The sequence below is a fragment of the Hymenobacter cellulosivorans genome (assembly GCF_022919135.1).
GTDB lineage: Bacteria > Bacteroidota > Bacteroidia > Cytophagales > Hymenobacteraceae > Hymenobacter > Hymenobacter cellulosivorans.
In genome coordinates this window covers 3,124,012-3,180,969 of the sequence record NZ_CP095049.1, presented here as the reverse complement: position 1 = coordinate 3,180,969, position 56,958 = coordinate 3,124,012, and the positions used below count along the sequence as shown (strand labels likewise).

48 protein-coding genes (2 of these 48 cut by a window edge) are annotated in these 56,958 nt (G+C 61.6%); 17 read left to right on the top strand and 31 right to left on the bottom strand.

What is annotated here, in order from left to right; genetic code table 11:
* Together MUN80_RS13515 and MUN80_RS13510 are read right to left on the bottom strand one after the other, a co-directional pair.
* Positions 1–174, bottom strand: partial view of a sensor histidine kinase gene (locus MUN80_RS13515; protein WP_244713631.1) — the 5' end (the start) only. 996 nt of this gene lie to the left of the window's left edge; only the first 174 of its 1,170 coding nucleotides appear in the window; its start codon is at positions 172–174; its stop codon lies beyond the left edge, outside the window.
* Positions 161–982 carry an alpha/beta fold hydrolase gene (locus MUN80_RS13510; protein ID WP_244713628.1) on the bottom strand — a complete coding sequence of 274 codons (822 nt, stop codon included), beginning with the start codon at positions 980–982 and terminating at the stop codon, positions 161–163. Before MUN80_RS13510 ends, MUN80_RS13515 begins: the two co-directional genes overlap by 14 nt.
* A 245-nt stretch (positions 983–1,227) precedes the next feature.
* Here MUN80_RS13510 and purU point away from each other — a divergent pair, with 245 nt between their 5' ends.
* From purU to MUN80_RS13495, 3 genes are all read left to right on the top strand, one after another.
* Complete coding sequence (gene purU, locus MUN80_RS13505) at positions 1,228–2,082, top strand: formyltetrahydrofolate deformylase (RefSeq protein WP_244713626.1); 855 nt, start codon at positions 1,228–1,230, stop codon at positions 2,080–2,082.
* Between the two features lie 149 nt (positions 2,083–2,231).
* Positions 2,232–3,482 (top strand): T9SS type A sorting domain-containing protein, encoded by a 1,251-nt coding sequence (locus MUN80_RS13500; RefSeq protein WP_244713623.1) that lies wholly within the window; start codon positions 2,232–2,234, stop codon positions 3,480–3,482.
* A gap of 326 nt (positions 3,483–3,808) precedes the next feature.
* Positions 3,809–5,356 (top strand): SulP family inorganic anion transporter, encoded by a 1,548-nt coding sequence (locus MUN80_RS13495; protein WP_244713621.1) that lies wholly within the window; start codon positions 3,809–3,811, stop codon positions 5,354–5,356.
* Here the strand turns inward: MUN80_RS13495 and MUN80_RS13490 are convergent.
* The 3 genes from MUN80_RS13490 to uvrA form a co-directional block, all read right to left on the bottom strand.
* A complete protein-coding gene (locus MUN80_RS13490) occupies positions 5,353–5,925 on the bottom strand; it encodes a class I SAM-dependent methyltransferase (protein WP_244713618.1) in 573 nt (190 codons plus the stop codon). The two genes, MUN80_RS13495 and MUN80_RS13490, sit on opposite strands and share 4 nt — an antisense overlap.
* A gap of 98 nt (positions 5,926–6,023) precedes the next feature.
* Positions 6,024–6,632: a CDP-alcohol phosphatidyltransferase family protein gene (locus MUN80_RS13485; protein ID WP_244713615.1), complete on the bottom strand. Its 609-nt coding sequence runs from the start codon at positions 6,630–6,632 to the stop codon at positions 6,024–6,026.
* Between the two features lie 186 nt (positions 6,633–6,818).
* On the bottom strand, positions 6,819–9,362 hold the full coding sequence (uvrA, locus tag MUN80_RS13480; protein WP_244713613.1) for an excinuclease ABC subunit UvrA: 2,544 nt from the start codon (positions 9,360–9,362) through the stop codon (positions 6,819–6,821).
* Between the two features lie 464 nt (positions 9,363–9,826).
* Here uvrA and MUN80_RS13475 point away from each other — a divergent pair, with 464 nt between their 5' ends.
* On the top strand, positions 9,827–10,756 hold the full coding sequence (locus MUN80_RS13475; RefSeq protein ID WP_244713610.1) for a helix-turn-helix domain-containing protein: 930 nt from the start codon (positions 9,827–9,829) through the stop codon (positions 10,754–10,756).
* A gap of 98 nt (positions 10,757–10,854) precedes the next feature.
* A complete protein-coding gene (locus tag MUN80_RS13470) occupies positions 10,855–11,649 on the top strand; it encodes an SDR family oxidoreductase (RefSeq protein ID WP_244713608.1) in 795 nt (264 codons plus the stop codon).
* A gap of 265 nt (positions 11,650–11,914) precedes the next feature.
* Here MUN80_RS13470 and msrB read toward each other — a convergent pair whose 3' ends face one another.
* The 7 genes from msrB to MUN80_RS13440 all read right to left on the bottom strand — a co-directional run bounded on the left by msrB (position 11,915) and on the right by MUN80_RS13440 (position 19,432).
* Positions 11,915–12,376 (bottom strand): peptide-methionine (R)-S-oxide reductase MsrB, encoded by a 462-nt coding sequence (gene msrB, locus MUN80_RS13465; protein ID WP_244713606.1) that lies wholly within the window; start codon positions 12,374–12,376, stop codon positions 11,915–11,917.
* A gap of 24 nt (positions 12,377–12,400) precedes the next feature.
* Positions 12,401–12,733 carry a hypothetical protein gene (locus MUN80_RS13460; protein ID WP_244713604.1) on the bottom strand — a complete coding sequence of 111 codons (333 nt, stop codon included), beginning with the start codon at positions 12,731–12,733 and terminating at the stop codon, positions 12,401–12,403.
* Positions 12,734–12,845: 112 nt separating this feature from the next.
* Positions 12,846–14,036, bottom strand: coding sequence for an MFS transporter (locus tag MUN80_RS13455; protein ID WP_244713602.1), 1,191 nt, complete (start codon positions 14,034–14,036; stop codon positions 12,846–12,848).
* A 408-nt stretch (positions 14,037–14,444) separates the two neighbouring features.
* Entirely contained in the window at positions 14,445–17,006 is a 2,562-nt protein-coding gene (locus tag MUN80_RS13450) for a DUF5916 domain-containing protein (RefSeq protein ID WP_244713601.1), read from the bottom strand.
* A gap of 484 nt (positions 17,007–17,490) precedes the next feature.
* Positions 17,491–17,625: a hypothetical protein gene (locus MUN80_RS26000; protein ID WP_262922001.1), complete on the bottom strand. Its 135-nt coding sequence runs from the start codon at positions 17,623–17,625 to the stop codon at positions 17,491–17,493.
* A 113-nt stretch (positions 17,626–17,738) separates the two neighbouring features.
* Positions 17,739–18,032, bottom strand: a complete 294-nt coding sequence (locus MUN80_RS13445) for a hypothetical protein (protein WP_244673416.1) — start codon at positions 18,030–18,032, stop codon at positions 17,739–17,741.
* 80 nt (positions 18,033–18,112) lie between these two features.
* Positions 18,113–19,432, bottom strand: coding sequence for a leucine-rich repeat-containing protein kinase family protein (locus MUN80_RS13440; protein ID WP_244713599.1), 1,320 nt, complete (start codon positions 19,430–19,432; stop codon positions 18,113–18,115).
* Positions 19,433–19,595: 163 nt separating this feature from the next.
* Between MUN80_RS13440 and MUN80_RS13435 the strand changes: the two genes are divergently transcribed.
* The 3 genes from MUN80_RS13435 to MUN80_RS13425 all read left to right on the top strand — a co-directional run bounded on the left by MUN80_RS13435 (position 19,596) and on the right by MUN80_RS13425 (position 24,605).
* Complete coding sequence (locus tag MUN80_RS13435; protein ID WP_244713597.1) at positions 19,596–21,815, top strand: M3 family metallopeptidase; 2,220 nt, start codon at positions 19,596–19,598, stop codon at positions 21,813–21,815.
* 436 nt (positions 21,816–22,251) lie between these two features.
* Complete coding sequence (locus tag MUN80_RS13430; RefSeq protein WP_244713595.1) at positions 22,252–23,808, top strand: hypothetical protein; 1,557 nt, start codon at positions 22,252–22,254, stop codon at positions 23,806–23,808.
* A gap of 113 nt (positions 23,809–23,921) precedes the next feature.
* Positions 23,922–24,605, top strand: coding sequence for a PKD domain-containing protein (locus MUN80_RS13425; protein ID WP_244713592.1), 684 nt, complete (start codon positions 23,922–23,924; stop codon positions 24,603–24,605).
* 94 nt (positions 24,606–24,699) lie between these two features.
* Here the strand turns inward: MUN80_RS13425 and MUN80_RS13420 are convergent, their stop codons facing one another.
* From MUN80_RS13420 to MUN80_RS13405, 4 genes are all read right to left on the bottom strand, one after another.
* Positions 24,700–25,368, bottom strand: a complete 669-nt coding sequence (locus MUN80_RS13420) for a response regulator transcription factor (protein ID WP_244713590.1) — start codon at positions 25,366–25,368, stop codon at positions 24,700–24,702.
* Positions 25,369–25,437: 69 nt separating this feature from the next.
* Positions 25,438–26,250, bottom strand: a complete 813-nt coding sequence (locus tag MUN80_RS13415; RefSeq protein WP_244713588.1) for a sensor histidine kinase — start codon at positions 26,248–26,250, stop codon at positions 25,438–25,440.
* Complete coding sequence (locus tag MUN80_RS13410) at positions 26,229–26,849, bottom strand: hypothetical protein (RefSeq protein ID WP_244713586.1); 621 nt, start codon at positions 26,847–26,849, stop codon at positions 26,229–26,231. The genes MUN80_RS13415 and MUN80_RS13410 overlap by 22 nt, the downstream gene beginning before the upstream one ends.
* 86 nt (positions 26,850–26,935) lie before the next feature.
* On the bottom strand, positions 26,936–27,655 hold the full coding sequence (locus tag MUN80_RS13405) for a hypothetical protein (protein ID WP_244713584.1): 720 nt from the start codon (positions 27,653–27,655) through the stop codon (positions 26,936–26,938).
* A 498-nt stretch (positions 27,656–28,153) separates the two neighbouring features.
* Between MUN80_RS13405 and MUN80_RS13400 the strand changes: the two genes are divergently transcribed.
* Positions 28,154–30,007 (top strand): hypothetical protein, encoded by a 1,854-nt coding sequence (locus MUN80_RS13400; protein WP_244713582.1) that lies wholly within the window; start codon positions 28,154–28,156, stop codon positions 30,005–30,007.
* A 206-nt stretch (positions 30,008–30,213) separates the two neighbouring features.
* Positions 30,214–33,600, top strand: a complete 3,387-nt coding sequence (locus MUN80_RS13395; protein ID WP_244713580.1) for a DEAD/DEAH box helicase — start codon at positions 30,214–30,216, stop codon at positions 33,598–33,600.
* Between the two features lie 163 nt (positions 33,601–33,763).
* Here MUN80_RS13395 and MUN80_RS13390 read toward each other — a convergent pair whose 3' ends face one another.
* The 3 genes from MUN80_RS13390 to MUN80_RS13380 form a co-directional block, all read right to left on the bottom strand.
* Positions 33,764–34,150: a DUF3037 domain-containing protein gene (locus MUN80_RS13390; protein WP_244713578.1), complete on the bottom strand. Its 387-nt coding sequence runs from the start codon at positions 34,148–34,150 to the stop codon at positions 33,764–33,766.
* Positions 34,128–34,928, bottom strand: a complete 801-nt coding sequence (locus tag MUN80_RS13385; RefSeq protein ID WP_244713576.1) for a HipA family kinase — start codon at positions 34,926–34,928, stop codon at positions 34,128–34,130. The genes MUN80_RS13390 and MUN80_RS13385 overlap by 23 nt, the downstream gene beginning before the upstream one ends.
* 540 nt (positions 34,929–35,468) lie before the next feature.
* Positions 35,469–36,494 (bottom strand): aldo/keto reductase, encoded by a 1,026-nt coding sequence (locus MUN80_RS13380; RefSeq protein ID WP_244713574.1) that lies wholly within the window; start codon positions 36,492–36,494, stop codon positions 35,469–35,471.
* Between the two features lie 222 nt (positions 36,495–36,716).
* Between MUN80_RS13380 and MUN80_RS13375 the strand changes: the two genes are divergently transcribed.
* On the top strand, positions 36,717–37,211 hold the full coding sequence (locus MUN80_RS13375) for a YciE/YciF ferroxidase family protein (RefSeq protein ID WP_244713571.1): 495 nt from the start codon (positions 36,717–36,719) through the stop codon (positions 37,209–37,211).
* A 91-nt stretch (positions 37,212–37,302) separates the two neighbouring features.
* On the opposite strand, the gene MUN80_RS13370 is transcribed toward MUN80_RS13375, so the two are convergent.
* The 4 genes from MUN80_RS13370 to MUN80_RS13355 all read right to left on the bottom strand — a co-directional run bounded on the left by MUN80_RS13370 (position 37,303) and on the right by MUN80_RS13355 (position 41,892).
* A complete protein-coding gene (locus MUN80_RS13370; RefSeq protein WP_244713568.1) occupies positions 37,303–38,766 on the bottom strand; it encodes a TIGR04222 domain-containing membrane protein in 1,464 nt (487 codons plus the stop codon).
* 119 nt (positions 38,767–38,885) lie between these two features.
* A complete protein-coding gene (locus tag MUN80_RS13365; protein ID WP_244713566.1) occupies positions 38,886–40,328 on the bottom strand; it encodes a phytoene desaturase family protein in 1,443 nt (480 codons plus the stop codon).
* A gap of 94 nt (positions 40,329–40,422) precedes the next feature.
* A complete protein-coding gene (locus MUN80_RS13360; protein WP_244713563.1) occupies positions 40,423–41,022 on the bottom strand; it encodes a DUF6134 family protein in 600 nt (199 codons plus the stop codon).
* Positions 41,023–41,079: 57 nt separating this feature from the next.
* Complete coding sequence (locus MUN80_RS13355) at positions 41,080–41,892, bottom strand: DUF547 domain-containing protein (RefSeq protein WP_244713561.1); 813 nt, start codon at positions 41,890–41,892, stop codon at positions 41,080–41,082.
* A 205-nt stretch (positions 41,893–42,097) separates the two neighbouring features.
* Between MUN80_RS13355 and MUN80_RS13350 the strand changes: the two genes are divergently transcribed.
* From MUN80_RS13350 to MUN80_RS13325, 6 genes are all read left to right on the top strand, one after another.
* Positions 42,098–42,790: a TIGR04283 family arsenosugar biosynthesis glycosyltransferase gene (locus MUN80_RS13350; protein ID WP_244713559.1), complete on the top strand. Its 693-nt coding sequence runs from the start codon at positions 42,098–42,100 to the stop codon at positions 42,788–42,790.
* On the top strand, positions 42,790–43,788 hold the full coding sequence (locus tag MUN80_RS13345) for an NAD-dependent epimerase/dehydratase family protein (protein WP_244713557.1): 999 nt from the start codon (positions 42,790–42,792) through the stop codon (positions 43,786–43,788). The genes MUN80_RS13350 and MUN80_RS13345 overlap by 1 nt, the downstream gene beginning before the upstream one ends.
* Positions 43,781–44,668, top strand: a complete 888-nt coding sequence (locus tag MUN80_RS13340) for an SDR family oxidoreductase (protein WP_244713555.1) — start codon at positions 43,781–43,783, stop codon at positions 44,666–44,668. The genes MUN80_RS13345 and MUN80_RS13340 overlap by 8 nt, the downstream gene beginning before the upstream one ends.
* 216 nt (positions 44,669–44,884) lie before the next feature.
* Positions 44,885–45,931, top strand: coding sequence for a methyltransferase domain-containing protein (locus MUN80_RS13335; RefSeq protein WP_244713553.1), 1,047 nt, complete (start codon positions 44,885–44,887; stop codon positions 45,929–45,931).
* 39 nt (positions 45,932–45,970) lie between these two features.
* Positions 45,971–47,017: an arsenosugar biosynthesis radical SAM (seleno)protein ArsS gene (arsS, locus tag MUN80_RS13330; protein ID WP_244724891.1), complete on the top strand. Its 1,047-nt coding sequence runs from the start codon at positions 45,971–45,973 to the stop codon at positions 47,015–47,017.
* A gap of 34 nt (positions 47,018–47,051) precedes the next feature.
* Positions 47,052–47,654: a TIGR04282 family arsenosugar biosynthesis glycosyltransferase gene (locus MUN80_RS13325; RefSeq protein ID WP_244713551.1), complete on the top strand. Its 603-nt coding sequence runs from the start codon at positions 47,052–47,054 to the stop codon at positions 47,652–47,654.
* A gap of 76 nt (positions 47,655–47,730) precedes the next feature.
* On the opposite strand, the gene MUN80_RS13320 is transcribed toward MUN80_RS13325, so the two are convergent.
* The 8 genes from MUN80_RS13320 to MUN80_RS13285 all read right to left on the bottom strand — a co-directional run.
* Positions 47,731–47,937 (bottom strand): heavy-metal-associated domain-containing protein, encoded by a 207-nt coding sequence (locus MUN80_RS13320; protein ID WP_244713549.1) that lies wholly within the window; start codon positions 47,935–47,937, stop codon positions 47,731–47,733.
* 128 nt (positions 47,938–48,065) lie between these two features.
* The gene (locus tag MUN80_RS13315) at positions 48,066–51,341 is read right to left on the bottom strand and encodes an efflux RND transporter permease subunit (RefSeq protein WP_244713547.1); all 3,276 of its coding nucleotides are present in this window, start codon (positions 51,339–51,341) and stop codon (positions 48,066–48,068) included.
* Positions 51,342–51,451: 110 nt separating this feature from the next.
* Positions 51,452–52,600, bottom strand: coding sequence for an efflux RND transporter periplasmic adaptor subunit (locus MUN80_RS13310; RefSeq protein WP_244713545.1), 1,149 nt, complete (start codon positions 52,598–52,600; stop codon positions 51,452–51,454).
* A complete protein-coding gene (locus MUN80_RS13305; protein WP_244713543.1) occupies positions 52,584–53,198 on the bottom strand; it encodes a hypothetical protein in 615 nt (204 codons plus the stop codon). Before MUN80_RS13305 ends, MUN80_RS13310 begins: the two co-directional genes overlap by 17 nt.
* The gene (locus MUN80_RS13300) at positions 53,198–54,421 is read right to left on the bottom strand and encodes a TolC family protein (protein ID WP_244713541.1); all 1,224 of its coding nucleotides are present in this window, start codon (positions 54,419–54,421) and stop codon (positions 53,198–53,200) included. Before MUN80_RS13300 ends, MUN80_RS13305 begins: the two co-directional genes overlap by 1 nt.
* Before the next feature lie 152 nt (positions 54,422–54,573).
* The gene (locus tag MUN80_RS13295; RefSeq protein WP_244713539.1) at positions 54,574–55,377 is read right to left on the bottom strand and encodes a DUF305 domain-containing protein; all 804 of its coding nucleotides are present in this window, start codon (positions 55,375–55,377) and stop codon (positions 54,574–54,576) included.
* Between the two features lie 37 nt (positions 55,378–55,414).
* A complete protein-coding gene (locus MUN80_RS13290; protein ID WP_244713537.1) occupies positions 55,415–56,344 on the bottom strand; it encodes a DUF8832 domain-containing protein in 930 nt (309 codons plus the stop codon).
* A gap of 239 nt (positions 56,345–56,583) precedes the next feature.
* Positions 56,584–56,958: the 3' portion of a hypothetical protein gene (locus MUN80_RS13285; RefSeq protein ID WP_244713535.1), read on the bottom strand. It continues 99 nt past the right edge of the window; the window shows 375 of its 474 coding nt (coding positions 100–474); the start codon falls outside the window, past its right edge — the gene reads right to left on this strand; the stop codon is at positions 56,584–56,586.

The window sequence follows — 56,958 nt, the reverse complement described above, 5'->3', positions numbered from 1 at the left end:
CTCTTCCCGAGCGTAGCCCAGCCAGCTTAGCAGCGTCTGATTGATTTTAACCAGCGTGCCATCGGGCAGGCAAGAGCAGTAGCCGCAGGGGGCCTGCTCGTAGAGGTCTTCCACGTTTTCCTCCGTGAGCCGCAGGTCGAGGGCGGGTAACTCCTCTTCTTCAGCGGGGCTCATCTGGCTGCGAGGCCCCAAGGCCTAGAAAGTGAAACATGGCCGCTATGGTAGCCTGGGGCGCGCTCAAATGCGGGCAGTGGCCCGACGTGTCGAGAATAACCAGCTCGGCGGCGGGCAGGTGCTGCTGCAGGTAATAGCCCACGGCCAGCGGCGCCAGGGCATCGTGGGCGCACTGCAAAATCAGGGCTGGGGTGCGCACCAGGGGCAAATCGGCGCGGTTGTCGGACAGAAACGTGACGCGGGCAAAGTGGCGGGCAATGGTGGGGTCGGTGCGGCAGAAGCTGTTGTTGAGCTCAGCACTGAGCTCGGGCCGCTCGGGGTGGCCCATGATGACGGGCGTAATGGCCCCCGACCACCCCAGGTAGTTGCTGTCCATGGCGTGCAGCAGCTCGTCGATGTCGGTTGGCTCGAAGCCGCCGGTGTAGCCCGCGTCGTTGAGGTAGCGGGGTGAGGGCGCCACCAGCACCAGCTGGGCAAAGCGGGCGGGCTCCCGAATAGCGGCCAGCACCCCAATCATGGCACTCACCGAATGCCCGACGAATACCACGCCGCGCAGGTCGAGGGCAGCCAGTACTTCGAGGATGTCGGCGGCGTGGGCGGCCAGTGTGTTGTAGCGCGCGGGCTCGTAGGCGGCCAGCTCCGACTGCCCCGCCCCTACCAGATCGAGCAGCACCACGCGGTAGTGGGTCTCGAAGGCCGGAGCCACCAGGCGCCACATGTGCTGGTCGCAGCCGAAGCCGTGAACCAGCACCATGGTCTGCGTACCCGACCCGGAAACAGTGACATTATTGCGCCTTAGAACATCCATAACTGGCAACTCAGGTAATAAGTAAAAGCCGGACAACCTGCGACGGTCAGGGCTATACTGAACTTTAAAGCTAGCAGTTTCAGGCCGGGCTGCCAATTTCCTGGGTGAGCAGCCCACGCTCATCTTTCTTGGCGGGCTGCTACCGGCCCGGTTGGGCCGCGGCAATTTAAGGCACCCCGGCCAAGGCAAAACCGGCGCGGGCGGTTACATTTACGCGGTTTGTGTTTTGCCTAAGCTCCCGTGCCGTGTCTACTTCTGCTGCTCCCGCGTCCCATATCCTGCTGATTCGCTGCTCCGATGAGCCCGGTTTGGTGTACAAAATCACCGGGGTGCTGTTTGCCCGCGGCCTGAATATTATCCGCAACGGGGAGTTTGTGGAGCGGGCCGACAACACGTTTTTCATGCGCACCGAGTTTGCCGGAGCCTTCGACGCCGAAGCCTTGGTTCAGGAGCTGCGCCAGGCCCTGCCCGCCGCGGCCGACATCCGCCTGTCGGACAACCGGGCCAAGAACATCGTGCTGATGGCGACCAAGGAGCACCACTGCCTGAGCGAACTGCTGGTGCGCCACGCCTTCGGGGAACTCAACGCCCGGGTGCTGGCCGTCATCAGCAACTACCCCAAGCTCGGCGACATCACCCGGCAGTTTGGCCTGCCGTTTCACCACATCAGCCACGAGGGCAAAACCCGTGAGGCCCACGAGCAGGAAGTGCTGGACGTGCTGGCTGGCTACCAGCCCGAATTTGTAGTGCTGGCCAAGTACATGCGGATTCTGTCGTCGGAATTTGTGGCCCATTACGCCAACCGGCTCATCAACATTCACCACTCGTTTCTGCCCGCTTTTGTGGGCGCCAGCCCCTACGCCCAGGCGTATGCGCGGGGCGTGAAAATCATTGGAGCCACGGCCCACTTCGTAAACGAGCAGCTCGACCAGGGCCCCATCATTGCCCAGAGCGTCATCCCGATTGACCATACCCAGAGCGCCAGCGAAATGGCCCAGGCCGGGCGCGACGTGGAGAAAATCGTACTAGCCCGCTCCCTGCAACTGGTCTTTGCCGAGCAGGTATTCGTGCACCACAACAAGACAATTATCTTCGACTGAGCCGCGCTTAGCCAGCCACTATACCCAGGCTTTTTTCAGTCCGGAAATAAAATTACTACCCTGCGCAACGCCAGGACCGGGAGAATAGTCATGCGGCAGTGGGCGGACGGAAAGCCGGCCCTTATCTGCTTGTCCTTATCCATTTTATCATGAAGTATTATCTACCCGCAGCGCTGCTTCTGGGGGCCCTGCTGACTGGCTTAACGGCCACTGCCCAAACGGGACCTATTACGCTCACGCAAGCCAACTTCCCGGCCAACGCCACGGCCGTAGACCGGTATCTGCCCATGCACGGCGCGCTGCACCCGGGCTTCGTGCTGCCCCAGCCGGGCCCCGGGCAGGTGTGGGATTACAGCACGCTTACGGCCGACTCCTCAGCACTGGAGCAGACGTATCTGCCGCCACCCGCTACCGGTCCTTTTGCCGCTGCCACGCGCAGCTATGTTTTACCCGCCCCAAGCACTCAGAACTATGCCTTGCCCCACCTCGGGCTCTGGACCAGCTTTACCGGACAAGGGTTTGATGTCTTTACTCCCAGCGTCCTGCCAGGTATAGGTAATCCTCCAGTTACGATTGGTTCTTACCCTCAGCAACAGTGGGCTATTGAACGTGCTGACAGAACCCCGGGTGATTTTCTGCAGTTGCCGGCCCAGAATGGTTGGTACGAAAGTCGTATTTACCCGCCCCTGCCACTTACCGCTACCTCCTCGGAACGAGGCATTTATCACACTATACACCGAATGGAAGTAACCGTGCGGGATTTAGGTCTGAACGCGGCTAAAGTGCGGGTGGCGCATCACGTAACCACTCAGACCGACGTGGTTGGCTACGGCACGCTGAAGCTTCCCAAGCCGGCGGGAGGCAGCGTCTCCGTGCCGGTTCTGATGGTGCGCACTCATATTCTGACGCTCGATACTGCCTACATCAACCGTCAGCTGGCGCCGGCCGTGGTATTGCAGGCCCTGCGCATGGAGCAGGCCGTGCAGCGCCGCGACATTTACCAGACGGCTTTCTACCGCGAAAATTCTTCCCAGCCGGCCCTGCTGCTCTACCATACCAACGCCAGTTTCAGCACGCTGCGCAACTATTTCAGCATCTGGTTTTCGGGCGAAGACAACCTGCGCGTAATTACTGGGGTGCGCCCGGTCCAGGCCAGGGCCGGCACCCTGCAAGTATACCCGAATCCCGTAACGGATGGCCGCCTGACGCTGGAGCTGCCCGGGGAGCAGCAAGCCGTGCAGCTCATAGTGCGCGACGCCCTGGGCCGGCAGGTGGCTACCGGAGCAACCCTTACCGGCCAGCCGAGCACCGTGCTGCGAGAGTTGCGCGCGGGTCTGTACGTAGTGGAGGCTACCACCCCGGTCGGGCAGCGCAGCACCGTGCGGGTACGGGTTGAATAAGGCCCGTCGTTACCGAATCCTGCGTTTTGAGCTGTTCCCGGCTGGTGTTGCCTCCCATGAGCAATACCAGCCGGGGCCTTTGTTTGCAGCTCTTATCAGGTTTGGCGAAGTAGGCGCCCAGGCGCGGCCTACTGCCCAGAATTCCTCTTCCGGCCGGCGCTTTGTGCCAGGCTGCGTACTTTTGCACGGACGTATGCCTTGTTGCTCCGCTCCTATTTTCAAGCTCACCCCACCCTGAGGACTGGCCTGCTTGCCCCGCGCCGCCGCTTTCCGTTGAAAGCAGGCGGCTTTTCTTTTGCCCAATTCGAGCCCGTACTCAGTTTCGTATGCTTTCTTCTTTTCAACTCCGGCCCTACCTGGCCCAGTATACCATCAACCCCCAAAACGAAATCCTGGCCGGCCTGACCACGGCCCTGGCCCTGGTGCCCGAGGTAGTGGCCTTTGCCCTGTTGGCCCATATCAGCCCGTTGGTTGGCATTGGGTCGGCGTTCGTTATTTGCCTTATCACCAGTATCTTCGGTGGCCGGCCCGGCATGATTTCGGGCGCGGCGGGCTCGGTGGCCGTGGTTATCGTAAGCCTGGTGGTGCAGCACGGCCCCGAATACCTGTTTGCCGCCGTGCTGCTGATGGGCCTGCTGCAGGTAGCCGTGGGCGTACTGCGCTTCGGCAAGTTTATCCGCCTCGTGCCCCAGCCCGTGGTGTATGGCTTCGTCAATGGCCTGGCCCTCATCATTTTCATGGCTCAGCTGGAGCAGTTCAAAACCCGGGATGCGGCCGGCACTGAGCAGTGGCTCACCGGCCCCGCGCTGGGGCTGATGCTGGGGCTGGTGGCCCTGACGATGGCCATTGTGTATGTGCTGCCCAAGCTGACCAAGGCCGTACCGGCGTCACTCACGGCCATTGTGGTGGTATCGGCCCTGGTTATTGGGGGCGGGCTCGAAACCAAGTCTGTCGGCGACATTGCCTCCATTGCGGGCGGGCTGCCGGCGCTGCACCTGCCCCAGGTGCCGCTTACCTGGGCCACGCTGATCCTGCTGTTTCCCTACGCCCTGATTATGGCCCTGGTGGGCCTTACCGAAAGCCTGCTCACGCTCACCGTGGTAGATGAAATGACCGATACCCGGGGCCGCGGCAATCAGGACTGCGTGGCTCAGGGCCTGGCCAATATTGCCTCGGGCCTGACTGGGGGCATGGGCGGTTGCGCCATGATAGGGCAGACCATGGTAAACCTCGAATCCCGGGGGCGGGGGCGGCTCTCGGGCGTGGTGGCGGCCGTGGCGCTGGCGTTGTTCGTGGTAGCAGGCTCCTCCCTGATTGAGCAACTGCCGCTGGCCGCGCTGGTGGGCGTCATGTTCATGGTCGTTATCGGCACCTTCGAATGGGCCAGCCTGCGGATTCTGCGCCGCATGCCCCTGACCGACGTGCTAGTAATGCTGCTGGTAACGCTGGTAACGGCCATTTCCCAGAACCTGGCCCTGGCCGTACTGCTGGGCGTGGTCGTGTCGGCCCTGGCTTTTGCCTGGGAAAACGCCAAGCGCATCCGGGCCCGCAAGTTCGTGGACGCGGCCGGCACGAAGCACTATGAAATCTACGGGCCGCTTTTCTTTGGCTCGGTCCAGGCCTTTACTGATAAGTTCGACGTGGCCCAGGACCCGGCCGAGGTAGTCATCGACTTCCGCGACAGCCGGGTGGCCGATATGTCGGGCATTGAGGCGCTCAACAAGCTCACGGAGCGCTACCAGCGCGTGGGCAAAATCCTGCACCTGCGCCACCTCAGCCCCGACTGCCGCCAGTTGCTTCACAAAGCCGGGGCCCTGATTGAGGTTAACATCCTGGAAGACCCGGAGTACCGCGTGGCCACCGAGGCCGGCTAGGCGGCGGATTCCGGCTTCGGCTCATAGACCAGTACGTAGGCCGGGGGCAGGTTGAGCAGGACATGTTCTTGGTGGCGCAAGCTGAAAAAACGCTCGAACAGACGCGTGTTCTGCAGCGAGTACTGGAACAAAATTAGCTTGCCATCGGGCTGGAGCACGTGCTGGGTGTGCTCCAGAATGCGCCAGCCCAGGCGGCGCGACAACGACGAAAACGGCAGGCCGCACACCACGTAGTCGGCGCGGGTAAGGCCGAGGGGACGCAGGTAATCCGCCGTTTTATCGGCCGAGCCGAGAATGACATGCACGTTGGGCTGGCCGGCGTAACGCTCCCGCAGCAGCTTACAAAACCGCTCACTGACTTCGACCAGCACCACCACGGTTTCGGCGCGCCGGCGGGCCAGGAGCATATCCGTGAAAACACCCGTGCCCGGCCCATACTCCACGATGCAAGTGGCCGTGGCAAAGTCGATGGGCTCCATGACCTTGTCGGTCAGATCCCGGGAGCTGGGCACCAGGGAGCCGACGGTAGCGGGGTTGCGAAAAAACTCTTCAACAAAAGGCGGCAGCATGGCTCAGCGGTGGTTACGTAAAATGGGCTAATAAGCCAACAGCCTATGTACGGCAGCCGGTGGCGCAGGTCTGTAGTTGAGCTAGCGGCCACTCAAACTTAGCCATTGAACAGCGGATGGCGCCGGATAGGCTGCCCCCGGCGCAGTTGCAGGGCGTGATACAGCGTAGGAATGTCGGCAGCCCAGCTGCGCAGGATGCACACGATGCCCAGAATCTCTAGCCGGCTCACAATGCCAAGCGCCACGCAAGCCCCAAATAGCCAACCAGTTTGCCCGGTTAGCAGCAACTGTAGCAGCATGGCTGTGAGCAGCAGGGTCCAGAGCTTGGCCCCGAGCGTGTGCAAGGCAATTTCCTTGCGGAAGCGGGCGTAGCTTACCCCGTACGTCAGCGCCTCCAGGCCCAGCACCACGCCAATCCAGCCGGCATTGTTGGGCAAAAAGCGTGGGCAGAACCGCACCACGCCCGCCACCACGCACAGCCAGAAAATAGTGTCGACGCTCGAATCGAGGCGGCGCAGCTTGGCAGTAGCCACGCCCAGGCGCCGGGCAATGATGCCGTCAAAAATGTCGGAAAGCAGGCCCAGCACGACCAGCCCTGCCAGCAACTGCCGCAGCGGCGGTGTGGGCGGCGCCCAGCACAGTCCGAACACGGCAAAGCCCAGCAGCAGGCGGAAGCAAACGAGGGCAAGTGGTACTTGGCGCAACATGAAAAGAGCAGTAAGCGTGGAGAAGGCCCCAAAGTAGCGGCCGTGGCTACTTGCCCCACCCCACTTTTGCCCTCGCCCCGACTTTAGCCCTACGCTATTTGAGCCCTAAGCACTTGACTGCAAGAAGCCTGCTCACGCAGATCCTGGACTTTTGAGCCCGCCCAAACCTGCTACTCAGTCCCGCAGCTACCGGCCCTGAAACCGTTTCAGGTACGGAGCCGTGCGGCTTTCTTTTATCTTGGCTACGGCAGCGGGCGGACCGGCCGCCACAATGTGGCCGCCTTCGTCGCCGGCGCCGGGCCCTACGTCCATCACCCAGTCGGAGCCGGCTACCACGCGCATGTCGTGCTCCACGACGATGACCGTGTTGCCGGCTTCTACCAGGCCGTCGAGCTGGGTGAGCAGCTTTTCCACGTCGGAGGGGTGCAGGCCGGTGGTGGGCTCGTCGAGGATGTAGAGGGAATTGCCCCGCTGGGCCCGCTGCAGCTCGGTAGCCAGCTTGATGCGCTGGGCCTCGCCCCCGCTGAGCTCGGTGGCGGGCTGCCCCAGGCGCAGATAGCCCAGGCCCACTTCGCGCAGCACCGTCAGGGCCCGATGCACGACAGGCTCATCGGTGAAAAAGGCCCAGGCATCGTCTACCGTCAGGCCCAGCACCTGGGCAATGTTCTTGTCACGGTAGGTTATTTCCAGGGTTTTGGCGTTGTAGCGGGCTCCGTGGCACACCGGGCAGGGCGCGTACACGCTGGGCAAAAACAGCAATTCCACCATCACAGAGCCTTCACCCTGACAATTCTCGCAGCGCCCCTTAGCTACGTTGAAAGAAAACCGCCCAGCGTCGTAGCGGCGCTTTTTGGCGGCGGGCGTGGCGGCAAACAGCTTGCGCACGTGGTCAAACAGGCCAGTATAAGTAGCCATGTTGGAGCGGGGCGTGCGGCCGATGGGCTTCTGATCCACGCGCACCAGGCGCTTGATCTGCTCCATACCGCTCACAATTCGGCCGCCGGTAGTCGTGGGGGCGGACTGCTCCAGCGGGTCGGTTTCCTCTTCCTCGGCTTCCACCTGCTGGCCTAAGCTTTCGGCTACCAACTCTACTAGCACCTGGCTTACCAGACTCGACTTGCCCGAGCCCGACACGCCCGTGACGGTGGTAAACACTCCCAGCGGAAACTCCACGGCGAGGTTACTAAGGTTGTTACGCGTGACGCCCTGCAGCTTGAGCCAGCCGCTGGGCAGGCGCGGGGTGCGGGCTTGAGCGGCGGTTTCGTTGAATAAATAACGCCGGGTTTGGGAGGCAGCCACGTTCGCCAAACCCGCCGGCGCGCCGCTGTAGAGAATTTCTCCGCCCTGTTCCCCGGCGGCCGGCCCCACGTCCACGAGCCAGTCGGCCTGGCGCACTACGTCCAGGTTGTGCTCCACCACAAACAGCGAGTTGCCGGCCTTTTTCAGGGTGTGCAGGGCATTGAGCAAGGCTTCGGTATCGGAAGGATGCAAGCCAGCCGAGGGCTCATCCAACACGTACACGACGCCGAACAGATTGGAATACAACTGCGTAGCCAGGCGCAGGCGCTGCAATTCGCCGGGCGACAAGGTGGGCGTACTTCGCTCCAAGGCCAGGTAGCCCAGCCCTAAATCCAACAACACGCTAAGGCGGGCACAAAGGTCTTCGGCAATGCGCTGGGCCACGATGGCTTGCTCAGGATGAGCGGCGTCCTGCTTTTTACGGCCCGCGGCGGTACCGTCGGCGTAGGGCTGGAGCAGGCCTGCCACCCGCTTGAGCGGTAGGCGGGCCATGTCGGCAATGTCGAGGCCGGCGAATTGTACCGCCAACGACTCGGGCCGTAGGCGCTTGCCCTGGCAGGTGGGGCACTCGGTGCTGAGCATGTACTGCAGGGCCCGCTTTTTCATCAGGGGGCTTTGGGTCGTAGCAAAGGTGTGCAGCACGTGGCGCTTCACCCCAGTGAAGGTGCCCATGTAGTTCGGCGGCTCCTTGCGCCTGAGGGCCCGCTGGGTTTCCTGGGGCGAGTAGCCGGGGTACACCGGCACCACGGGCTGCTCGTCGGTAAACAGAATCCAGTCCCGGTCTTTCTGGGGCAGGTCTTGCCAGGGCGTGTCCACGTCGTAGCCCAGGGTCACGAGGATGTCGCGCTGATTTTGTCCGCCCCAGGCCTGGGGCCAGGCCGCAATGGCCCGCTCCCGGATGGTGAGCGTGGGGTCGGGCACCATGGTTTGCTCCGTTACTTCGAAGATGCGGCCCAGGCCGTGGCACTGCGGGCAGGCACCCTCGGGCGTGTTGGGCGAAAACCCTTCGGCATACACGATGCCCTGGCCCGCGGGGTAGTCGCCGGCCCGGGAATAGAGCATGCGCAGCAGGTTCGAGAGCGTCGTCACCGAGCCTACCGACGAGCGGGTGGTGGGCGTGCCGCGCTGCTGCTGCAAGGCTACGGCCGGCGGCAGCCCGTCGATGCTGTCGACTTCGGGCACGGCCATCTGGTGAAACAGGCGCCGGGCATAGGGCGAAACGGATTCGAGGTAGCGGCGCTGGGCCTCGGCGTAGAGCGTGCCAAAGGCCAAACTCGACTTGCCCGAGCCCGACACGCCCGTGAATACGACCAGGGCGTCGCGGGGAATGTCGACGTCGACGTTTTTGAGGTTGTGTTCCCGGGCCCCGCGCACGCGCACGAAGCCGGTGAAGTCAGAGGAGGAAGCAGATGCAGAAGGAGGTGTCGCCATGAAGCCGCGGGCAGGTCCGGAAAGGTGTTGGGGGCTATACTGCGCAAACCGCGGACGGGTTAGCCACGGAGGCGAGCGGCTCCTGGTTCGGCTGGGCACTAGGCCGGGTGCATAGTGCCCGGCTTGTCCACCCCAAATCGTCTGCAAAGCCAGGAGTTCAGGAAGCTCGTCGCAAAATCGGAGTTTCGTGAACGTTGAAAGGTGAACCTGTTTATTTGCCTCGGCCGAGACTGCACCATAGCATCCCTGAACTGTGGAGAGACTATTGGGGAAGCAGTCCAGGGAAAGGAGCGTTTATGTTAGGCCGCCTCTGGTCCTTGCTCTTTTTTGTCGAATAGGGAGCGCCGTTTAACCCAACTTTTTAGCCAAGGCCGGCACCCGGGGCCAGCAGTTGCGCGCGGCCAGCCTTACCTTACCTTACCTTACCTAGAAGCCCTACCTTTGGATTTCGCAATGCTCAACCGATGCAAACCACTTCGCTTAACGCTTTTTACCAGCAGCTGGCTACGGCGGCCGGCGCGGAACTGCACACCCTGCTACCACCCGATATTCAGCAGGAAATCGGCCACTTCAACGTCTTTAACGTAGCCGACCTCTTTCGGCACCACCGCGAGAAGCCGACTATGCCGTACGACCGGCGGGCGTATTACAAGATTAGCCTCATCCGGGGCCGCAGCCGGGCCGAGTACGCGGATAAAGTGGTGGAAATAGAGCAGCACGCGCTGTTGTTTGCCACGCCCAAGGTACCCTACCACTGGCTGCCCGAAGACCAGGAGCAGGACGGCTATTTCTGCGTGTTCACCGACGCGTTTTTGCTGCCCGCCAAGAGCGGCGTGCGGCTGGAGGAATTGCCCCTCTTTCAGCCGGGCGGCTACCCAGTCTTTGCCCTTACGGACGGGGAATACGCTGAAATCCACGACCTTTTCCGCAAGATGGCCCGCGAAATTACCTCGACCTACGCCTACAAGTACGACCTGCTGCGCACCTACGTGCTGGAGCTGATTCACTGGGGGCAAAAGCTGCAGCCGGCTACGGCGCTCTACCCGGCGCACACGGCCGCAACGCGGGTAAGCTCGCTGTTTGCAGAGCTGCTGGAGCGACAGTTTCCCATCGAAACGCCGCAGCAGAAGCTGCGGCTGCGCACGGCCAAGGACTACGCCGACCAACTGGCCGTGCACGTCAACCACCTGAACAAGGTGCTGAAGGAAAATACCGGCCGCACCACTACCGAGCTGATTGCGGGCCGCGTCATCCAGGAAGCCAAGCTGCTGCTCAGGCAAACCAACTGGAACATCTCGGAAATCTCCGACAGCCTCGGTTTTGCGGAAGTCGCGCACTTTTCCAACTTCTTCAAGCGGCAGACTTCCTTTTCGCCCGGTGCCTTTCGGCTGTAGGCCCAGGTGTGAATTTTGCAAAAGATGGATTGCTGGACGCAAACACCCCGTTGGTTTCCGGGCAGACCTTTGCCCGGTCATTATTCCCCTACCAACCTATGGACTTACGTCACAACACCATCCTCATTACCGGCGGTACCAGCGGCTTTGGCTACGAATTTGCGGCCCGGCTACTAGAGCTGGGCAACACCGTGCTTATCACGGGCCGCAACCAAGCCAAGCTCGACGACACCAAGCGCCGCTTGCCCCGCGTGCACACCTTTCAAAGTGATGTAAGCGACCCGCAGGCTATCCAGCACCTCTACCAACAGGTTGTCAGCCAATTTCCGGCGCTTAACATTCTGATTAACAACGCCGGGGAAATGCGCAAGCTAAACCTGCAAGACCCAACGCTGGACTTGCTCGACCTCACCCGGGAAGTCGAAATCAACTTGTCGGGTCCCATTCGCATGGTACAGCAATTCTTGCCCCACCTCAAAACCCAAAAGACAGCCGCCATCCTGAACGTTACCTCGGGCCTGGCCCTGACGCCATTTCCGCTGGCTCCTATCTACGGGGGTACCAAGGCGGGGCTGCGCGCCTACACCAAAGCCCTGCGGGTGCAACTGCAGCACACCCAAGTGAAGGTGTTTGAACTGGTCGCGCCCGCCGCCAAAACGCCCTTGGCGGACCCGTTTGCCGGCGTGATGGACGAGAGCATGCTAATGGATCCGGGCAAGCTCATCGCCCAAGCCATTGAAGGGCTCCAGCACGATAGACTGGAAATCTACCCCGGCCTGTCGCGCGTCATGCGCTACATGAGTCGCCTGGCCCCCGGCTTGCTGCTCAAGCAAATGAGCAAGGGTGTAACGGAGGCTTTTGCCCAGCCCCAGGGGAAGGTCTCGACGCGGTAAGTTGCCCGCTTGCCTTCCCCTACATAGCGATAAAAATTGTCAGCCGCCGGCTGCTTACGTCTCTCTAGCTCAGATTACGACAGGGCGGGACGGGCCTCACCCAACACTTCAAGCCAGCAGAAGCTCAACTGCTTGCCGGCCTAGGCATGGAAAAACTAGTGCTGTACGTGGTCAGTGTGACCCGGAAGAAACAACCGGCCTGTTTGCTTATGATTCTAGTCCATCTAAACGGTGGTTTACATTTTCTGAGCGGACGCCAATACGATTAAAAAAGTATTCCGTTTTCTTCCACCCGCACCAGACTCTCCGAGTTGATGCAATAGCGCAGCCCGGCCGGGGCGGGGCCGTCGGGAAAGACGTGGCCCAGGTGGCCCCCGCACACGTTGCAGCGCACTTCCACCCGCTGCATATTATGGCTGTCGTCGAAGTGGTAGCGAATAGCGCTCTTGGCCGCTGGTTGGGTAAAGCTGGGCCAGCCCGATATGGCGTGGTACTTCGTGGCCGAGTCGAACAACAGGCTGCGGCAGCCCACGCACTCGTAGCGGCCGGGCTCGTAGCTGCGGCAGTAGGCATTGCGGTAGGGCGGCTCGGTGGCCTGCTCACGCAGCACCCGAAACTGGGCGGGCGTGAGCTCAGCGGCCCATTCGGCCGCAGTTTTCTCTACCCGCCGGGGCGGCTCGGGGTTGCTGTATTTAGCGAAAGTCAGAACATCGAGCCAGCGAAGCATGGGCCTATAACCGCCACGGCCGGCTTACGGGTTCATCAGCAGAAACAGCAGGTTGTGGTACACGATGCCCACCTCCCCGTCGTGGCGGCCAAAGAGGCCCGCGTCTTCGAGCAGGTCTTCTACCTCCTGGTAGTCCTGCACAAAATCCAGCTCCACCTCATCCGAGGAATCGTCCACGAAGGTGTAAGTCACGTAGCGGCGGCGTTTTTCCAGGGTTACAAACAAGCGTTGCTGGTGCGTCTGGGCAATCAGCAGCGCGTCGTGGGATTCCAGGTCACCGTCGGGGGTCTGGGTGTAGACGGTGGTTTTCTCCTCGTCGGCGGCGTGGTGAAAGTAAGTGGTGGGGTCGAGGCTCATGGGGCAAGTATACGGGTCCGGGGCCGGTTTGCCCGGACCAGCCGCCATTAGTTGCTATCTTTTACTTTTCAATCGGATCTTATATTCTACCCAACATTGCTGACGGCATTCGCTAAAACTGCTGGCTTCGGGCCTGGCGTGTGGCCCACAGCCCCAACGCCGGGCCCGGAGCCAGCAGCAAAAACAGGTAGCGCCCATCGACCAGGCTTTGCAATGCCCCAAAAGCCTGTAAGCTTACGATGGTCAGCGCGAAGCCCAGGCAAGTAACCAGCGTGAGGGCCGTGCCCTTGATGGCCGCCGGGGCCTGCTGAGCCACCAGGGCCGAAAACTGCGGCGAGTCGGCCACGACGGCCATGCCCCAAACTAGCAAGCCCGCCCCAAACAGGGGCAGCGGCAACTGCAGCAGCAGAGGGCTCAGCACGCAGCCCGCCCCCGATACCCACAGCGCCAGCCGGGCCGGCCGCAGTGAGCCCCAGCGCTGGGCCAGGTAGCCGCTGCCCACGCAGGCCAAAGCCCCGCTGGCAATGGCTCCAAAAGCCAGCCCGGCCGGCAGCTCCCGCAGTTCAGGATGAAGCTGCCGGTAAATGGTCAGCAGCAGCGGCACAAAGGCCCAGAACGTGTAGAGCTCCCACATGTGCCCAAAGTACCCCAGGGCCGCAGCCCGAAACGGTGGATGCTGCCAGACACCGCGCACGGCGCTCAGCGCCAACCGCGCACCGGGCCGCCGAAACGGACCGTTGGGCACCAGTAGCCAGAGCAGTAGTCCGCCGCCGGCTGCCAGGCCCGAGGTGGCCAGCACCACCGCCGGCCAGGGCAAACCGGCCCCGAGCCAGCGCAGGCCGTGGGGCAAGGCCGTACCCAACACCAGTGCCCCCACCAGAAAGCCCAGCGCTTTGCCCAAGCCCCCGGCGTAGTAGTCGGCCGCTATTTTCATGCCCACCGGGTAGATGCCGGCCAGGCACAGGCCCGTGCCGAACCGCATCGCCAGCAGTCCGGCGGCTGATAATTCGGGCAGCAGCAAGCCCAGGTTGGTCAGACTGCCGGCCAGGGCACTGAGCAAAAACAGGCGGGCCGGCGGCACCCGGTCGGCCAGGGAGAGCAGGGCAAATACCAGCGTACCCACGATAAAGCCCAGCTGCACAGCCGACACCACTCCGCCCAGGCTAGCCCCTCGCAGGCCGGGGTTTCGGAGCAACTCGGGCAGCACGCTGTTGCCGGCAAACCAGAGCGAGGTGCCGGCAAATTGGGCGAATACTATAACGGGCAGAATCCAGGGGCGGGGTTTGCAGGCGGCGGGTTCCAAGAAGCGGGTGGGAAACGGCAGTACAAGCGGGGGCTTGCACCAAGGGCGGATGGGAACCCAAAGGTAGCCAACTATGCCGCCTGCCGTACCTGCTGCTCTAGCTGGCTGTCATGTCTTTCTTTCTATTGGTCATCCTTTATCTGACGTCCGCTTTGTGAAGGACCTTCCTCCCCTACCCCACTGCAGCTTTTACCAATGCACAAAAACACTTTACAGCTGCGGTATAGGGCTTTAGTACGTTGAATAACGGTTATCAGAACATAGAGGAAAGTCTTTCGCTCTACTACACGCCGCTCAGGATGACCAATAAAACAACATCAGCACGCCAGAGTCTTCGCGCTGCTCGGCATAACGGTTGAAAGGATTCTACTTTACTAACTCACCAACTCACTATTTCACCATCTCACCTCACACCCGGCGCTTGCGGAAAGCCAGGTAATCGAGGTAGTAGAGCACTTTTACCGACAGGGAGTTATTGTGGGGCGTGTTGATGGTGTTGGTCAGGTTGCGGAAATAGAGCGGCGTAAACTCGTTGGCCTGGATGTTGGGGCTGTTGGCGTTTTTCCAGACCACGCTGATTTGGGAACCGGGCGCAAACCACCAGGAGTACACCGCGTCCACGTTGAAGGCGTTGTAGGTATTGTCGCGGCGGCGCTGGTAATCGGCCCGGGTTTCCTGGCCGTCGGGCTGCAGAGTCGTAAAGTCCAGGTAGTGCACATTGCTGGTGTAGTGCCGGGTGCGCAGCGTGAACGACATCCGGTTGGTGAACGTGTAGGCCACCGACAGCACGTTCGACACGGTGCTTACATTACGGCGACCCAGCAGAATCTGGTCCTGAAAGGGCTGGTCCAGGGGCTCGTCGTCGCTCAGCCCGCCGTTGACGTAGCCAATCTGGTTATTGCTCTGGCTCCAGTCGAGACTGTAGCGGAAGGTCAGGTGGTTGTTGACGCGGTAGCGCGGGTAAGCCCCGAAGCTGTAGCGGGTGCGCCGGGGCCGACCGGGCGGCGTGCCATCCTGGGCGTAGTACTGAATGCCGGCATTGAGCCCGTAGGAAAACTGCTTGCGCGTATCGGAGTTGAGAAAAGCCACGAAATCCGTACAGGCCGGCACCCGCACAAAGTATTCGCCTAGCCGCGAGGTGCGGGGCTCGAAGAAATCGTGGGTTTTGGCGCCGTACTGCAGGTCGTAGCCGATTTGCAGGAAGCTCTTGGTGAAGGTCGTGTTGAAGCCGTTGTAGAAATACAAGCTCTGGTAGCGGGTGGGCTTATACAGCAGGGCATGGCCGATTTGTCCGAAAAAGGCCATGTTGTTCACCTTCCAAAACGGCTGGTACTTGCGGTACGCTACCGTGGCCGACTGGGTAATGTTGTTGTTGCCGAACAGGATGCCCAGGTCGTTGGGGTTGTAGGTGTCGGACTCGATGCGGTGGTTCAGGTCCCAGGTGAAGTTGCCGCTGATTTTGCTCAGGCCCACCGTGTACTTATAGCCATCCTGGTCGTTGATCTGCTCGTCTTTGCCGAACACCTGCCCCCGCCGCCGCGAGTACACCACGCTGCCATCCAGGGCATAGGCGTTCTTTTTGTCGTTGAAGCGAAACAGTCCGCCGGTTACGTTGGCGTCGTAGGTGCTACCGGCCCGGGTCACGTTAGTGTTGATGAGCGAAACATAGGAGTTGTTTTTCAGGCTCTGGTCGAGCACGGCAATACTGTAATTGCTCAGCGGCTGGGTCAGTACTTGCCGCTCCTGCCCTGTTTCGTCGTTGCGGATGGTGGCCTGCATTTCCCGCGACACGGCGTTGAACACGCCTACGCCCAGCCCTTTACTCGTGCGGCCCGACACCTTCGTGGCGTTCAGCAGCTGACTTTCGGCGGGGTTGCGCACGATTTTCTCGCCCTCCCCGGCCTTCACGTCATAAAAACCGATGGGTGTGGCCCCCACCCGGCGGGAGTAAAACAGGTTGCCTTTGCTAAACAGCTCGGTGCCTTCGGTAAAGAACTGCCGGTTTTCGGCAAACTGCACCTCAAACGGCGACAAGTTCAGCACTTGGTTGTCGCTCTGCACCTGCCCGAAGTCGGGCACCAGCGTGGCATCCAGGGTGAAACTCTCATTGATACCCCACTTCACGTCGGCCCCGCCGTTGAAGCTGGTCGTGGTACGGCGCGTGCCCTCGGCGCTCAGCGGGTTGTGATTCACGTAGCTGCTCACGTAGGGCGTCAGCGAAAGGCGCAGCGGAGGCTGCACGTCGCGGATGCCGCGCAGCTCGCCCCACTGGTTTACGAAGCCGTTCACGGCGGGCTTCACCTCGTTCCAGAAGTACTGGGCGTTGTCGCGCTTGCGCTGCCTCGCGAAGTTAAGGCCCCAGAGCTGCTCGGCATTTTTACTGAAGCGGATGGCCGAGTACGGAATGCGCATTTCGGCCACCCAGTCGGAGCCGCGCTGGGTGGTGCGGGCATCCCAAACGGCGTTCCAGTTGAAGTCTTCGCCACCGGCCGGCGAGTAGCGGGCGTCGAGCTGCACGCCCGAGGGGGTCACGGTGAAGTTGTAGCCATTGAGCTGGTCGTGGTAGGTGTCGAGGAAGATGCTGAACAGGTCGGAGTTGCCAAACTGGTCCCGGGCCGTCATTTCCCGTAGAATCGAGTCGGGTGAAATATCGTGCATGATGGCGCCCACGTAAAGGTTGGCATCGTCGTAGAGCACCCGCACTTCGGTTTTGTGGCGTTCGGGCACGCCGGGGTTGGGCCGCTGCTGCACAAAGTCGGTGGCCAGGGGCGCCTGCTGCCAGACGGCCTCATCCAGCACCCCATCGAGCTTAATAGCATCGGTGATGCGCACGGCCTGGAGCTGCTTCTTCGGCGCGGCCGTAGCCTTAGTAGCTGCCGCCGGACCGGGAGCAGTTTGGCCCATAGCCGGACTCATCAGGAGGAAAAAGCAGCCGAGCAGCAGGCCGCGCAGCGTAGCGGTAAAAGTCATGGCAGGAGCGTTTTGGCAGAGTAGAAGCGCGGAACAGCAAGGGCAAAGCGAAGCCCGGCAGCCGAAAAACGGCGCTTGAGCAAGAGGAAAGAATCAGAAAAATTCAAAGCCCCGCGGTGGCTCACGGTGGCCACGGCACAAGCCGTCCGGAATTAGTATGCGTGGACACTGCCCTACCGAAGCAAGGTTACAGCCCGACTGAAAAATATTTTGCGCCGGCTTTTTCGTGCATTAAAGCCATCCGACTCGGCAGGCATCTTCTTACTTTTTTTTGGCCGCAGCCAAATCGTGTAAGGCCAAGCCTTGTCTTACATTTTCTTACTTAGGCCAAAATCGTGTAAGACAACCACCGCTTGGTTCGTTTTCAAACAAAAAAGGTCGGGCGACTCTGCGGAGTCGCCCGACCTTTCGCCCCGCGGTACACACGGGCCAACCGGCGAAACCGGAAGGCTTGGCCGTTGCACTATACTCTAAAGCGGGCGGCTTACTTGCCGTCCATCAGGTTGTAAATAATCCAGGCAATAGAGAGGACGGCCATGGCGTACCAACCCCATTTGCTGTAGTTATCGTCGGGAGAGCCGTCCCGCTGGGGACGCATTTTCAAGCCGGGAATCTTCATACAATTAGCCGCTGGGTTTGCTGGGCGGGCATATTCTATACGCAAACCAGCGGCCCGATTGTTCCCACGGCCGGGCTTCTCGTTGGGCTTACCCGCCGGCCGCGGGCCGGGAGCTACGCGGTTACTTCCTCGGCCATGAGTTCGGCCAGATCCAGCTCTTCGACGGGCGGTACGGCGGCAAAGCGGCTCTCGTGGAAGTTGGCTTCTGGAAAGCCCGGCGCCACGCCCGCATTGTTGATTTCCTCCAGCGTGATGCCAAACCCGCGGTGGGTGTCAAACAGGCTGCGCACAGTATAAATAGGCCCGCGCTTGGGCGTCTGGATGGCCGGGTTCTGCACCAGCAGCAAAGTAAAGTCGTCGTTGGTACAGACCACGGGCTGGCCTACGTGAAACAGGGGAGCATTCATAGTCACAAAGATAAGGCAAGCCGGCGGTTCAAAGTCAAGGCCCGGCCGCCGGATTTTACCAGCCGCCACCTCCCGCCTGGCTACAAACCAGCCAGTTCCCGTTCAACTTCGGCAAACAACGGCCGCACCTCGCCCGGCGAACTTACGCACCGCTGCTGCAGCTCCTGCAACTTCTGGAAGGCCTCGGCATCGGCTTCCCCAGCTTCGCAATGAGCCAGCAGTTCTTCCAGCAGGCAGCCGAAAGCTCGCACTTCCAGGCGTTGCAGCCCGGGGGCCAAAGCCGAACTAGGCGCGAAGAAGCTGGCGGCCCCAAAGTCGCTGAGCCGGGCCGCGCCGGCCGGGGTCGTCAGGATGTTGTGGGCGTACAGGTCGCCGTGCAGGATGCCGCGCTGGTGCAGGTGGGCCGCCGCCGAAGCCACACCGCGCGCGATGCGCAGGGCCGTGCCCAAGCTGAAGCTAGTACCAGGTGCGTACACGTCGCGGGTGCAAGTTTCGAAGCTGGGCGGCCCGGCCAGAATTCGGAACTCGGGCGGAATCAATTCCAGCACCAGGCCTTCGGCTTTCAGCGGATGGGCGTGTATTTTGCCGTCCACCGTCGTCAGGTTGGGGTGGGCTCCGGCGCTGATGCAGGCCACCATTTCGCTGTGCGGCAGTCCGTCGCTGGTTACGGCGCCTTTGAAGACCTTGACGGCTACTTCCTGAGCCGGGGCGTTTCCGGGCTGCCAGCGAGCCTGGGAAATTACGCCCGAAGCACCTTCGCCCAGCCGCCGCCCCAGTTCCAGTTCCGCCCAGTCGATTTCCCGGATGGGGTGCTGAGTTTCGGCCTGGGTTTGGGCGGCCTCACTGAACGGGTTGCCGGCGTAAGCCAGCCAGGTCAGGCGGGGCAGCGCCAGCAGCCAGGCAGGCAGCTCAGGCAGGCGGTTGGCGGCCAGGCGCAGCAACTCCAGGCGGTGGCAGTGGCGCAGGGCTTCGGGCAAGGCGGTGAGCTGGTTGCCAGCCAGCATCAGCTTTTGCAGCTCGGGGCAGTTGCCAATTTCGGCCGGCAGCTCCTGAAGTTGGTTGTCGGTCAGAATCAGCCAGCGCAGCTTGGGCGGCAGGGCCGCGCCGGGCAGGGTCTGAATCTGGTTCGCCTTAAAGCCCACCATGCTCAGTTCCGGGCACTGGCCCAGCACGGCAGGCACTTCCGTAAAGCGGTTCTCGGAGCAGAACAGGATGCGCAGCTTCCGCAGGCGGCTTAGGTCGGTGGGCAGGGCCGAGAGCTGGTTGCCGGTCAGGTTCAGGACTTCCAGCGTATCGGCCAGGTCGAGGATTTCGCGCGGAAATTCGGTCAGGCCGCCGGAAAGGTCGAGGCGGGTGGTACCGGCCAAAGCGCCGCTACGCAGCTGTTCGAGGGTGTGCATGCGGGCAAAGGTCGGGAAGCCGGGCCGGACTGGCACGATTTATACGTGTGCCGGGTTGTTTTGCCCGACACGCTAACCCGCCCGCCACGCAACCCCAGCGGTTTTTCCGTGTTATCTTCCGACTTCCTTTCACCCTCCGACCGGCTTTTTGCTTATGTCCAAAATGTCCCCATCCAGCAAGTTTCTGCTGGCCAATACCTTTCTCACTCTCAGCTTGGCTGCCTTCGTGTATCCTACTTCCAGTGTTGCCCAAACCCCGGCGGCCAGCTCGGCCGCCGTCGCCAACCCGTTGCTCATGGCCTGGGAAGGCCCCTACGGCGGCGTGCCGCCCTTCGATAAAGTTCAGGTTTCGCAGTTCAAGCCCGCCATTGAAGCTGGCATGGCCCAGAACCTGGCCGAAATTCAGGCCATTGCTACCAACAAGCAGGCCCCAACGTTCGACAATACCATTGCCGCCATGGAGCGGGCCGGACAGCGCCTCGACGAGGTACAGACCATCTATGGCATCTGGTCGGGCTCGTTGAGCACGCCTGATATCCAGGCCATTCAGCGCGAAATGGCCCCGCGCATGGCCGCTTTCGGCGACCAGATCAACCAGAACGAAGCCCTGTTCAAGCGCATCGAGGCCGTCTACAACTCGCCCGATAAGAAGAAGCTCACCCCCGAGCAGCAGCGCCTGACCTGGATTTACTATAACAACTTCGTGCGCTCGGGCGCCAAGCTCGACGCCAAGGCCAAAACCCGCTTGTCGGCCATCAACCAGCAGCTGGCGGGCCTGTTTACCCGCTTCAGCCAGAACGTGCTGGCCGATGAAACCGACTCGGTGCTGGTGCTCAAAACGCCCGCTGACCTGGGCGGCCTCTCGGCTTCGCTGCAGGCCGATGCCGCCGCTGCCGCCACCAGCCGCAAGATTGCAGGCGCGGCCGGGGTCATCACCAACACTCGTTCCAGCGTGGAGCCCTTCCTGACGTATTCCGACCAGCGCAAGCTGCGCGAGAAGGCCTGGCGCATGTTCTACAACCGCGGCGACAACGGCGGAGCGCACGACAACAACGCCATTATCAGTGAGATTCTGCAGCTGCGGGCCGAGCGGGCCAAGCTGCTGGGCTACGCTACCCACGCCCACTGGCGCCTCGACAACACCATGGCCAAGACGCCCGAAGCCGCCATGCAGCTCATGGAGCAGGTTTGGACGCCGGCCGTAGCCCGGGCCAAGGAAGAAGTGGCCGACATGCAGGCCCTGGCCAAGAAAGAAGGTGCCGGCGCCGACTTCAAGATCGAGCCCTGGGACTACCGCTACTACGCTGAGAAAGTGCGCAAACAGCGCTACGACCTCGACCAGAACGAGGTAAAGCAGTACCTGCAGCTGGATAAAATGCGGGAAGGCATGTTCTGGGTGGCCGGGGAGCTGTTCAACTTCTCGTTCTCGCCCGTGACCAACGTACCCGTTTACCACCCCGACGTGAAGGTGTGGGAAGTGAAAGACAAGACTTCGGGCAAGCACATCGGCCTGTGGTACTTCGACCCCTACGCCCGGCCCGGCAAACGCTCGGGAGCCTGGATGAACGCCTACCGCAACCAGCAGCGCCTCGACGGCAACGTGACGACCATCGTGTCGAACAACTCCAACTTCGTGAAGGGCAAGGACGGGGAGCCCACGCTCATTTCCTGGACCGACGCCACCACCCTGTTCCACGAGTTCGGCCACGCCCTGCACGGCTTGTCGTCGAACGTGACCTACCCTACCCTCTCGGGTACCAGCGTGGTGCGCGACTACGTCGAATTCCCCTCCCAGCTGCTCGAAAACTGGCTGCCCACGCCCCAGGTACTCAACCGCTTTGCCCTGCACTACCAGACAGGCAAGCCGATTCCGCAGGCTCTGGTCGACCGGATTGAGAAGGCCTCGACCTTCAACCAGGGCTTCGAAACCACCGAGTTCCTGGCCAGCGCCCTGATTGACATGAAGCTGCATTTGGCTGGCTCCCAGAAGATTGACGCCGACAAGTTTGAGCGCGAAACCCTGACCCAGATGGGCATGCCCCGCGAAATCGTGATGCGCCACCGCACGCCGCAGTTTTCGCACGTCTTCTCCTCGGATGGCTACTCAGCGGGCTACTACAGCTATTTGTGGTCGGTGGTGCTGGCCTCGGATGCTTACTCGGCCTTTACCGAAGCCGGCGGACCCTACGACAAACCCGTAGCCAAACGCCTGACCAACAACGTCTTCTCCGTGGGCAACACCATCGACCCGGCCGACGGCTACCGCAAGTTCCGTGGCCGCGACCCGAAAATCGATGCCCTGATGAAGGAGCGCGGCTTCCCGCTGAAAACGGCGACGACCAAGCCCGCCCCGGCCAAAAAAGCGCCGGCCAAGAAAAGCTAGCTTCTACTGAAGCCTCGGCTGGTCTACAAACACCCGCTCCTGTATTGTGCCGCTTCTCACGGAAGGCACAATACAGGAGCGGGTGTTTGCTTTCTAGGCCAGGGGGCCAGTGCCCGGAAACTATTTCACCAAAGACCAACTACTATTACCCCACTGATAAACAATCTATTACTTCATGAATCCAGGTAGAAATACGTGGTTAGGTAGAAACACCTGATTTAGCTTTTCGAGGTTTTTATGGCTGCGCTTTCGTCTACCTTGCCACCACTACTCGCCCACCTGCCCGGCCAGTTTTGTTCAGAGCCCTTCTTTCGCAGGTTACCACTCATCCGGTTTAGGAGCTGGTCATTCACCGGCCAGCAGCTCAGCTATTTCACTATCGGTTTGCCTTTACCAAGTATTTCCACCCTCTCACTATTTTCCTGAACCGATGTCCGTGAACACCCCTCCCCTCGAAGCTTCCCAAGTGGCTTCCGAAACCCTGACGGGGCCGGCCCGCGTGCCCGGTGAACAGCCCGATGCCAGCACCACTACCCTAATCAGTGACCTGGCCAACCAACCCTGGCAGGATGGCTACACGCTGGGCAAGGGCATCAATGCGGTAACGGGCGTGCTGTGCGGCTCGGCCCTGGCCCCCTACACGGTGGTGCCGGCCCAGTATTCGGATTCGCGCGACGAGTTTTCCTCCGTGACCAGCACCAGCGAGGTAGAACGCCTGATCAGCGGATCGGCCAGCGGCAGCTACAACATCGGGGGGCTCAACCTTACGGCTTCTACCGAGTACCTGAACCAGGTGAAGCAGTCGAAGCTGGATATGACCATTCTGGCCACCTCCCTGGTTTCCTTCCGGGATTACGACACCATTGAGCACAATGGCCTCCAGTTTTCGGCCGAGGCCAAGCAGTTGCTCGACGAAGGCAAGCTGCAGGAGTTCCGCAATTTATACGGGGATTATTACCTGGGCGGGCACAAGCGCATGGCTACTTTCCGGGCGGTATATACCATAAGCTCCGACACGGAAGAAGCCTTGCAGGAGGTGAAAGTCGCCATCGGGGCCAAGGTGCCGGATATGTTTACGGCCGAGGGCGTGGCGGCCTTTAAGCAGGCTACTTCCAACAGTCACATTTCCATCAGCTTCTCGCTCGATATGCAGGGCATGCCGCCCAACGCGCCGGGTCGCCCACCCGTACCGGCCGGCGTCGAGACCATGCAGCAGTACCAGCAGTGGTTTCTCAACAACTGCGTGCCCGTACCCGACCGGGGCGAGCTGTTTCACTACAGTCAGATTGACCACCGCATCCCAACGACGCTGCCCATCAGTCCGGATATCTTCGTTGCCGTAGGCCAGCTCTATTCCGAAACCTACCTGCTCCGCATTACGCTGCATTCCCTGCCCTCGACCTGGCAGAGTACCTACGCGTCGCAGGTGCAGAAGCAGGTGGCCCAGGTGAACGCCAACGCCCAGAATCTGGTAGACGACGAGCCGGTGCTGCAGGTGCTTTCGGCCCAGACCACCGCCCTGCTTACCGACGTCGACAATCTGAATCACCGTTACATCTTCTTACAAAACATCCGCAAAATGCAGGCGACCGAGCCGCCCGTGAGCGTGGCGCAGGGCTCTACGGTGCGCTACGGCACGTCTGTCTACCCGAACGAGGCTCAAGATCCGCTCTTCGTGATTAAATCGGCCACTGTGAGCCATGCCGAGAGCTGGGAAATGGGCCATATGGAACACGATTTTTCCCTACCCGCCGGCGGCCCGATTGTGCAGTGGGAACTCAAACAAAACCGCTCAGATAACGGCGTGTGGTGGAAGAATCACCAGCACAACAATGTTGATTTCGTGCTGCTCAACAACAGCGCGGAGATTCGCTGCCGCTCGGACTACGACCGGGGCTACGACAATACTCTGACGGTGTGGTACGTCGATAAGTCGCTGATTCCGAATTATACTCCCGGCAAGGTAACCGCCAGCGCCCCGGAGGCAGAGTAGCCAGTTGCGCAAGTGAGCTTACAAAAAGCCCCTGGCAGTTGCTGGGGGCTTTCTGATGTAAATAGCACTATTCTGTGCCGGGAAAGCGCTAGGTTTGAAAAAATCTATCGTACATGTTTTTATCCCAGTACTACGCGCAATTCCTTCTGCTTCTCACTTTCCTGCTGCTCGGCTGTAAGAAAGAGCCTGCGCCGCTTGCTACCGCCGGCATTTCCTCAAGTGGGACGATTCTAGAGGTGAATGAATCCTTTTGGCTGAGTAACATGAGCACTCATGCTGCTCATTATGAGTGGAAACTGCCTGATGGTACCGTATCAACGCAACGGGACTTAGCTGTTACATTCCCGAAGCCAGGAATCTATTCAGTAGAGTTGACGGCCTACAACCTAGATGATATCCCAGTCAGTACCTCTATCACCTTACGAGTTGGAATCCGGGCCGTAAAAGAGGTACGAGTAACAAAAATGAATTTTACCGCCGATACAGGAGAGCCGTGGGACAAAGCAGATGGGACTGGACCAGATGTCTCTTTTCTACTGATTAATGGAGCCACAAAGGCTGATGTCACATCGGCTCAGCTCCCGTTGGTGTGGAATATGAGTAGCATCTCCCACCAAATAGTGCCGGCCCGGGATGATAAGTCGTGGCGAATAGTGTTTTGGGAAGAAAGTGAGCCCCCTTTTGGTCTCGATCTATGTGGGGAAAGGAAATTACCATTGGGGTCAACCATGTTGACCGAGATGCGCTGGGCAACAGCACAGCGACCTACACGAACTGGGATAGAAGCTGCAGTGTGACCATCGCATTCGAAACACGCCTATAAACGTTAGGTGCTTGGCAGGGCAGGCCCCGGCTGTTCTGCAGAACCTGTCCTGGTACTACGCCGCTGGCCTAGCTGGGCAGCAGGCCGTGCTGGGCAGCGTACACGACTAGGCCGGCTGAGTTAGGGGCGCCGGTTTTTTCCAGCAGCTTCTGGCGGTGCCCCTCCACCGTACGCCGGCTCAGAAAGAGCTCATCGGCAATTTCGGCGGCTTTGCGTCCCTGGCAGATGCGGTGTAGTACTTCTAGCTCCCGCGGCGTCAGCTGCACCAAGTTAGGCAGCATAGTGGGTACCTGCCGGATGGGCTGCTGCACGGCCCGTACCAGGGCCCGCGAAATGCTGGGCGTAAAGTGGTGGCCGGTTAGCAGTACGGCTTCGATGGCCTCGCGCAGCTGCTCCTGGTCGGCGTCCTTGGGCAGGTAGCTACGCACGCCTAGCTTCATCATTTGGGTGATAAACTTATCGGCTGAAAACATCGACAGCACAATAATTTTCAGGTCGGGAAACTCGGCCAGCAGCTGCCGGGCGGCTTCCGCCCCATCTACTTCGGGCATTTGCAGATCGAGCAACAGCACATCGGGCTGGCGCAGGCGGCACTGAACCAGCAGCTCGGCGAAAGTAGCCGCTTCCACCACGGTTTCCACGTAGGGCCAGGACTGCAGGATATAGCGCATCCCCTGGCGAAACAGGGCGTGGTCGTCGAGCAGGGCAATGTGTACGGGCGTGGGGATAGTGGTCATAAAATAACGGATAGGAGTAAGCTAAAATAAGCCGAACGGCCCCGTAATACTAACACAAATTGCCACCATCTACGCCATCGTAGTGTCGAGCTCGACGACCATACGGGTGCCCTGGCCGAGAACTGAATGCTGACGCAGGTGCCCCTGCAGCATCTGCACGCGCACGTCGATGCTGCGCAAGCCGGCCCCGCGGGTTGGGGGCGCACTACCGGCGGCGTTGGCGGCTTCAAACCCGCAGCCGTTATCTTCCACGGTCAGCGTGAGCAGTGGTCCTTGCTGCAGCAGGCTTACCACGAGGCGGGTAGCTCCATGGGCGTGCTTTAGGGCATTATGCACCAGCTCCTGGCAGATCCGGTACAAGGCCAGCTCCTGGGCCAGAGCCAATGGCCGAGCGTAATCAACCTCCAGTAGAATGGGCAGTTTGCCTGTTTCGTTGGCTACGTCCACCAGGTGCTGCAGGGCCTCGGCCAGACCAAATCGGGCCAGCACGGCCGGGTACAGACTGTGAGAAATGCTGCGCACATCCTGCACGGCTCCACTCATGATTTCGCGGATGAGCTTGAGCAACCCCTGGGCATCTTCGGCGTGGGCGGGCAGGCTTTCCAGCCGGTTGAGCAGCAGCTTGGCCGTCGAGATGGTGGAGCCGATACCGTCGTGCAGGTCCCGCCCGATTCGCTCCCGCTCTCCTTCCTGGGCCTCAATGATGGCCGTCAGCAACTGCTGCTGGTGTTCGGCTTCGGCCAGGCGCAGGCGTAGCTGCTGGTGCAGCAGGCGCTTCTGGTAGGTTATCAGAAACACCACCAGGCTGCCCGCGGCCAGTAGCATAAAGGCAATGCCGCTGAAGAGCAGCTGGGCAAAGGTTACTTCCGGGGGTGCAACCATAGAGCGTAGCCAAAGCAGCCGTGCAGCACGACGTAGAGCAGCGAGTGCACGGCCCAGATGTTATGGTTCAGCTGCTGGGAGTAGTGCAGCAGGTAGTTGCTGAACAGGGCAATCTGCAGGTAGCCCAGAAAGTAGATAAACAGGCCCGTAGACACCCAGAACAGAGGTTCCCGCGTGGGATGCAGCACCTGCAGCTCATTGAGCAGCTTGCGGAAATACCAGCCCACGAATACCAACACCAGCACGGCCTGCAGCACCTGCTGGCCCGGCCGAAACTGGGTTAGCTTGCCCGCCCAAATAGTGTCGGCTAGGGCGTAGAGGGCAAAGCCGCCCACCACCCAGGGCATAAGACGGTTGAAAAACCGGGACTGCAGCGTATGCCGGTACACTAGGCCCAGCAGCACCGTTTCGCCGACCATGTAGATGGGCATTAGAAACAGGTTGTTGCGGTGCAGAATCAGCAAGACCAGCCCCAGGATTTCGATGGGCAGCACAAACCACACCAGCCCGGCCAGCAAACGTAGGTTTAGGGGCAGATGACGGTAACGGATGAAACCAATGATGCCCGCCACCAGGACGGGCACCAGGGTCAGCCTCATTAAAAGTTGCTGCAGTGTGAGAGGCATACGAGGAAAGAGCGCGACAAGGAGCGCGACGTAAAGAACAGCTTTTACACGAAACGAAATCAGGTGCCGGGCGGGCAGGGTGTCGACAAATCGAAGAAGGGTGCACTCGATATAGCAGCAGCCGACTCTTCGGTAGGTGGTGTGTAAAGCCGCAGGACCAGGCCAAAGGTGTAAGCCCGCTCCGCGCCAACGGGCAGCGCCGGGTAGTACTCGTGCAGCCCGAAACCCACCCGCAGCTCCTGATTGGTAAAAGGCTGGGCTTCGAACAGCGGCCGCATAAAGTCTTCCACGCTGAAGCTATAGCCCAGCAAGGGACCGTAGCTGTTGGCAAACAAAGCCGAGGTTATTTCCGGAGCGGTGGCCCAGTTGTTGAGCCAGGCTTTCACCAGGTCGTGCGGCGCCTGTTCGGTGGGCAGCTCGCTGGGCTTGGGCTCGCCCGCGTACGTGCTGGGCAGGTAGAAAGCTGAAACCCGGGCTCCCAGCGCATCGGTGGCGTACAGGGCCAGCGTGAAATACGGGTGGCGCTGTCCGTCAACCTTTTTGGTGGCAATCAGGAAACGGGCCTGAATGTGACGCACGCCCACCGTCGACATAAGCCACACGATATGCTGAATTGGGAAGCTTACGTAGGCCAGGCGCTCTTGCCCGGCAGGGGTAGCCACCAGGAAGCTCTGCTGCAGAGCGTCGCTTTTGATTTTACTTAGAATAGTGGCCCATTTGGCAGCGCGGCGCTCATAGGCACCAGGGCTCAGGATGTTGGCGGTAGTAGTGGTGGTCATAAAGCGGAGAAGAATGAAATAGCGGGGCACCTGGAGTAAGCACCACAGGTCGGGCCAAAGTACCGCATTAAGCACAACGCGCCAGTGAGTAGAAACACGGGAGCTGCAAAAACAGGTATTTATACCTGGTTGTGGCTCCACTCCCAACCGGTAGCAAAGGGTTACGCAGGACCTATCCCTGGCAGAGTTACACGGCATCAGGTAAAAATACCCGTTTTGTCAGGCTGGGTATTTTTTCGCGCAAACCGCCGCTCCTCAACTTCTTCCTTTGCCTTACTCTTCCGAGTGAAGGTCAGCTAGCTGCCTACCCCGGCCCGCCTTGCCACCACGCCTTGCTCTGCCCTCCAGCCGTCGCGACCTGGGAGGGCCCCGCAGCCCGCGCTACCGGGCTGGTCTACCCTACTGCTTGTACCGATTCGTGCCAGCCGCTTCCGACCTGGCTGCCCCGATGACGCTCTGTTCACTCTTCACTTCTTACTTCTTACTTACTCCATCATCATGATTGACCCAATCATTTCTGAAGGCACCTTTGAGCTGAAGTTCAAAGCGGAAAAGCCCTTTCAGGTATTCGGCCAGCAATACCTGAAGTGCTACGCCAACCTAGCTGTAAAAGGCAGTATGAGCGCCCCAACCCCCACTGGCCCCCTGGGCTACACCGTCAATTTCAAGCTCGACTGCGGCTGTGAAAGCGTTATGGGCCAGTTTCAGAAAGCCTATGACAAGACTTTCTCGGGCGCGACCACCGTACAGGACCGCGACTGGACCGGCCAGGTGGTGCTCTGCAAGCTAGTTGGAACTCCTGCTCCTGCTCCTGCCCGCCGCGGCTTTAGGGCCCGCATTCCCAGCCTGCAGGCCACCAACAGTACCACGACGACGCTGGTGAGTGACCTGAGCGGGCAGCCCTGGCTGGATGGCTATGCCCTGGGCAAGGGCGTCAACGCGGTGACGGGCGTGCTGAGCGCCCAGGCCCTCAACCCGTTCACGGTGAAGCAGGCCCAGTCCCAGAACTCGCACACCACCTACGCCAACATCTTTTCTACCAGTGACGTTGACCAGCTCATCAACGTGTCGGCCAGCGGCAGCTACAACATGGACGGCATCACCGTTAACGCGTCCACGTCTTACCTGAGCCAGATCAAGCAGTCGACGCTGGACCTGACGATTCTGGCTACCTACCAGGTAGAGTACAACGACTATGACACCATCAACAGCAGCACCGTCTCGTTTGCCCCGCAGGCCCAGCAGCTGATTGATGCCGGACAGTTTGACAAGTTTCGCGCCCTGTACGGCGACTATTACCTGGCGGGCAGCCGGCGGCAGGCTACATTTCGGGCCGTGTATACCGTTAGTGCCAATTCGTCGGAAACGCTTACGCAGGTAAAAGCTTCGCTGGGCGCATCGGCCCCGGATATGTTTACGGCCCAGGGCGAGGCCGAATTTAAAAGCGCCATTGCCAATAAGAATGTTTCGGTGAGCTTTTTCCTGGACATGCAGGGCATGCCCACCAACGCGCCGAACCGCCCCACGGCCCCCATCGGCATGGATACGGTGCAAGAGTACCTGCAGTGGTTTCAGCAGTACAACGAGCCTGTGCCTGGCCATGCCGAAATGATTCACTACAGCCAGATCAGCGCCAAAATTCCGACTACGCTGCCAATTGACCCCAACATCTTCAGCGCCGTCGGCGACATCTACTTCAACACGTACCTGCTCCAGATTACGCTCAACTCCTTGCCTTCCAGCTGGCAGGGCTCTTATCCGACGCAGGTCAACAGCGTGGTCAAGAAGGTAATGGCCAACGCCCAGACCCTGGTCGAAGACGACGCGACCCGCACCAGCCTGAGCGGCCAGGTCAGCGCCCTGCTGAATGATTTGAACAACCTGAGCCAGCGCTACCTCTTCATTCAGACGATTCAGAAGCTGCAGTCGTCCGAGCCGGCCATCGGCGCTAGTCAGTCGGAATCCGGCAAGTTTGGCTCGACCAACTATACCAACGCCGCCAACGACCCGGCCTTTGTAATTCAATACACCTCCCAGAACTACGAGCAAGGCTACAAGATCGGGCACCGCAGCCACGACTTCGATATTGCCGTCGACGGGACCATCGTGCAGTGGGAACTGCATCAGGTCTGGGACGACGGCTCCGACGGCACCTGGCACAAGAACAACCAGAACAACAACTCGGACTACATCCTGCTCAACAACAGCGCCCGGATCCACTGCGAATCGGAATACGACCGGGGATTCAACAACACGCTGAGCGTCTGGTACGTGGCCAACTCCCTGATTCCGGGCTCGGTCACGGTTCCGGCCCAGGAGGCAGTTTCGCAGAGTGAGCCGGTTTCGGCCTAAGCGGAATTCCAAGTGAATACGAAAAAGGCTCCCGCCGTTGGTGGGAGCTTTTTTCGTGTTGCCCACGGCCGACGAGCAACACCAGAAAACCAGGGTACCAAACGCGGGCCACAAAGCCGGGGCCGACAACGTTCCGGCCGTATCTTCGCGGTTGGGAGCTGCAGGTCTGCGGGCCCCAGCCTGCTCACCATACCCATTGCTTTTGTATGCCCAGCTCCCCGGAAACAACGTCTGCTGCCGAGCCGGGCCGGCACCACTACCGCCTGGCAGGCACGAGCGTAGCGGCCCTGACCAGCGCCGACGTCGAGCGGCACGGGACGCATCTGCCGCCGGTTGACTACCGCGCTATGGCGGCCATTCAGCCCCACACCCTGACGCTGAACTTCGGCACGTTTACCGGCGCGCCAACCCTGGGTGCCCAGCCATTTCCGCCCGTGACTGTAGAGCAGCAAACCCAGGGCGTGCTGCTAACGTGTACCTGCCCGGCCCCGGCGGGCGCCCTGTGCGAGCATGAGGCCCTGGTGCTGCTCAGTATTGTGCAGCGCAAGGAGCTGCGCGTATTTTTCGACGCTGGGCAGCGCCATACGCTGCTCCAGGCCGCCGCCCGCGACTATGGCCTGGAACACGCCACCGACCTCGACGCCTACTTCGAGCTGACTTACAACCGGACTCAGGTACAGGTCTTGCCCCGGCAGGCGGGCCTGTTTCCGGTGACGGCCACCACCACGCAGGAGCTGGTGAGCCAATTGCTGCCGGAGGAGCGCGGGCCACTGGCCGCTGCGGGTAGTCGGCGCATCGTGGTATTTGGGCGGCACAAGTACTACGGCCACCTCACCGTGCAGCTAGCCGAGGCCGTGCTAACGAGTGCCGGCAAGGTTAAGAACCCGGTAACGGTACTCAACCCGCTCGACCGGCTGGGAACCAGTGGTAATCTGGCGGAGCTCAAGTTCTACTCCGGCCTGGCCCGCTTTCAGCACAACTACGACGAGAAACGCTCGGTGGCCACGCTGCAGGCCTTGCGGGCCATTGTCGACAACCCGGAAGAGCTGCCCGTTTTTGCCCACAACCCCAGTGTGTCGGACAAGCTCACCGGCCCGGCCCTGACCCCGCTCACGCTGCGCTGGGTGCCCACCGATTTGCATTTGCACGTGAGTGAGCAACAGGAGTTTTACGAAGTGACGGGCCGCCTGCTGCTCCACGACCAGCCCGTGGACCTGAGCACCGCGCCCATCCGGTTCGACTATTTCGTGGCCTTCAACCAGGCGCTCTACCTGCTCGAAGACCTGGCCGTATGGCGGGTAATCGACTTTTTCCAGCGCCGCAACAACACCCTGCTGATTCACCAAAGCAAGTTCCGGGAATTTCAGCAGCAGGTACTGGCCAACCTGGAAGACAAGTTGCGGGTCAGCTACTCCTTCGTGCGGCCCGCCCCACCCGAGCTGCGCGTGAGCAACGGCTTCGACCAGGCCCCAGAAAAGCTGCTTTACCTCTCCGACCACGGGGCCGGGGGCGTGGAAGTGCTGCCCGTGATGCGCTACGGGACCCGGGAAGTACCGGTGCTCTCGAAGCGGCAGCTGCTGGCCCACGACGAACTGGGCCGCCCCTTCGCCCTGAACCGCGACACGGCCGCCGAGGCGGGCTTTACCACCGCCTTACTGCGCCAGTACCCAGCCTGGCAGGAGCAGCTGCACCAGGGCTCCTTCGACGCGCCCCGGGCGTTGTTTCTGGACGAGGAATGGGTGCTGACGGCCTTTGAAGACTGGCAGCGGGCGGGTATCACGATTCTGGGCTTCAACCAACTCAAAGGCAATACCCTGAACCCGTACCGGGCCCGGATTTCGGTGCGCGTAACGGGCGAAACCAACTGGTTCGACACCAAGCTCAACGTGCGCTTCGGCCAGCAGAAAGCCTCGTTGCGGCAGGTGCAGCAGGCCATCCGCAACCGTAGCCACTACGTGCGCCTCGACGACGGCACCCGCGGCCTGCTGCCCCGCGAATGGGTCGAGAAGTTCGCCGAGTATTTTGCCGCCGGCGAGGTAGAAGAAGACCGAATCCGCACGCCCAGCATCAACTTTCGCCTGATTCGGGAGCTCTACGACCCGGCCGCCCTGGATGAGGCTGCCCGAACCCGCCTGGCCACCTACGAAGCCGCCGTGGCCGACTTCACTGGTATTGCCGCGGTGGAGCCGCCGGTGGGTTTGCTGGCAACCCTGCGTGAGTATCAGCGCCAGGGGCTCAATTGGCTCAACTTCCTGGATACGTTCAGCTTTGGGGGCTGCCTGGCCGATGATATGGGCCTGGGCAAAACCCTGCAGGTGCTGGCCTTTCTGCTGCACCAGCGCCAGCACGGCCCCCGGCGCCCGGCCAGCCTGGTAGTGGTGTCGACTTCGTTGGTATTCAACTGGCAGGCCGAGGTGGAAAAGTTTGCCCCCGAGCTGCGAGTCCACGTGCTGCGCGGCAGCTTGCGCCGGGCCGAGGCCGCCCAGTTCGACGCCCACGACATCGTACTGACGACTTACAACACGCTGGTTTCCGACATCCGGGAGCTGCGCGCGTATGCGTTCAACTACGTGTTTCTGGACGAGGCCCAGGCCATCAAAAATCCCGAGTCGCAGCGCTACAAGGCGGCCCGGCTGCTGCAGGCCCGCAACCGGGTAGTGCTGACCGGTACGCCGCTGGAAAACAACACGCTGGACATCTACGGGCTCTTGTCCTTTGCCTGCCCGGGTTTGCTGGGCTCCCTCAAGCACTTCAAGGACTTGTATGCCGGGCCCATCGACAAGTTCAAGGATGAGCGGCGGGCCCGGGAACTGCAGCAGCGCATCAGCCCCTTCGTGTTGCGCCGCACCAAAGGTCAGGTGGCCCGGGAGCTACCCGACAAAACGGAAATGGTGCTGTACTGCGAAATGGGCACCGAGCAGCGCCGGGTGTACGACGCCTGCAAAAAGGAGTACCACGACCTGCTGCTGGGCATTCACGAGGACGCGCCCCAGAAGGAAAGCATCCACATTCTGCAGGGCCTGACCAAGCTGCGCCAGATCTGCAACTCCCCCGCCCTGCTGCCCGACGAGGCCGACTACGGCCGGGCCTCCAGCAAGCTGGACGTGCTGCTGGAGGAAGTGCGCAGCAAGGCCCCGCAGCACAAAATTCTGATTTTCTCGCAGTTCGTGACCATGCTCGACTTGATTCGCGCCGAGCTGCAGGCCCACAACATTCCCTTTACCTACCTCACCGGCCAAACCAAAAACCGCGCGACCACCGTGGCCCGCTTCCAGATGGACGACTCAGTGCGGGTGTTCCTGATTAGCCTGAAAGCCGGCGGCACGGGTCTTAACCTGACCGAGGCCGACTACGTGTACTTGGTGGACCCGTGGTGGAATCCGGCCGTGGAAAACCAGGCCATTGACCGCAGCCACCGCCTCGGGCAGGACAAGAAAGTGGTGGCCGTGCGCCTGATTTGCCCCGACACCATCGAGGAGAAAATCATGAAGCTGCAGGACGCCAAGCGCGAGCTGGCCCACGAGCTGATTCACACCGACGCCACGCTCATCAAAAACCTAAGCCGGGACGAGCTGCGGGAGCTGTTTCGGTAAAGGCCCTGCTCCCGGTCAACTACTGCTAGAGCAGCGCCTTCAAAATAAATAAAGGCTGGCTGCATGAAAAGCTCAATCAGGTCTGAAGTCTGTTTGTCGCTGCATAAAGCAAGGTCTTCTCACTTAACGCGCGGAATGCTTTGCTTAAAATGCCAACTACAACCTACCCCACCAGCTGCTGATAGAGCTGCTCCAGGGTAGCGGCGGCATCTTCGCAGAGGCCGGGGTGAGTGGGCGAGGTCTGGACGATGGTGCTGCGGGTGGCCGTGAGCCAACGGAACCGCTCGGCCAGTCCCAGCCGCCCGATGGTGCCGCCCTCGGGCTTGCCCCGGCAGATTTTCTCGAAGGCCTGCAGGCGCTGGCGCAGCTCGTCGAAGTCCAGCTCGGCGCTGGCAAAGGCTTGCAGGCGGGCTTCGGGCAGGTGGCAGCGGGTTTGCAGAAAGCCCTGGGCCCGGCAGTAGAGAATCACGCCGACGTTCAGAAACTCTTCGCGCTCCACGCGGGGCACCACGCGCAGCACGGCGTACTCAAATAAGTGCTTTTCGGGCATCTTGGGCTTCCTGAACAAAGGTTTCTGATGCGGCCAGTCGATTGGCCAGGAACCCGACGTAGCTAGTGCGCTGCTCGGCGGCCGTAGCGTCGCCGGCAGCGGCCTCTTCGAGCCAGGCATCGGGCACCAGGGCCAGGATGTCGGTCAATACCTCGGCGGTAATCTTGGCGCGGTACTCAGCATCTACATCCCGCAGCTCCGCGGCCTGGGGCAGCAGCACGTGGTCCTTGATTTGGGGGAAGGGCCGGGGCCGGGGCGCGGCCCAGCCGGGGCCGGCGTGGTGCACGTACAGGGCCGCACCGTGGTCAATCAGCCAGAGCTCCTTGTGCCAGATCAGCATATTGGTGTTGCGGGCCGTGCGGTCCACGTTTAGCGTCAGGGCGTCGAGCCACACGATTTGGGAGGCCAGGCGCGGCTCGATGGTCGTCACCAGGGCATCGTAGGTAATGGCACCCGACAGGTAGTGCAGGCCCAAGTTCTGGCCGGTGCTGGCTTGCAGCAAATCCTGGATTTCCTCGTCGGGCTCGGAGCGGCCAAAGGCTACGTCGAGCTCACAGAACACCAGCTCGGGCACGCGCAGGCCCAGAAACCGGGCTAGCTCACCTACAATCAGCTCGGCAATGAGGGCCTTGATGCCCTGCCCCGCACCCCGAAACTTGACGACGTACATAAACTCGTCGTCGGCTTCGACCAAGGCCGGCAGGGAACCTCCTTCGCGCAGGGGCGTGACGTAGCGCGTCACGGCAACGGTTCGGAGCGGAGAAATAGTTTCGGACATAGAGCAGACGAGTGGAGCCAGGCTTAGGCCCGACAAAGAAAAGGGAAACGGGGCAGTTTACGGCCAGAACCAGTTCCGCGGCCACCGCATGCGGGCCAAGCACTCTATGAAAAGACGGAGCAATCAGCCGTAGACAGCAGCTTTGCTTTCTGTTACTTACCAATAGTCAATGGTATACAGTTTTACTATTTCTTTTGTGCGCATACCAATAACTGATATACAAAATCCCTTAATTCAAAGCTCTATATACCCAAGCTTAGTATGCGGAAGCACGTATTCTTACAACTTGTATACCGACCTTAAAGACAAAGCAACGTTGCAACATGAGCTTGGTGCAACTTGTCGACTTCGCCGCTTAAAAGCTCTTGCTGATTATCTGAACCGCCTTTCCCTCACGCAGAAAGCCCCCTGCTACGGCGTGGCAGCAAGGGGCTTTCTGGTAAAAGTTGGTTACTTCGCAGAGGGCGGAGTGCTTCGCGTTGCTCGCCAGGACACGAGCTTTTGCCTTAGCACATCAGCATATTTCTCACATTGTCCTCATCAAACTCCAGTGTGGCCCAGCATGGGAAAGCGGCGCTGGTGCCAGTAGGGATAAATCGGCTCGGTGGCGCTGGCTGCGTCGAGGCGGGCTACCTGCTCGGGCGTGAGGTTCCAGCCCACGGCGGCCAGGTTCTGGCGCAGTTGCTCCTCGTTGCGGGCGCCAACTACGATATTGACCACGGTGGGGCGCTGCAAGAGCCAGTTTAGCGCTACCTGGGCCACGGTTTTGCCGGTTTCGGCCGCCACTTCGTCCAGGGCATCCACGATGCGGAACAGTAGCTCGTCGGGCACCTGTGGGCCCTGGCCACCGCCCTGAGCCAGGCGGCTGCTTTCGGGCACGGGCTGGCCGCGGCGAAACTTGCCGCTGAGCAAACCGGCTGACAACGGACTCCAGACGATGGTACCTACGCCCTGGTCGAGGCCCAGGGGCATTAGCTCCCACTCAAACTCGCGGGCCGCCAGCGAATAATACGCCTGGTGCCCCACGTAGCGGGCCCAGCCATGGCGCTCCGCCACCGACAACGACTTCATCAAATGCCAGCCCGAGAAGTTGGAGCAGGCAATGTAGCGCACTTTGCCGCTCTGAATAAGCGTGTCGAGAGTGCGCAGGGTTTCATCCACGGGCGTGTGGGCGTCGAAGCCGTGCATGTGGTAGATGTCGATGTAGTCGGTGCCGAGGCGGCGCAGGCTGTCGTCGCAGGCCTGGATGAGGTGGTGGCGGGAGGAGCCGTAGTCGTTGGCGCCGGGGCCGGTCGGGAAGGTGGCTTTAGTAGAAATCAGCACCTCGTGGCGGCGGCCTTCCAGGGTTTTGCCCAGAATGGTTTCGGCGGCCCCGTCGGAGTAGCCGTTGGCCGTGTCGAAGAGGTTGACGCCGGCTTCGAGGCAGATGTCAATCAGGTGGCGGGCTTCGTCGACCTGGGTACTGCCCCAGGCCTTGAAAAACTCGTTGCCACCCCCGAAGGTGGCGGTGCCAAAACTCAGCACGGGAATGCGCAGGCCCGAGGCCCCTAGTTGGCGGTATTCCATTGGTAACGCGGAAAGGTAGAAGGTGAATAAGTCGGCCGGGGTACCAGGTGGCTCCGGGGCCGCGGCCAGGACGATGCCCGGTAAGACAACCTCAGGGGCGGCAAGGTTTTGGGAAACTGAACCGGACATAATTTTGCTAAAAGCTCATCCGGAACGCTCTGGGGGCCGATTCGTAGGAGAAATGAGTACCTATCCAATTCACCTTTCTACCCCCACAGCCTTATGTTCGATAAACTGGAAACCCTGGACGACCTGTTTGAAATGCAGCTCAAAGACCTCTACAGCGCCGAAAAGCAGCTGCTCAAGGCCCTGCCCCAGATGGCCGAAACCGCCAAGGACGGCCGCCTGCGCCGCGGCTTTGAAAAGCACTTGCGCGAAACCGAAAATCAGGTGGCTCGCCTCGAAAAAATTGCCAAAGCCCAGGACTTCGACCTGAGCGGCCACACCTGCAAGGCCATGGAAGGTCTGATTGCCGAAGGTCAGGAAACCATGTCGGAAAACGCTACCGACGAAGTCATGGACGCGGCCCTGATTGCCTCGGCCCAGCGCATCGAGCACTACGAAATATCAGGCTACGGCACGGCGGCCCACTTCGCCCAGCGCCTGGGCTACACCGATGCCGCCGAACTGCTGCAGCAAACCCTGGACGAGGAGCAGCTGACCGATACCAAGCTCAACGACCTGGCCAAGAACTACCTCAACGCCAAGGCCGAGTAAGCCTTTTCGGTTGTAGCAATTATAAAGAAGCCCTTCCGCAGACCAGAAGGGCTTCTTTGTGCTGAATGGGCTGCTGCGTCTTTAACCAGCGCTAATCACCGCCGCAGCCCCCGCACCCGCCACAGCCACTGCTGCCGCAGCCGGAGTCGCCGCCCCCACTGCTGCCGGAATCACCGCCGTATCCGGCGTCATGACGACCGGGCGGCACCAGCAGGACGGCTACGTGGTTCAGACCCAAAATATTGAGCCCCTGCACTCCAAACATGCCTACTGTCAGAGCCACGTACTGGGTCGACACTGGCTCCGAGTACCGCTCCTGGCGCACTACCGCCGCGGCCTCGCGCAGCACCCGGGTTCCACGGCCGGTAGCCCAGGCTCGTTGGTGGTAGGAATAGAAAGCCACTACAACCAGCCCCAGCAGCGTGGCTACCAGAAACCCCACGGGCCGCTCCCGCGTCAGGCCAACTACTACCTTGGCCAGCCCCAGCAAGCCCAGCACTACCAGGGTAAGCGTTACCGGCTGATTGAGGCGGCGCCGCTCGGCCTCGGGCAGTAGCCAGCCCTTGGCTTCGAGGCCAGCATCCAGGGCCTGTACTGCCTCGAGGGTAGGCTGCATAACCCAGCGCCGTACCGAGTCCAGCGTCGAGCCCTCGGGTAGCACCCGGTTCCAGACGACCAGTTCGTAAGCATCCGTGGGGGGCGAGGCATTAATAGAGCGTCGGGCTCTCTGGTGGGGCAGCAGCTCAATCTTACCCGCGTGCGCCAAGGCGGCCAGGGCGCTGTCGGGCAGCCGCTGGCCGTGCTCGGCCAGGCGCACCAGTTCGTAGGTAGTAGGCGACGGTTCGGCCGCCGCAGAATCCTCGGAACCTCGTCCCCGGTGCCGCCACCATAAAGTAAGGGGCAACAGCGTCAGGCAGAGCAGCCAGTAAAAAGCCAGGAATTTCTGCCCGTACCAGTTCAGCGGATTTAGCGGCAGCTGTGCCGTGCAGCCCATCAGCACCAGGGCCAGCAAGGCCAGCAGCCCCGCCGACTTACGGCTGAAACCCGGCCCCGGCCACTGCAGCCGGGGCAGCAGCCAGTGCCGCCGCAGATTGACCCGCCGGAAGTAGGGTGCCTCGCCAAAGCGTACAGCCGCCGGGGGCCAGATGTCGGCCGGCGGCATAGTGCCAAAGGCGGTGTAGTAGGCTTGCAACGTCTGGGCGTACCAGTCGCGAAACTTGTGGCCCTCGGCTGCCCCGCCCTTGGTAGGGCCGTGGTGCAACGGAAAGCCCAACACCTGCCCGCAGAGCTCCTCCCAATACGAGCGGGTGTACACCAAGTGCTGATGCCAGGCCTGGTCTACTTCGTCGGAGGGCGTGACGGGGTGACCGCAGGTGACGGCCAGAAACACGAACTTCTTGTATTCGTGCACCACGCGCCGGGCAAAGGCCGGGTTCCAGCCATTGTCGCGAGCCAGGCGGTGGGTGAAGGACAGCGGAGCTGTTCCATCGAGGTCGAAGGCTTCCAGCCTGGACCATAATTCCGAGTGATTCGCGTGGGTCGAGTCGGGGTGCATAGCGGCAGAGGCTAAACGCGAGTCAGGAAGAATGCCCCAAGGTAGGAATCTGGCCTGACTTGGCCGCGGCCCGGTCGCCCATTTTGGTCACCCTTATTTCTGCGACCCAAACGCACCTTTTAGCCGCGGTGCAAGGGCGGGGGCTGAAGCCGGAAAATGTCGCGCAGGGCCTGGCTGGCGGCGTGGTAACCGCACATGCCGTGTACGCCCCCACCTGGCGGGGTGGCCGACGAGCACAAATACAGCCCGCGGCGGGAGGTACGGTAGGGCGAGGCGCGCAACGCGGGCCGGGTAAAGAGCTGGCTGATATCGAGCCGGCCGCCGTTGATGTCGCCGCCCACATAATTAGGGTTGTAGGCTTCCAGTTGGGCCGTGTCGAAGGTGTGGCGGCCGATAATCCGCTCCCGGAAGCCGGGCGCAAACCGCTCGACCTGCTGCTCGATGGCCTGGGTCATGTCCTGGCGGGAGCCGTGGGGCACGTGGCAATAGGCCCAGGCCGTATGCTGCCCGGCCGGGGCGCGGGTAGCGTCGAACAGGCTTTGCTGGGCCAGCAGCACAAAGGGCCGCTCCGGGTGCTGGCCCCGGCTGGTGGCTTTTTCGCTAGCCGCAATTTCTTCCAGCGTGTTGCCCAAATGCACCGTGGCCGTGTTGGCGCACTCCGGTGCAGTGAAGGGAATCGGGGCGTCGAGGGCCCAATCGACCTTGAAAACACCCATGCCGTAGCGGTAGCGCCGCAATTGCCACTGGTAAATGGCCGACAAGCTGTGGCCGGCAATACGCAGGAGCTGGGCGGGCGTCACGTCGAAAAGTACGGCCCGGGCCTCGGGCAACTCACGCAGGGACGTGACCATCGTGTTGGGTTGCACGTGCCCGCCCAGGGCCCGGAAGTGGGCCACCAGCGCGTCGGCAATGCTTTGGGAGCCGCCTTTGGGCAGCGGCCAGCCCTGGCGGTGCGCGGCAATGAGCAGCACCAAGCCGATGGCGGAGGTCGTCAGGTTTTCCAGGGGCTGAATGGCGTGGGCAGCCATACCAGCAAACAGGCCCCGGGCTTCCATGGTCTGAAAACGCTTGGTCAGCAGCGTGGCCGGCTGCAGGGCTGAGAAGCCAAACTGGGCCATGTCCAGGGGGTGGCGGGGCAGCTGTAAAGACGCCAGCACGTCGGGGGCAATGCCGGGCCACTGCGCCACTAGCGGCTTGAGCAGCTGATGGTAGGCGCGCTCATCAAGGCCCAAGCTACGGGCCGTAGCGTCCAGGGAATTGACCACTGTAGCAGCCGTGCCGTTGTCGAAAGGGTGGGCTGCGGCCACGGGCGGGGTAATATATTCGAGGCCGTATTGGGCCAGCGGCAGGGTTTGCAGATACGGCGAGGCCACCGCCAGCGGGTGAATGGCCGAGCAGATGTCGTGCTTAAAGCCGGGCAGCGTCAGCTCGGCCGTGCGCAGTCCGCCGCCCAACTCCCTTTTGCCTTCCAGCAGCAGCACCGCCAGGCCAGCCTGCTGCAGCACAATGGCCGCCGCCAATCCATTGGGCCCCGACCCCACTACCACCGCATCGTATGCCATTGGTCAATTAATAAGTAAGAAATGGCAAGTAAGAATTACCATTCGGCATTTGCGACTTTGGACCCAAACCTAACAACTAACAACTAACAACTACTTACGGCTCTAGGCGGATGATAAAGTTCTTGAGCGGATTTTTCTTGACGATGGTCACCAGCTGGCCGTTGGCGTAGCGGTACTCGTCTTCCCGCCCGTCCCGGGTGGCCTTGATCTGGCCGGCCGCCGGGCGGACCAGGGTAAAAAAGTCGCCGAAATACTCGGCGTACGCGCGACTGACGCCGGTTGGCTCGCCGAAAAACATATCCGTGACGGTATAGGTAATCGGCTGCTGCTCGGTGGCCTGGTAGTGGTGTTTGTACTGATTGGCCACGATGTCGTAATGGTCGCCCTTCCACTCGGCGCGGGAGGCAAAGTTGCCTTGGTTGGTGTGGGCTTCCACGGTCGACAGCCGCAACTGCCCGTGGCGGCTGCGGTTGACGACCTTGTAATATATTTTGAGATGGTAGAGCAGAAAATTAACCTGCACGTCGCTCACCAGCGTGGTTATGACCTCGGCCGGCGCGGCACCGGCCTGCCGCGTGGCCGTCATGGTGCCCACGCGCAGGCCGGCCACCTCAATGGCGTAGCGCCGGGTTTCGGGGGCAGCGGGCGTTTGGGCCGGCGCCAGCAGTGGCCGGGCCAGGTACACCCCGAGCACAGCAAGCCGCCAGCTCAGCACCACCACTCCGCTCCTTCCCTACCCGGCCCGCCACGTTTACTGCTCATTGAGCTGCCAGTTGTAGTCCAGAAAGCTGATGCTGGCGTTTTTGTCCAGCTTGGTGGTGGCGTACTTATTCACCCAGCTGGTTACCGACTGCCCGTTTTCCGACCAGTCGCCCTTATACCAGTCGAAGTATTTGGAGAGCTGGGCGGAGGATTTTCCGGGCTTGTTTTTGGCCGGGTTGTTTAGGAAGTCACGGCCCTGGTCGTCGAGCTGGGCGTCCAGCTTGGCGGCGGTGTAGGCCTCAGTGCGCAGGCGGGGGCAGGAAATAGAGGCGCAGACCAGGGCAAAGTGAATCCGCGGGTCGTTGTAGTTCTTGCGCAGAATGCTGTGCTCGATGTTGTCGAGGCTCATCTTCTCGCCGCCGATGCTAAAAAACTTCGACGCCCAGGGCGTGGTCACGAATGGAATCTGGATTTTGGTGCCGATGTCCTTGATGCTTTGCAGCGGGTAATGGTCCAGAATAAGACGGATGGTGTAGGCGTTGTAGGCGTTAATCCAGTAGGCCATCTGCTCGGGCTTGCTCCAATTGGCCGCCGGCGGATTCTTGCTCAGCATCGCCAAGTATTGGTTGAAAGCGCCCTGGTCGGCTTTCCAGGCCTTGTAATTGACCAGTCCTTTCTCGTTGACGTACTTTTTCAGCAGCTTATCGAAGGCGCTGTGGTCGACACCGGCTGCGGCGGAAGTAGTAGCGCGGGGCGCTTTAGCGGCCGTAGCAGCGGGTACAGGAACGAGGCTGATGGCGGCCAGGGCGGTGGTGGTCAGCAGGCGGGGAAGCAGGCGGGGAAGCAGGCGGGAGAAACTCATGAGTAGGTGCATTAACCGGAATATACGGGGCCGGACCGGCGGAAAGATTGGGCGAGGCAAACTCTATGCCCGCCGCATTGCGTAGGACTGCAAAGTACGGCTTCTTCGGGGCAACCACTTCGGCGGGCTTATACTGCCATTGCCGGCCGAAACCTTCGTAGAATGCCTGGATAAAACCTGCTTTCCTTTTCCGCCGCGCTACTCCATGCTTCTCAGCGTCATCATTCCCACCTACAACGAGGCTGCTGGTATTGCCAATCTGGTCCGGCAGCTGCACCAGTATGCGCCTACCGGCGCGGTAGAAGTGCTGGTAATAGATGCCAACAGCTCCGACGGCACGGCCGAATTGGCCCGGCAAGCCGGCGCAACGGTACTGCTAAGCCCTAAACCCGGCCGCGCCGCCCAAATGAACTACGGCGCCCAGCACGCCACTGGCAACATTCTTTATTTCGTGCATGCCGACGTAGGTATTCACCCCGACTACGTGGCCACCATCCGGCAGGCGGTAGCCGAGGGCTACGAAGCGGGCTGCTACCGGTTCCGCTTCGACTCCCGCCACCCGCTGCTGCGCCTCAACAGCTACGGCACCCGCTTCCAGGGCATCATGAGCCGGGGCGGCGACCAGACCCTGTTCATCACCCGCGGCTTGTTTGAGCGCCTGCACGGCTTCGACGAGCACTACTGCATCATGGAGGACTTCGACATCATCCGGCGCATTCGGCGGCAGGCCCGCTTCCTGATTGTGCCCCAGGACGTGGTAGTGTCGGCCCGCAAGTACGAAACCAACAGCTGGCTGCGCGTGCAGCTAGCCAATCTGACGGCCTTTTCGCTGTTTTTCCTCAACGTGGCCCCCACCCGCATTGCCCGCACCTACAAGGCCATGCTCAACTACCGCTAATGCTGCCCAAAGTTCTCGTTACCGGCGCGGGCGGCTTTCTGGGCCGTCACCTCGTGGAGCAGCTCCTGCGGCGGGGCTACCCGGTCCGGGCCCTGGTACGTAGCGCGGCAGCTTCTGGCCCGTTGCCCCCGCTTTCGGCCCTACCCATCGAGGTCCAGGAAGGTGATATCACGCAGTACGCTACCGTGGCCGGCTGCGCCGATGGGTGCGGGGCCGTAGTCCACGCCGCGGCCCTGGCCCAGGTCAATCCGGCCCGTAACCCGGCCGTGTGGGCCGCCAACCTGACCGGCACCGAGAACGTGCTGCAGCTGGCCCGGCAGGCCGGCGTCAGCCGCTTTGTGTACGTGGGCACGGCCAACGTTTTCGGCTTCGGCACCCAAGCGCGGCCCGGCGACGAAACCAAGCCCTACGCCGGCCGGCCCTACGGCCTCGACTACATGGACAGCAAACAAGCCGCCACCGACTTGGTGCTGCAGGCCGTGACCCGGGAGCAGCTGCCGGCCGTGCTGGTGCATCCCACGTTTATGCTCGGCCCCGGCGACGCCAAACCGACGTCCAACGCCCTGTTGCTGGAACTCTACCGGGGCAAGCTGCCGGGCTACCCACCGGGCGGCAAAAACTACGTGCACGTGCGGGACGTGGCCCAGGCCACGGTGAATGCCCTGACCCAGGGCCGGGTCGGCGAATCTTACATTTTGGGCAATGAAAACCTGAGCTACCGGGACGCTTTTGCCCGCATAGCCCGGGTGTTGGGCGTGGCCCCGCCGCGCTGGCCGTTGCCGGGCGGTCTGGCCATGCTCTACGGCCACTTCTGCGACTTGCAGGCTCACTTGACCGGCCGGCCGGCCCAGCTCAACTCGGCCATGACGGCCGTAGCCAACGACGGGCATTATTTCTCGGTGCAGAAAGCACGCACGGAGCTCACCTTATCCCAGACCAGCCTGGAAACGGCCGTGACCGAAGCCCTGGCCTGGTTTAAAGACCACCATTATGCCTGATTTCCAACCCACTGCTATGGCCGCCCCGGCTCAGCCAATGGCTATCTGGCCGCCCCTGACGGGGGCCTCTGGAGGATTCGGGGGCAAGGTGGCCATTGTCACCGGCTCTGAATCAGGGATTGGGCGCGAAACAGCCCGGCAGTTGGCGCAGCAGGGCGCGGCCGTGGTGCTCAACGGTCGTAATGCTGAGCGCCTGGAAACCACCCGACAGGAGTTTGAAGCCGCCGGCCTGCCCGTAGCCAGCTGCGTGGCCGACGTAACCGACTATGCGGCCTGCGAACTGCTCATTGCCACGGCCATCCAGGCTTTTGGTCGGCTCGATATACTCATTACCAACGCCAGCATTTCCCAGCGGGCCTACTTTGCCGACATGCAGCCCGAGGTATTCCGTCAGGTGCTCGACAGCAACGTGTACGGCTCGGTGTACCCGCTCAAAGCCGCTCTGCCCTACCTAACCCAAACCCGGGGCAGCGTCACGTTTATTTCCTCCATTTCGGCCCTGAACGGCATGCCCAGCGGCTCGGCCTACTGCGCCGGCAAGGCAGCCGTGTCGAACCTGGCTCACACCCTGCGCCTGGAACTAGCCCACACCGGTATCCACTTCGGCGTGGTCCACATCGGCTTCACCCAGAACGACCCGGAAAAGCGCGTCCTCGACGCGGCCGGGCAGCCCGTGCCCATTGCCCACCGCCCGCCCCGTTGGCAAAAGTCGCAGGCCGAGGTGGCGGCCATTATCCTGAGCCACATCCGGCGGCGGCGGCAGCGCACCGTTATTTCGGCCCTGGGCCGGCTTATCGTGCTGGTGCACACCTGGCTGCCCCGCCTCGGCGACTGGATTGTGCTCAAGACCACGCAACGCCTGCGGCATTTTTACGAATGATGTTCCGGCAACAGAACCCCGGCAGATGTGTTAACTTGTTCGCCGGGCCCCATTAGCCAAACTAGCCCGCTTTTTTTGCCCATCCGGGCTTACATGCCAATCTGAGAGGCTACCCAATTTCGTAGCTGCCCTAAGCTGAAAGCGGCGGGCACCTTCCTGGACAGCACTTCATAGTCGGCGCGCATTCTTCCTTTTCATCTAACGCTACTCTTTCTCATGGAGCAACATATTCAGGCCCAGGTTCAGGACTATTATGGCACCGAGCTGCAAACCAGCCACGACCTGAAAACCAACGCCTGCTGCACCGACGATATTCCGGCGGCCCACAAGCAGATTCTGGCCCAGCTCGAAACGGAAGTGCTGGAGAAATACTACGGCTGCGGGGTCTGCATTCCCTCGGCCGTGGAAGGCCTCACCGTGCTCGACTTGGGCTCGGGCTCGGGCCGCGACGCCTACTTGCTGTCTAAGCTGGTCGGGGAGCAGGGCCGCGTCATCGGCGTAGATATGACCGAGGAGCAGCTGGCCGTGGCCCGGCGCCACGTGGCGGCCCACACTGAGCGGTTTGGCTACCGGCAGCCCAACGTGGAATTCCGCCACGGCTTTATCGAAGACCTGCTCTCGGCCGGCCTCGACGACAACAGCGTGGACTTGGTCGTCAGCAACTGCGTGCTGAACCTGAGTACCGATAAGGCCGCCACCTACCGCGAGATTTTCCGGGTGCTCAAGCCCGGCGGGGAGCTGTTCATTGCCGACGTATTCTCGGACCGGCGCGTGCCCGAAAACCTGCGCCAGGACCCGGTGCTCTACGGCGAGTGCCTCAGCGGGGCTTTGTATATCGAGGATTTCCGCCGCCTGCTGCGCGAGTTGGGCATCCGCGACTACCGCCTTACGGCCCAGCGCCGCCTCACCATCGGCAACGCCGAGATTGAGCGCAAAGTCGGCAACATCAAGTTTTACTCTCTTACGGTGCGGGCCTTCAAGCTCGACCTGGAAGACCAGTGCGAGGATTACGGTCAGGTGGCCACTTACCTGGGCACTTCCCCCGACGAGCCCCACAGCTTCACCCTCGACGACCACCACGTGTTCGAAACGGGCCGCCCGGTGCTTGTCTGCGGCAACACCGCCGACATGCTCACGCTGACCCGCTACGGCACCCATTTCCGCGTGGATGGCACCAAAAACCAGCATTTCGGCTTATTCCCCTGCGGCCCCGCTCCTGCCAGCACCGCCGCGGCCACCGAAACCACCGGCAGCTGCTGCTAACCCCGGTTTGCCTGCTACTGCTTTACTACCGAGCTCATGATTAAGTCCTTGAGGGCCACGGGCCACCAGCTGGCCGATTCGTCGTTTCAACTCACCGTGCTGCGCCGGGAAGTAGCCGACACGCTGCACCTGCCCCTGTTTCACGAGAAGCTGGGCGGCGCGGGCCTGTTTCCGCTGACGCCCGTGGCCCCGGCCGTGCTCCAGATCAACGTGGGCAAGATGTGCAACCAGGTCTGCAAGCACTGCCACGTGGATGCTGGCCCGGACCGCAAGGAAATCATGACCCGGCAGACCATGCAGTACTGCCTCGACGCGCTGGCCCAAACCGACATTCCGACGGTGGATTTGACCGGCGGAGCCCCGGAAATGAACCCCGACTTCCGCTGGTTTGTGGAGGAAATCAGCAAGCTGGGCCGCAAGGTGCTGGTGCGCTGCAACCTGACCATCATTGTAGCCAACAAGAAGTACTACGACCTGCCCGAGTTCTTCAAAAAGCACGGCGTGGAAGTAGTCAGCTCCCTGCCCTTCTATAGCGCGGCCAAAACCGACAGTCAGCGCGGCGACGGGGTGTTTGAGGACTCGATTCGGGCCCTGAAAATGCTCAACGCCGTGGGCTACGGGCAGGAAGGCTCGGGCCTGGTGCTGAACCTGGTATACAACCCGGCCGGGGCGTTTTTGCCCGGCGGGCAGAAGGGCTTGCAGGACCAGTTTAAGCGGGTGCTGCTCAAGGACCACAGCATTGTGTTCAACGAGCTGTACGCCATTACCAACATTCCCGTGAGCCGCTACCTCGATTACCTCATCGAGTCGGGCAACTATGCGGGCTACATGGAAAAGCTGGTCAACGCTTTCAACCCCGCGGCCGCGGCCGGCGTGATGTGCCGCAACACCATTTCCGTGGGCTGGGACGGCGGCCTCTACGACTGCGACTTCAACCAGATGCTGGACCTGCACGTGGCCAGCCCCGTGCGCCACATCCGCGACTTCGACGCGGCCATTCTGGCCCAGCGCGGCATCGTGGTCAACCAGCACTGCTACGGCTGCACGGCCGGGGCCGGCTCCAGCTGCGGCGGCACTGTGGCCTAGCTTTTATTCGTTTTAAACTGCTATCCTCCGGCTTATGGCTAAACACCTACTCATTTTTGCCCGGCACCCAGCGCTGGGCCTCGTCAAGACCCGCCTGGCGTATACCGTGGGGGAGGCAGAGGCCCTGCGCGTATACGAGGAGCTGCTAGACCATACGCGCGCGGCCGCCGATGGGGTAGCGGCTACCAAAACCCTGTGGCTGGCCGGTGAACCGCCTTTGGGGCCCAATGCCTTTACCGAGTGGCAAGCCTACGAGCAGCGGCCCCAACCTACCGGGGAGCTCGGGGAACGAATGCACCAGGCCTTCGGCGCCGCTTTTGCTGAAGGCGCCACCCGCTGCGTCATTATCGGCACCGACTGCCCCGAGCTAACCAGCACGCACTTAGAGCAGGCCTTTGCTCACCTCGCCAGTCACGACGTAGTTGTGGGCCCGGCCCTGGATGGTGGCTATTACCTATTGGGCATGAACACCTTAATTCCTGATTTTTTCCAGAACAAAGCCTGGAGTACCGACACCGTGCTGGCCGATACTCTGGCTGATGCCGACCGCCTCGGCCTGCGCGTGGCCCAACTGCCGCCCCTGAGCGATGTAGACACCGCCAGCGACCTGCTGGCCTGGCAAAGCCGCCGGGGTTAAGCCTGTATTGGAACCTGGTAGTAATAAAAAACGCCTGCTCGATGCAGGCGTTTTTTATTGGCGGCAAAGTCCGTCCCTATACCGCCTGGGCCTGAAAGCCAGCGTCTTCAACCAGGGCAATAACCTGGGTTTCGTCTAGCTCCCCGGTGATGGTCAGGATCTTATCCGGGCTGGTCGTATCGACTTGCCAGGAGCTAATGGCCTGCTCGCCGTTCAGAGTGGGCGTTACGGCTTTGATGCAGCCGCCGCAGTTGATGTTGGTTTTGAATTGCAGGGTTTTCATAAGAGCAAAATTGGGCCGCCCGGAGTCGGGCGGGTTCGGCATAATAAACACCCAAAAGTACTGCCCTGTGCCGCCCGGCGGGTACAGAATTGCGCCGGCAACTTGCAGGATTTCTCCCGCCGGTAGGCTCAAAGCGACCCTGCGGGTTGCCCGGCGTTCTGGGCAGCAGGTGGCATCAGAGGCTGGGCGGCCAGTTCCTGCGGGTGGCTGTCCAGGCTGACTTCGTGGTGGCCCCGCTGGTACTGGGCCAGGGCTTTTTCGCCCAGCAGCCAGAACACGACCGGCGTGACAAGGATGTCGAGGAAGGTGGAGGACAGCAGGCCGCCGAGAATGACGGTGGCTACGGGATAGAGAATTTCCTTGCCCGGCGCGTCCTTGGCCAGCGTGAGCGGCACCAGGGCCAGGGCGGCCACCAGGGCCGTCATCAGCACCGGCACCAGGCGCTCCAACGAGCCCCGGATAATCATTTCCTTACTGAACTTCTCGCCCTCGTGCTCCACGAGGTGGATGTAGTGCGAAATCATCATAATGCCGTTGCGCGAGGCAATGCCGGTGAGGGTAATAAAGCCCACGAGCGAAGCTATGCTGAACGTGCCGCCGGTGAGCAGCACCGCTACCACTGAGCCAATCAGAGCCAGCGGAATGTTGAGCATGATCTGGGCCACCAGCAGCCAGGACTTGAAGTGAGAAAACAGCACCAGGAAGATGCCCGCCAACGAAAACAAACTCAGCCAGAGAATCTTCTGGGCCGCCGACTGCTGACTTTCGAACTGCCCACCATAGGTCAGGTAGTAGCCTGGTGGCAGCTTGATTTGCTCCCGGATGCGGGCCTGCACTTCCTGCACGGTGCTGCCCAGGTCGCGGCCGGCCACGTTGAGTGAGATGGTAATGCGGCGCTGGGTGTTTTCGTGGTTGATGGTGTTGGGCCCAGGCTCGTAACTCACGTCGGCCACTTGGCTCACCGGAATCAGGGCCCCGGCCGGCGTTTCGATGCGGGTGTTATGTATGGTAGCCACGTCGTTGCGCTGGTTTTCGGGTAGCTTCACAATCAAATCGAAGCGCTTCTGCCCGTCGAGCATCTGCGACACGACTTCGCCCTGAAACAGCGTCTGCAAGGTGGCTACTACCTGACCCCGCTCCAGGCCGTAGGCTTGCAGGGCCGCGTCGCGGGGGCGCACCAGCAGCTGCGGAATCTGCACCTGCTTCTCCACTTGCAAATCGACCACGCCGGGCACCGAGCCGGCCGCCGCGCGGATTTCGTTGGCGTAGCGGCGCAGTTCGAGCAAGTCGTTGCCAAAGACTTTGATGGCTACCTGGGCCCGCACGCCCGAGAGCAGGTGGTCGAGGCGGTGACTGATGGGCTGGCCGATGTTCACGTTGACGCCCGTTATCAGGCTTAGGCGCTGGCGCAAATCGGCCAGGATTTCGTCCCGGCTGCGCATGGTCCGGCCTTCTTTTTCCAGCTCCTCCTCAGTTTTGAAAGCCACCTCGATTTCGGAGTTGTTCACCGATTCGGCGTGCTCATCGAGCTCGGCGCGGCCGGTGCGGCGGGCGGTGTAGGCCACTTCCGGCAGTTGCAGAATCTGCTGCTCGCCCAGGGTGCCCAGCTTATTGGATTCGGAGAGCGAAGTACCGGCCGGCGCCGAGAAGTTGACTGTGAGCGAGCCTTCGTTGAAGGGCGGTAAAAACTCGGTGCCAAAAAACGGCACCAGGGCCGCGGCCACCGCAAACAGGATGGCCGTAGCGGTCAGCACCAGCCGGGGCCGGGCCACCCCCCAGTGCAGCAGGCCGGTATCCTTGCGCTTGAGCCAGCGCACCAAGCCTCCCTCCTGCTCGGCCTGTCGTATTTGCTTCATACGCGGCAGCAAATAGTAGCACAGCACCGGCGTGACCGTCAGGGAAACAAAGAGCGAAGCCACGATGCTGGTGATGTAAGCAATGCCCAGCGGGGCGAAAATCCGGCCTTCCATGCCTTCGAGGGCAAACAGCGGCAAAAACACCAGCACCACAATAATGGTAGCGTACACAATAGAGTTGCGCACTTCGGAGGAAGCCGCGTAAATCACCTGCAACGCGGGCTTGGGCTGGGCCAGCTGCTGATTTTCGCGCAGCCTTCGAAACACGTTTTCCACGTCCACAATGGCATCGTCGACCAGCTCGCCGATGGCAATGGCCAACCCGCCCAGGGTCATGGTATTGATGCTGATGCCGGCCAGACGGAACACCAGGGCCGTAACCAGCAACGACAACGGAATGGCTACTAACGAAATAAAAGTGGTGCGCACGTTCAGCAAAAAGGCCAACAGCACGATAACTACCAGAATGGCTCCGTCGCGCAGAGCTTCTTCCACGTTGCTAATGCTGGACTCGATAAAGTCGGCCTGTTTAAAGAGGCGGGTGTTCACCTGCACATCCCGGGGCAAAGAAGGCCGCAGCTCCACCAAAGCTTTTTCCACGGCCTGAGTCAGCCCCACGGTGGCGGCGCCGGGTTGCTTTTCGATGCTCAGAATTACGGCCGGCTGCCCGTTTACGCTGCCGTCGCCACGCTTGAAGCGGGCCCCAAACTCCACGTTGGCCACCTGCCTGACCGTAATCGGCGAACCTTCCCGGTAGCCCACAATGATGTTCTCAATATCCTGGACGGAGTGCAGGCGGCCCAGGTTGCGGATCAGCACTTCCGAGCCGTTGCGGTCAAAGAAGTTACCGGTAGTATTCAGGTTGGAGCGACGCAAGGCGTCTTCTACCTGCGTGATGGTCAGGCCCACAGCGTTGAGGCGGGGCATATCCAGCAGCACCTGATACTGCAGATTGTCGCCGCCGATGGGAATTACCTGGGCCACGCCGGGAATGCTGAGCAGGCGCTGGCGCACAGTGTAGTTGGCCAGGGTGCGCAGGTCCGCAGCGGTGGTTTTTTCGTTGTTCGTTGCTGGTTGTTCGTTTTTAGGCTCAGGCCGCGCAGGGGTAGTTGTTGACAATCCAACGAGCATGATTTGGCCCATGACCGAGGAAATAGGCCCTAGCACGGGCGTGATGCCGGCGGGCAGTTGCTCGCCAACGGTCTGCAGCTTTTCGGCCACGATTTGGCGGGCGGTAAAGATGTCGGTGCCGTAGTCGAATTCCACGAACACCATGCCCAGGCCGATGGCCGAGTTGGAGCGCACCGCCGCCACACCGGTGGCCCCGTTCAGGGCCGTTTCTACGGGCAGCGTCACCAGGGCTTCCACTTCCTCGGGGGCCATGCCGGCTGCTTCCAGAAACACCGTCACCCGGGGCCGGTCCAGGTCGGGCAGCACGTCCACGGGCAGTTGCCGGGCGGTATAGGAACCGGCCACGAGCAGGCCCACAGCCAAAGCCAGCATGAGCAGGCGGTTTTGCAGGGCAAAGCGGATGATATAATCCAGCATCTTCTAGGGAGATGGTGAGGTAGTGAGGTGGTGAGATGGTGAGGTTGATATCCAAATCGCGCCAGTAGCGCCAGCAGAACGACAACTCACTATTTCACCATCTCACCACCTCACTGATTGAGGTAGATGGACTTGAGCTGGTAGGTGCCGACGCTTACCACCCGGTCGTTTTCGTTGATGTCGCCGCCGAGCAGCACGGTTTGCTCACCGTTGGCCGCGCCGGGCTGCACGTAGTGGATTTTAAAGGTCTCGGGCGCGGTGTGCACGAAGACTACGGGCTTGCCATTGAGGTCGGTGAGGGCCGTGGTGGGCACTACCAGTTGCTTTTCGGCGCTACTGCCGGCTCCCAGCACCTGCACGTTGACGGCCTGCCCGGCCCGAAACAGGTTGCTGCCGGCCGCGTCCAACTCCAGAATCAGTTGCCGGGCCTGGTTCACCGGGTTTACCACGTTGCTGAGTACTATAAGCCGGGCCGGGGCGCTACCGCTCTGTCCCTGCAGGCCTTCCACCCGAAACTCGGCCCCGGGCGTGATGCCGGCCAAATCCTGGGCAAAAACCTGGGCTTCGACGCGCAGCTTGCCTGGGTTCAGCACCCGAAACAATTCGTCGCCCTGGGTTACCTGCTGGCCCACGGCCAGGCTGAACACGTCGATGGTGCCGCTGATGGGTGAGGTAATAGTCACGCGGCGGGTACGGGCCTGCCCGTTGAGAATAGCCGCGTTTTGCCGGGCCTGGCGCAGGCGCAGCTCGGCGGCTACCACGTCCTTGCGGGCGGCAATGTCGGCTATGGTTTGCAGGCGGTTGTAGTCCTGCTGGGCGGCGCGCAGTTCGGCCTGGGCGTTGGCCTGCTCGGTGCTCAGCCCAATCTGCTGGGTGGCGTCCAGGGTCTGGTCGATGACGGCCAGGGGCTGCCCGGCCTGCACCAGTTGGCCCACCCGCGCCGCCAAACTCACGATGCGGCCCGTCTGGGGCACCACGATGCGGCCCTCTCCCCCACTGGCCGCCGCCACGGTGCCGTACAGCGTCAGGCGGCTGTAGGTGGCAGAGTAGCGGGCCAACTCGGTGCGAATACCGAACAGAAACTGGCTTTCCTTGGGCAAGGCTACGGCATCGGTCAGAGCTACGCTGCCCGGGGCAGCGGCCGTATTGCCGTGGTCTTCGCCGCCGTGGGCCCACAACTGGGCGGGCGGGGGCAGCAATACGCTCAGCACAAGGCCCAAGACAGCAGTGGCAGCCAGGAGTTTAGGCGTGGTTTTCATACTCAGCAGGCGAAGTAGTGGTGGAAATAGTAGCCGGGCGGTGGTGGCGGCGCATCAAAAAAGCGGTGAGCACAATGCCCAAGGCAAAGGCCCCGAGCAACAGCAGGATGTTTTGCCAGGATGAAAACAGGGAAGGCGCTGCCACTGCAGGTCCGGCGGCCACGGGTAGCTTTTTGCCCACTTCCACCCCCGAAAGCAGCATAAGGTCGGCCCGGTCACCGGCCACGATGTTGACGGCCAAACTGTACTTCTGATTGACCGGAAACTGCCCTTCCACTAGGTAAGAGCCCGGCGCTTTTTCCGTGACGGTGAACTTCAGGTCCGCAGCTTCCGGGCTGGTCACGGTTATTTTCGCACCCTGAACGGGGGCGTTGGTAGCGTAGTCCGACACGAACAGGCGCATGTCGGCCGGGGTGCCTTTTTCCAGAGGCTCGAAGCGCAGCAGCAACTCAAACTTCTCGGACAGGGCCGCCACCGAAAACGTAGTAGCTACCGGGCCAGCCGAGGGGGCGGCCGTGCCGCCGTGGTCTTCGCCCCCGTGGGCGTAGGCCCCGGTAGTCAGCAGCAGGGCCAGCAAAAACAGCAACAGATTCTTCATTAGGACCCCCGCAGGTAGTTTAGTGCAATGATGGCCTGCCCATAGTCGCGGATGGTGGTCAGGTAGGCGTTCTGGATGGTAAAGGCCTGGTTCAGGCTTTGAATTAGGGCCAGGTAGCTGATTTCGCCGGCCCGAAACAGGCGTTGCGCCTGGCTGATAATGGCCCGGGACTGGGGCAGGCCGGTTTGCTCGTAGTAGCTGAGCGAGGAAGCAAATTTGCGGGTGTCGGCCAGGGCCTGCTGGTACGCGGTGCCCAGCTCCAGGCTTTGTACTTGCAGCTGGGCCTCGGCCGCCTTGCCCCGGGCCGTGGCCGCCTGCAGCTGGGCGCGGTAAGTCCAGAACCAGACCGGCACCGATACGCCAAACTGCAGCCGGTACTTCAGGGCCGAATTCTCGAAGGCCTGGTTCTGGTAGCCTACCGTGAGGGCCGGAGTGCGCCGGGCCCGCACCAAACTGACACCCGACTGACTCAGAGCCACATTCTGCCGGTAATAGGCCAGCGTGGGGCTCTGGGGCACGGCGGCACTATCCTGCGCGGGCAGGGCCGCCAGCAACTCCGTGCCGGTGCGGGCCAGCGCGGGGCCGGTTTGGCGCAAGTCGGTGTCGGCCACCAGGTCGGCCTCAGGTTGGCCGAGCAGCAGCCCGAGCCGGCGTTGGGCGGCCTGCCGCTCGATGGTGGCTTGGTCGAGCTGGTTGCGGATTTGGCGGGCCTCGGCCTCGGTGCTTACCCGTTGCAGAGCCGTTACTTCCCCGGCAGCGTAGAGGCGGTTGGTGGCGTTTTGCAAGGCCTGAAACAAACTATCCTGGTAGGTGAGCTGCCGAACTTGGGCCTGGGCAAATTGCAGGCTGAGGTAAGCTTGGCGCACGTCGCGGCGCACGGTGGCGCGGTTTACGTCGCGGCCCCGCTCGGCCAATGTGAGGCTGGCCTGAGTGGCCTGGGCCTGGCGGCGGTACACGTTGGGCAAGTCAATGGTCTGGACCACACCCGGCGCCCACCGTTCCCCCGTGGGGGCCGAAAGCAGAAAGTCGGGGTTGGCCGGGGCGAAGGAGCCGCGCTTCAGGGCGCGCTGCTCGGCTATTTCCTCGGCCGATTGGCGCAGGCGCGGGTGCTGCCGCAGGGCTTGCTGCTCGGCGCTGTCGAGGCGCACCACTACCTGCTGGGCCCGGAGCGCGCCGGCACCCAGCAGCCCGAGCAGTAAGTGGCCGATTCGAAGTGTGTTCATTGGAAAGTGTGGAAACAAAGGCGGCGCGGCCTTAGCGGGAGAGTAGTGCGAAGCTCTGCTTCACGCATCGCCGCACAATCATTAATAGCAAGGCACCATTGCTCGTCGTGCCACGATGCGCAAAGCAAAGCTCCGTGCCACCAGGCGCCGGACTAGGCTTTTTTCTCCAGGTTCATGCCGCACTTAGGGCACTTGCCGGGGGAGTTGCTGGGCGCACTGTCGCCCATGGGGCACTCGTAAATGGCCGCGGCGGGCTTGGTTTCCCCGCCGTTTTTGGTCTGCCAGGCCTTGAACTGCTTGATTTCCTGCTCCTGGGCCGTAATCATCTGCTGGGCCAGTTGCTTGAGCTTGGTGTCGCGGCCGTGGGCCAGCTCCGCCTTGGCCATCTCCACGGCGCTCTGGTGGTGCGGTATCATCAGGGCAGCATAATCCTGGTCGACGTTGCCGCTGGCCGGGCCCATGTTGGTCATCATCCCGTCCATGGAGGCCTTCATCTGGCTGGTGAAAGGGTCAGCGGGGTCTTCGGGCTTGTAGTTGGCCGGGGCGCCGTCGAGGCGGGTGGCAAATTCCTCCAGCGCCAGAATTTCCTGCTGCTGGTCGGCGTTGATTTTCTCGGCCATAGCCCGCAGGGTGGCGTCTTTGCCTTCCTTGAGCTCCAGAGCCGACATTTCGACGGCCCCCTTGTGGTGGGCCATCATCATGTGGGCAAAGTCGTGGTCGGTGTTGCCGGCGGCCGGCAGGTTGTCCATGTTTTTCATCATGCCGTGCATCAGCCCCATCATGTCGGGGGCGGCCGCGCCGTGGTGCATGGCCGAGTGGCCGGCACCGGCAGCCGAATCAGCGGCGGCCGCGGTACCGGCGGTAGTGCTGGTTTCGGCCGATTGGTTGTTGCCGCAGCTGCTGAGCAAGAGGGTACCAGCCGACAGGGCAGCGAGGAAGAAAGCGGAGGTTTTCATGGGTATTGGAGAAAGTAAAGAGGGAGAAAAGCCGGGCTTAGGCCGCCACGTTGATGGTGAAGTCGGCGGTATGAATCTGCCCGCCGTGGTTGAACTGCAGGAAGACGCGGTAGAGGCCGGGCGCTTCGAAAGTGGTGTTGAAGCCGATGGTGGGACCTTTGTCGGCCTGGTCGTTGGGGTGCACGTGCAGGTACTTTTCAGTGTCCTCACTGATGACCACCACGTGGCCCAAAGCCCCGAGGTAGTTGTCCAGATTCGTCACCGGCTGCCCGTCCTTGGCCAGGTTGATTTTCATGCCCAGCAGCTGGCCCACTTTCAGGCCTTTGTCGAAAGAAAGCGTGGCCTGATAGCCCTGCCCGCGCCACTGCATCTGGTCTTTACTGAACGTGACGGGCGTGTATTTCGGCCCGCTCACCGTGAGGGACTGGCGGCCAAGCTGGTGGCCGCTGCCGTCGGGCGTGTAGTCTTGAAACAGCACGTAATCGCCGCCTTTGGCGAAGGTGAAAGGCACGCGGTAATTACCCTGGGCCGTAAATTCGGGGTGTTCGTGGTAAAACTGCGAGAGGTCCTTGCTAACGATAATCAGGTGCATCTTCTTCTCGTGAACCACGGCCAGCGGTACTGGGGCTTTCTCGTTGCCTACCTCCTGGGGCGTGAAAGCCAGCTGCACCGGCTGCCCGGCGGCGGGCTGGGCAGGTGTGGCCGTCAGCTGCATCTGGTAGGTTTTGCCGTTGTCGGCCTTGTCGGTGTGTTCTAGGTTCATGCCGCACTTGGGGCAGCTGCCCGGTTTGTCGCTGATGACCTCGGGGTGCATCGGGCAGGAATAGGTGTGCGCCCCGGCGTGCTCGGCACCAGCCGCAGTAGGTGTGGCCTCAGAAGTAGCAGTGCTGCTGGCCGAATCGGAGGAGCAGCTAGCCAGGAAAAACAAGCCGGCCGCAGCCAGCGCAGAAAGAAATACGCGGTTCATAGTCAGAAGAAAAAAGGGAGATGAAGCGGCCCAGGTGGGGCCGGCAAGGCGCTCAGGGCGCTAGCAGTTGGCTAGCGTGGCCAACCATGTTTCGAAGCAGCAAAGGGTTTCGGGGCCGGCGGCAGGCCGGGGCCAATTCAGACCCGGACAAGCGGCAAAAGCCCGCTACACAGCCGCGCCCCGGCCCGCCCCGGACATAGCAAGGCCATGCGGGTACGAACCGGGGCGCAACAAAGCACTCAGACCGTCAGGGACTGGATGAAAATGCGGATATCGGGGATTTTGGGGGGCAAGTAGTGCCCAGGTACGAGCACGACGTTGCCTGCAACATCCCACTGGCCGGCGGCGGGCCGGAAGTGGAAGTCCTGCACGGCCGGCAGCAAGGCCGGGGTGGGCATAGCAAAGCCCTTGTCGTTCGGCTTAGTCAGGGCCGAGAGCAGCGAAGCCGACTTGTCTTTGCAGCAATCGTGCTTGCCGGCTGGGGCGTGGGCCGGGGCTTTGTGGGCTTTTTGCGGGCCGCTGGCTTTGGCGTGGCCGTGGCAGCTGGGCTTAGCAACCGGCACCGGCGCAGTATGGCACGGGGCCGGCTGAGCGGCGCGGGCAGCCGGTGCGGT

What these genes read in the sequence shown, in the direction of transcription:
- MUN80_RS13510 (WP_244713628.1), bottom strand. Translation starts at nt 982, where the DNA reads ATGGATGTTCTAAGGCGCAATAATGTCACTGTTTCCGGGTCGGGTACG.
- MUN80_RS13500 (WP_244713623.1), top strand. Translation starts at nt 2,232, where the DNA reads ATGAAGTATTATCTACCCGCAGCGCTGCTTCTGGGGGCCCTGCTGACT.
- MUN80_RS13495 (WP_244713621.1), top strand. Translation starts at nt 3,809, where the DNA reads ATGCTTTCTTCTTTTCAACTCCGGCCCTACCTGGCCCAGTATACCATC.
- MUN80_RS13490 (WP_244713618.1), bottom strand. Translation starts at nt 5,925, where the DNA reads ATGCTGCCGCCTTTTGTTGAAGAGTTTTTTCGCAACCCCGCTACCGTC.
- MUN80_RS13485 (WP_244713615.1), bottom strand. Translation starts at nt 6,632, where the DNA reads ATGTTGCGCCAAGTACCACTTGCCCTCGTTTGCTTCCGCCTGCTGCTG.
- uvrA (WP_244713613.1), bottom strand. Translation starts at nt 9,362, where the DNA reads ATGGCGACACCTCCTTCTGCATCTGCTTCCTCCTCTGACTTCACCGGC.
- MUN80_RS13475 (WP_244713610.1), top strand. Translation starts at nt 9,827, where the DNA reads ATGCAAACCACTTCGCTTAACGCTTTTTACCAGCAGCTGGCTACGGCG.
- MUN80_RS13470 (WP_244713608.1), top strand. Translation starts at nt 10,855, where the DNA reads ATGGACTTACGTCACAACACCATCCTCATTACCGGCGGTACCAGCGGC.
- msrB (WP_244713606.1), bottom strand. Translation starts at nt 12,376, where the DNA reads ATGCTTCGCTGGCTCGATGTTCTGACTTTCGCTAAATACAGCAACCCC.
- MUN80_RS13460 (WP_244713604.1), bottom strand. Translation starts at nt 12,733, where the DNA reads ATGAGCCTCGACCCCACCACTTACTTTCACCACGCCGCCGACGAGGAG.
- MUN80_RS13450 (WP_244713601.1), bottom strand. Translation starts at nt 17,006, where the DNA reads ATGACTTTTACCGCTACGCTGCGCGGCCTGCTGCTCGGCTGCTTTTTC.
- MUN80_RS26000 (WP_262922001.1), bottom strand. Translation starts at nt 17,625, where the DNA reads ATGAAGATTCCCGGCTTGAAAATGCGTCCCCAGCGGGACGGCTCTCCC.
- MUN80_RS13445 (WP_244673416.1), bottom strand. Translation starts at nt 18,032, where the DNA reads ATGAATGCTCCCCTGTTTCACGTAGGCCAGCCCGTGGTCTGTACCAAC.
- MUN80_RS13440 (WP_244713599.1), bottom strand. Translation starts at nt 19,432, where the DNA reads ATGCACACCCTCGAACAGCTGCGTAGCGGCGCTTTGGCCGGTACCACC.
- MUN80_RS13435 (WP_244713597.1), top strand. Translation starts at nt 19,596, where the DNA reads ATGTCCCCATCCAGCAAGTTTCTGCTGGCCAATACCTTTCTCACTCTC.
- MUN80_RS13425 (WP_244713592.1), top strand. Translation starts at nt 23,922, where the DNA reads ATGTTTTTATCCCAGTACTACGCGCAATTCCTTCTGCTTCTCACTTTC.
- MUN80_RS13420 (WP_244713590.1), bottom strand. Translation starts at nt 25,368, where the DNA reads ATGACCACTATCCCCACGCCCGTACACATTGCCCTGCTCGACGACCAC.
- MUN80_RS13415 (WP_244713588.1), bottom strand. Translation starts at nt 26,250, where the DNA reads ATGGTTGCACCCCCGGAAGTAACCTTTGCCCAGCTGCTCTTCAGCGGC.
- MUN80_RS13410 (WP_244713586.1), bottom strand. Translation starts at nt 26,849, where the DNA reads ATGAGGCTGACCCTGGTGCCCGTCCTGGTGGCGGGCATCATTGGTTTC.
- MUN80_RS13405 (WP_244713584.1), bottom strand. Translation starts at nt 27,655, where the DNA reads ATGACCACCACTACTACCGCCAACATCCTGAGCCCTGGTGCCTATGAG.
- MUN80_RS13400 (WP_244713582.1), top strand. Translation starts at nt 28,154, where the DNA reads ATGATTGACCCAATCATTTCTGAAGGCACCTTTGAGCTGAAGTTCAAA.
- MUN80_RS13395 (WP_244713580.1), top strand. Translation starts at nt 30,214, where the DNA reads ATGCCCAGCTCCCCGGAAACAACGTCTGCTGCCGAGCCGGGCCGGCAC.
- MUN80_RS13390 (WP_244713578.1), bottom strand. Translation starts at nt 34,150, where the DNA reads ATGCCCGAAAAGCACTTATTTGAGTACGCCGTGCTGCGCGTGGTGCCC.
- MUN80_RS13385 (WP_244713576.1), bottom strand. Translation starts at nt 34,928, where the DNA reads ATGTCCGAAACTATTTCTCCGCTCCGAACCGTTGCCGTGACGCGCTAC.
- MUN80_RS13380 (WP_244713574.1), bottom strand. Translation starts at nt 36,494, where the DNA reads ATGGAATACCGCCAACTAGGGGCCTCGGGCCTGCGCATTCCCGTGCTG.
- MUN80_RS13375 (WP_244713571.1), top strand. Translation starts at nt 36,717, where the DNA reads ATGTTCGATAAACTGGAAACCCTGGACGACCTGTTTGAAATGCAGCTC.
- MUN80_RS13370 (WP_244713568.1), bottom strand. Translation starts at nt 38,766, where the DNA reads ATGCACCCCGACTCGACCCACGCGAATCACTCGGAATTATGGTCCAGG.
- MUN80_RS13365 (WP_244713566.1), bottom strand. Translation starts at nt 40,328, where the DNA reads ATGGCATACGATGCGGTGGTAGTGGGGTCGGGGCCCAATGGATTGGCG.
- MUN80_RS13355 (WP_244713561.1), bottom strand. Translation starts at nt 41,892, where the DNA reads ATGAGTTTCTCCCGCCTGCTTCCCCGCCTGCTTCCCCGCCTGCTGACC.
- MUN80_RS13350 (WP_244713559.1), top strand. Translation starts at nt 42,098, where the DNA reads ATGCTTCTCAGCGTCATCATTCCCACCTACAACGAGGCTGCTGGTATT.
- MUN80_RS13345 (WP_244713557.1), top strand. Translation starts at nt 42,790, where the DNA reads ATGCTGCCCAAAGTTCTCGTTACCGGCGCGGGCGGCTTTCTGGGCCGT.
- MUN80_RS13340 (WP_244713555.1), top strand. Translation starts at nt 43,781, where the DNA reads ATGCCTGATTTCCAACCCACTGCTATGGCCGCCCCGGCTCAGCCAATG.
- MUN80_RS13335 (WP_244713553.1), top strand. Translation starts at nt 44,885, where the DNA reads ATGGAGCAACATATTCAGGCCCAGGTTCAGGACTATTATGGCACCGAG.
- MUN80_RS13325 (WP_244713551.1), top strand. Translation starts at nt 47,052, where the DNA reads ATGGCTAAACACCTACTCATTTTTGCCCGGCACCCAGCGCTGGGCCTC.
- MUN80_RS13320 (WP_244713549.1), bottom strand. Translation starts at nt 47,937, where the DNA reads ATGAAAACCCTGCAATTCAAAACCAACATCAACTGCGGCGGCTGCATC.
- MUN80_RS13315 (WP_244713547.1), bottom strand. Translation starts at nt 51,341, where the DNA reads ATGCTGGATTATATCATCCGCTTTGCCCTGCAAAACCGCCTGCTCATG.
- MUN80_RS13310 (WP_244713545.1), bottom strand. Translation starts at nt 52,600, where the DNA reads ATGAAAACCACGCCTAAACTCCTGGCTGCCACTGCTGTCTTGGGCCTT.
- MUN80_RS13305 (WP_244713543.1), bottom strand. Translation starts at nt 53,198, where the DNA reads ATGAAGAATCTGTTGCTGTTTTTGCTGGCCCTGCTGCTGACTACCGGG.
- MUN80_RS13300 (WP_244713541.1), bottom strand. Translation starts at nt 54,421, where the DNA reads ATGAACACACTTCGAATCGGCCACTTACTGCTCGGGCTGCTGGGTGCC.
- MUN80_RS13295 (WP_244713539.1), bottom strand. Translation starts at nt 55,377, where the DNA reads ATGAAAACCTCCGCTTTCTTCCTCGCTGCCCTGTCGGCTGGTACCCTC.
- MUN80_RS13290 (WP_244713537.1), bottom strand. Translation starts at nt 56,344, where the DNA reads ATGAACCGCGTATTTCTTTCTGCGCTGGCTGCGGCCGGCTTGTTTTTC.